Origin of the sequence: Rhizobium sp. CBN3 (assembly GCF_030518245.1) — a bacterium.
Lineage (GTDB): Bacteria > Pseudomonadota > Alphaproteobacteria > Rhizobiales > Rhizobiaceae > Rhizobium > Rhizobium aethiopicum_A.
This window is the reverse complement of sequence record NZ_JAULSE010000007.1, coordinates 1-54964: the sequence shown is the minus strand read 5'-3', so window position 1 is coordinate 54964 and position 54964 is coordinate 1. Positions and strand designations below refer to the sequence as shown.

Below are 54964 nucleotides of genomic sequence, written 5' to 3'. Positions count from 1 at the left end.
AGATCAGCGAGAGGACGCCGTAGAGGGCCAGATTTTCGATGGCAGTAACCCAGCGGGGTGCCGCCCAGAGACGGTGATACTGGTCGAAGCCGACGAAGCTCAACCGCGGGAGGAGCTTGGAATTGGTGAAGGAATAAAAGACCGTCCAGAACGTGCCGCCGACAAAGATCACCAGCGCTGTCAGGATCATCGGGATGGACGCAATCTTGGCATTCAGATTGCGCAGTAGCTTGATTGGCCGGCCTGCTTGCGCTTGACCCGTCATGAACACTTCTCCTCAAATCGCAGCTGCGGCCGGTGACGGCCGTCTCTCACCCATGCCCGCACGGTCCGCCGGAAGGGCCGGCAAGATCGTCGAAACTTGCGGGAGGATCCGGCTCCGGGGGAGCCGGATCGCAAGGGCAGCGAACCTGCCGATCAGTCAGCCGAAGCGATGATGGCGGCGAAACGTTTCTGAGCGTCTTCCGGCGTCATCGACGGGTTGGCGAAGAATTCGGAGAAGAGATCTTCCTTCTGCTTCTGACTGTCGGCCGAAAGCAGCTGGTCGGTGCCTTCGATCACATTGCCCTTGGCCAGGATGTCGAGACCCTTCTTCATGCAGTCGTTTGCCGCGGCGAGATCGACGTCGCCGCGAACCGGCAGCGAGCCCTTCTTCAGATTGAAGGCAACCTGGGTCTTGGGATCGAGCAGGGTTTTGGCGAGCACGGCCTGCGCCTTGGACTTTTCCTCATCCTTCAGCAGCGGGAAGTAGAAGGCGTCGCCGCCGGTCGAGATGATCTCGTTGACACCAAGGCCCGGGAGGCAGGTATAGTCGGAGCCGGCCTTCTGACCGGCGAGTGCGAATTCGCCCTGCGCCCAGTCACCCATGATCTGGCCACCGGCCTTGCCTGTTATGACGAGGTTGGTCGCCTGGTTCCAATCCTGGACGTTGCTGCCCTTGGACATGCGGCGGGCATCGTCGGCAGCCTTGAAGACCTTGGCGATCTCAGGTCCGGCGGCAACCTCTGCATCCTTGTCCTTGAACACCTTGTTGAAGACGTCCTTGCCGGCGACCGCGACCATCAGCACGTCGAAGGCGCCTGTCGCCTGCCATGGCTGACCGCCGACAGCAAGCGGAATGATACCGGCCTTTTCGAGAGCCGGAGCGGCAGCGACGAATTCGTCCCAGTTCTTCGGAACTTCGATGCCGGCCTTCTTGAAGGCCGCGTTCGAAAGCCACAGCCACTGCCAGGAGTGGATGTTCACCGGAGCGCAGTAGATCTTGCCGTCGATCGTGCAGGAATCGAGCAGGCTCGACGGACGAATAATGTCCTTCCAGTGCTCCGCGGTCGCGACATCGGTCAGGTCGCGCATCAGGCCGGCCTGAACCAGTTCCTCGGCCTGGCGGCCATGGTTGAACTGGGTGGCGCCCATCGGGTCGCCCCCGGTGATGCGGCTGATCATGATCGGGCGAGCAGTACCGCCGGAACCGGCGATAGCACCGTCGACCCAGTGGTTGCCGGTGGCGTCAAATGCCTTTGCCAGCTCGGCGACAGCAGCGGACTCGCCGCCGGACGTCCACCAATGGGTGACTTCGAGATCGGTGGCGCTGGCGCTGATCGGAAGCGCGGCGGAAGCGGCAAGCATGGCCGCCATCATACGAATTTTCATGAGTTCTCCTCCCTCACTGAAACGTTACCGGAAAAACTTAGATCAATCGATTTCTCCACGCAACTGCCCGCCCGCAAATTTTTCTTTAAAGATCCGGATTGCCACTTCTGACTGTTTCGAAAGGAGGCGCTACACCCGCTGAATCGGCAGCCAGCCAGACTTTTCCGCACATGCCGCTCCCGATTATTGTCCTGAAATTTAATGATAATTTTCAAACTACAGTTTCGAGCGCCGCACTACCTTTTTCGCAGCTGCAGAAAAATCCTGTAGCAATCACCGATTCAACTTATGCGAATGATGCTGCGACGCACACAAGAAAAACCACTCGACATTTCTACTGTATCGTTACAGATTGAATTCCTCAGGGAGGCGCGATTTTTGGCAGGCGACGGGCTTACGGCGTCTGAAAAAGCCTCTATAAGCGAGACCAATTCGCGTGAGGCAGGCCTACAGGGATGGAAAACAAGGGAAATTTCGGACAGGCTGCATCGACGGCGGTGACGCGCGAGCGCCCGACATTGAAGACGATCGCCTTCATGACCGGCCTCGGGGTGACCACAGTATCGCGCGCCTTGAAAGATGCACCCGATATCGGGGCTGAGACCAAGGAGCGGGTGCGCATGGTCGCCCGTCAGCTCGGCTACCAACCGAACCGGGCGGGGGTGCGCCTGCGCACCGGCAAGACCAACGTCATCGCCCTCGTCCTCAGCATCGACGAGGAGATCATGGGCTTCTCGAGCCAGATGGTCTTCGGCATATCGGAAGTGCTGTCCGGCACCCCCTATCATATTGTCGTGACCCCGCATTCCCACAGCAAGGACCCAATGCTGCCGGTGCGCTATATTCTTGAAACCGGCTCGGCCGACGGCGTCATCATCTCGCGCATCGAACCGGACGACCCGCGCGTGCGGCTCTTGTCCGAGCGCGGCATGCCCTTTGCCACGCACGGACGCACCGATGCAGGCCTCATCCACCCCTTCCACGATTTCGACAACGAGGCCTTCGCCCATCAGGCGGTGGAACGCCTCGTCAAACGGGGCCGGCGGCGCATCGCCTTGCTGCAGCCGCCGAGCAAGCTCACCTATTACGCCCATATCCGCATCGGCTTCCAGACCGGCCTACACGATTACGGTGCCGAAGAAGTGCCGCTGCGCGTCAACACCGACGCGCCGCTCGCCGATATCCGTGACGCCATCGAAGTGATGATGCGCTCGGGCAACGCGCCTGACGGCATCGTCTGCTCGGCCGGCAGCGCTGCGATCGCCGTCAATGCCGGCATCGAGGCCGCCGGCAAGGCCCTCGGCCGCGATCTCGACATGGTCTCCAAGCAGTCGGTGCCGATCCTCAACTGGATCCGCCCCGAAATCATCACCGCCCAGGAAGACGTGCGCCAGGCCGGCCGCGAAATGGCCAAGGCCGTCATCGCTCGCATCGACGGCGTCGAACCCGAACTGCTCCAGAGCATCAGCCAGCCGATGTGGCCGGAGGCTGACAGATAGGGTGGTGGCGCAAGTGAGCGAATAAGGAGCCGCAGCGTGACCGGCGGCTGCGGCGTATCTTACCCTGCCGTCAGCCGGTAAAAGCCGCCGGTGGCTGCTTTCGGCCCATTGCGTCAGAATTAAACTGCGGATTAGCTGAGATGGGTGAAGAGAAGACTAGCAGCTTTTGACGATCAAGACTGCCAATGGCAGACACTGGATGGAATGTGCCCTCTGTCCTAAAAACTGCAATCAACCGCCATCGCGACTTCCGATGTAACCGCCCCATTTGTCAAATGCGTGGTAAGTTGGTTCCTCGGCTTTTGCTTGGCGAAAATACCTACAGCTAATCACGTACTCAGAATAATCCTCTGTCCAGGATTCACACCGGATCACTCGGCCCTCGGTGCTTTTATAGCCTTTATACTTCTGATTTAGGAATCCTTCGAAATACGGAATGCTCGGTTTGAAGCTGATGCCTAGAACTATCCACACCAACGTCCAAATTGCGAAAACGCCACCAATGGCGTATCCGACAAATGACAGTCCTCGAAATAAGGTTCTCAACGCTAGACCCCGAGACCAGTTGGCGATGGCCAACTCGTAGCACGCCTGACGGCAGCGTTGCAGGTTTGTATTCACGCTCAAACTTCCGGAATGAGGTCAAGAGCTGACTTTCGTGTATACTTAGAAAGATGACCGCTTCTGGTGCGTTGGCGACCACCGGCTTCCGCCGACGGTCGCCTAGTTCAGAGCTCGATCTGCTCCGCGATCCGTAGTCGTCATCGATCTCGATCCCGAGATACTGGACGGTGCTCTCTAGTCTGGTGTGGCCAAGTAGGATTTGGACCGCGCGGAGGTTTCCCGTCTTCTTGTAGATCAAGGCGGCGTTCGTTCGGCGCATCGAATGAGTTCCATAGGCGCTCGTTTCGAGTCCAATGCTCCGGACTGAACGATGCTCGCATACTGCAATCAGCCCTCGGCACGCTCCTCGCCAGTTGCTCCAGCACTGCCGCAATCTTTGGGTTGCGCCCCTCGCCGCGCCGCGTGATCGCGTGGATGCCGCGATAGGCAGGTGGGGCAAGCGGTTTGACGATCAGCCTGCCGCGGAAATCGCGAAGCGCCAGGCCGGGCATCCCCGAAATCGCGCAGCCGGCTTCGACAAGCGCGAAAATCACCTCGAAACTATCGCTGAAACCATTGATGACGGGTTCGAAACCGGTATCGCGGCAGGCTTGGCGGATCGCCTTGCAATAGGCGCTGGAGGCGACGTCGGAGCGTCCAGCGTTCATCCCGTAGCTGAGTAAGTTCGATGGCCGGCTCGTTTTTCAGCCTGTGACCGACGGGCAGCAGCACGAAGAGCTGGTCCCGGCACAGGAACAGCCTGTCGACCGCGTCGCTAAGCGCATGCGGATCGAGGGATATATCGTCGGCAACGACGATATCGGCCTGCCAGACCCTGAGTTCCGCCAGCCCTTCTGACGGCCCCATCGTCGTCATGATGATATCGAGTTGGGGATGATCGATCGCCAGCTGCCGCAGGGCGGTGGGAATGAAGGACTATGCGGACGAAGGCTGGGCGGCGATCCGCAGGTCGCCCGCGACGGTATTCTTCAGCGCGGCAATATTGGTTCTGGCTTCCTCGACGATGGCGAAGAGGCGGTAGGCATGTTCGACCAGTAGCCGGCCGGCACCCGTCAGCGCCACCCCTCGCCCGCGCCGCTCGACCAGCGCAATCCCCGTCTCGTCCTCAGCTGAGCGACCTGCTGGGAAACCGCCGAGGACGAATGCCGAGCGCATCGGCAACGGCAGCCATCGTCTCCCTGCGCGAGAGCTCGCGCAGCGTGCGCAATCGGAAGAAATCCAAATCCGGCTCCTCGGCAATCATCCATAATTTCTAACTTATCTCCTTATTTTAATTAAGTGGACCTGAATGAAAACCGCCCTACCGTTGGATTCGCTCGGTGGCGCAATGGCTCGAAAAAAGCCTTGATTGCCAGCCATCCCGCAGATGAGCCACGGGGAAATCGACAGAATGCATGAAAGCAGCGTGCCTTATTTCAGCCAATGGGAAACGCCCGGCATGACGCTGCCGGTGCTTGCCGAGGGATCGCAAGCGCTGCTCAGCGATCCGCTCTGGCGCCATTCGGGAGCCGCGACCATCGAAGAATATGCGCGCTGGGCGATGAATGTCTGCGGCATGGCCTGCCTGAAGATGATCCTAGCCGCGCGCGGCGAGATCCATCCTACTCTCGAGCTTGCCCGCGCCTGCACGGTTTACGGCGGCTATGTCGTCAACGAGATCGACGCTTCGATCAAGGGGCTAATCTACGCTCCCTTCGTCCGCTTCGTGAGCGAACGTTTCGGGCTCGGCGCCGAGACGATGACCAACGTCGAGACGTCAGCCATATCAGAACTTCTGTCGAAACGCCGGTTCTTCATCGCCTCGGTGCATTCGGGCATCCGCTGGCCGGAGCACGAGCCGCCGGCAAAGGGCGGGCATCTCGTGTTGGTGACGGCGGCCTCGCAGGAGACGATCCGCTTCCACAATCCGTCCGGCCATGACGCGGCAAGCCAGGCCGATGTCACGCTACCGCTTGCCGTCTTCGATCGTTTTTTTGCCAATCGCGGTATATCGGTCGAGGCCTGATCTTTCCGACATCCCATCGCTTCGGAGGCTTTCATGACCCCTTCCCCCAACAGGCTGCGCATTGCCGTGCTCTTCGGCGGCCGTTCGGCCGAGCACGAAGTTTCCATCCTCTCGGCGACCAACGTGATGGCTGCCCTGGAGCCCGACAAATACGATGCCCTTCCCGTCTTCGTCACCCGCGAGGGACAATGGCTGCTGAGCAGCTTCGAGGACGGCCGGCTGGCGACACCTTCGTCAGGCACGGAAATCTGCCTCGTGCCGGGCGGCCGCGGGCGCATGCTGGCGATGTCAGCCCATGGCGCGCCGCATGAATTGCCAAGGATCGACATCCTGTTTCCCGTGCTGCACGGCCCGTATGGTGAGGACGGATCGGTGCAGGGCGCAGCTGAAGTGGCGCGCGTGCCGCTCGCCGGCTGCGGCATCCTCGGCTCAGCCGCCGCGCTGGACAAGGATATCGCCAAGCGTCTGCTGCGGGCGTCGGGCCTGCCGGTGGCGCGCGCCGTGACGATCCACGAGGGCGCCGCCCCTTCACTCTCCGCGCTCGAAGCCGAACTCGGCCTGCCGCTCTTCATCAAGCCGGCACGACAGGGATCGTCGGTCGGCGTCGCCAAGGTCCATGCCAGCCAGGAATTCGCCGCAGCGCTCGAGCAGGCCTTCCGCCATGACAGGATCCTGCTTGCCGAGGAATTCGTCGCCGGCCGCGAGATCGAATTCAGCGTGCTGGAGGATACCGACGGCAATCTCTTCGTCTCCCGGCCCGGCGAAATCGTGCCGGCGGAAAGTCACGGCTTCTACAATTACAACGCTAAATATGTCGATGAGAACGGGGCCGCCTTGAAGGTGCCGGCCGACCTGCCGGCGGAGGTCGAGGCCGCCATGCGCGACATGGCCGCAAGGGCTTTCCGGGCCGTTGGCTGCGACGGCATGGCGCGCGTCGATTTTTTCCTGACATCGGACATGCGCTTCGTCATCAACGAGCTCAACACCATTCCCGGCTTCACCGATATCAGCATGTATTCCAAGGCAATGGCGGCAAGCGGCGTCAGCTATGCCGAAGTCATCGACCGGCTGGTGGACCACGGAATGGCGCGCGCCCGCAGGGCAGGCTAGTTCATGAACAGGTCGGTTCTGATTTCCGGATGTTCCGGCGGCGGAAAATCGACGCTGCTTGCTGAGCTTGGCCGTCGCGGTCACAGGATCGTCGAAGAGCCTGGCCGGCGGATCGTCAAGCAGGAGCTCGAGAGTGGTGGAACCGCCCTGCCCTGGATCGACGCGATTGCCTTTGCCCGTCGCGCGATCGAGATGGCGATGGCCGACTACACGGCGGCGCGCGAATGGAAGGGCTGGACGTTTTTCGACCGCGGGCTGATCGATGCCGCCTCGGCGCTGCAGCACATGACCGGTGAACCGGTCCTGGAACGAATGAGCGCCGCCCATCGATATAACGGAAGCGTTTTTCTGACGCCGCCATGGCCCAAGATTTACACGACCGACCCCGAGCGCCGCCATGGCTTCGAAGAGGCCGTCGCAGAATATGACCGGCTCGCCGCGACCTATCCGACACTCGGTTACGACGTCGTCATACTGCCAAAAATCGGGGTTGCCGAACGGGCCGATTTCATCCTCGACCGCCTTGGGGCGAATTAGTCGCCTTAACGCCGACGAAAGACGCACCACTGGAACGACTGCCGCCCCCCGGCAGGCGTCCTATGCTCCTCACGCCACTCGCTTTCCAGGGCGAATGCGGAGGAGAATTCCGACGCGAGCGCCGCCGCATCGTAACGCTGAACCGCCAGACCGCTGCACCGCTCCGGCCCGTCAGGTGCGAAGGTGGCGATGATCAGGACGCTGCCCGGCGCCGTGCCGGTTTCCAGGGCGCGGCGATAGGCGATCCGCTGCTCCGGCTCGGTGAGGAAATGAAAGACGGCGCGGTCGTGCCATATGTCGTAGCACCGCCCTGGTCGCCATTCAGTGACATCGGCCACGAGCCAGGCGACCCGGGCGGCGTCACCATGCAGCCGTGCCTTGGCGACATCCAACGCCGGCGCAGCGATATCGAGAACGGTGAGGTCGGACCAGCCGCGCTCGAGGAGACGGTCGACAAGGCTCGACGCGCCGCCGCCGACATCGATCAGCGCTGCCGTAACCGGCAGATGCAGCCCGTCAAGAGCCCTGAGCGAAGGCGCGGGCGTCGGCTGGTACCAGCTGACGCTGTCAGCCGCTTTCGTGCGGTACACCTCGTCCCAATGTTCCTGTTTTGCGGCCGTCATCCGCTATTCCCATTTCTTGCAGCGTCCGATCCTGACCTATCAAGATGTAAGGATTGAGACATGCCTCGATCGCTTATGTCCCGGTCGTAGGAAGCTAGGTGACGAATAGACGAGATCGGCAGGATCAGCTCTAGGCGCTTCCGGATCAAGACGCGCCCCCAGCCGTTCGGCAACGGCAACGGATGCAGAATTGCCAGGCGCGATATAACTGACGAGCGACGACAGCTTGAGCGTCTTGAAGGCCCAGCCCGCAGCGCCGAGGCCGCCTCGGTCGCATAGCCGCGGCCCTCGAACCCGTCATAAACGAACCAGCCCAACTCCTTTTCCGGAAAGAGCGGCCCATGGTTGATCCCCACCTGGCCGACACATTCGCCGGTTTCGTCGAAATCGATCATCAGAGCTCCGTGCCCGAAAAGCTGCCAGAGAGCGACGTCGTGGCAGAACATCCCCCATGCTGCGCGCAGATCAAAGGGGCCGCCCATCCCCGCGGACCGTGGCGAGGCCATTATCCGGGCATAGGCATCGAAATCGTCGATGTCAGGCATACGAAGCTTCAGACGCTCGGTTCGGATGGTGATAGCGTCCGCCTCTGACATGTCTCGCCCTTCCGCTAGTTTTCGAACGCCGGAGCGAACCGAAGCACCCCGCTCGGCGCCGGCTCGCGAAAAACAATCCGCTGCACGAGCCGCGTATCGAGATCATGATATGTCAATTGGCCGTCGCTGCTGAAGCCCGCACCGCTGTAGACGTCGGGATTGCCGACCAGCGTGCACCCGCTCGCGCCCATCTCCTTCAGCAATTCGAGCCCTTTTGCCATAAGCGCCCTCCCGATACCCTGCCGCTGTCTCTCCGGTGTGACCGATATCGGCCCCAGCCCGAACCAGCCGTCATGTACTCCGTTGACCGTCACCGGCGAGAACGCGACATGCCCCAGGATCTCGCCATCCTCCTCGGCAATCAGCGATATCGCCAGATCGCCGCTCAAGCGAAGCCTGCGGATGATCTCCGCTTCCGTACCCTCGCTATAGGGCATCGGCGCAAAGGCAATCGAGGTCAAATTCTGAATAGCTTCGATATCTGCCGGCGTCTCGTATCGGATGAGCATTCCTTTAGTTCTCCGGAACGGTCTTCCGCAAATGCTATGAAGGGAAAGTCGGAAATCAACAAGCCAGTTTGCTCAGGCAGAAACAACACAGGTGTCGGGCTAGGCAGCGATCTCACAAAAAAGCCCGGCTCAACGGCCGGGCTTCCTCGATGTCTTCTCCGCAAACCTCAGAAGGTCGCCGCACCGCTGCCCCAGGGGCCGTGATGGAAATCCTTGCCATCGAGGCGGTCGAAGCCGTGAGCGCCGAAGAAGTCGCGCTGGGCCTGGATGAGGTTGGCCGTTCCCCTGCCTTGGCGGTAGGCGTCGAAATAGGTGAGCGCCGAGGTCAGCGCCGGCACCGGCAGGCCGGCGGCGAGAGCGGCGGTCACGACGCGGCGAAGTGCCGGGATCGATTCCTTGACCATGGACGAGAAGGCCGGCGTGACGATGAGGTTCGCCGCATCGGGCGCATCGGTGAAAGCCTTGGTGATCTCGTCGAGAAACTGCGAGCGGATGATGCAGCCGGCGCGCCAGATCTTCGCGATAACAGGCATCGGCAGCGACCAGTTGAACTCCTTGGAAGCTTCCGCCATCACGGCGAATCCCTGCGCATAGGCGCCGATCTTGGCGGCAAACAGCGCCAGTTCCAGATCCTTGTTGAGCTCGGGGCCGTAGGCGATCGGAAAAGAGACGGCCTGCGTGCCGAAGATCTTTTCGGCGGCTTCGCGCTGCGACTTCATCGAGGAGAGGCTGCGGGCGGCGACCGCGGCTTCGATCGCCGTTGCCGGAATGCCCATGTTCTGCGCCTCGATCGCCGACCACTTGCCGGTGCCCTTCTGGCCTGCCTTGTCGAGAATCATGTCGACCATCGGCCCGCCGGAAACCGGATCGGTCGCCGCAAGCACCTTTTCGGAGATCTCGATCAGGTAGGAGTTCAGCCGACCCTTGTTCCATTCGCCGAAGATGCCGGAGATTTCGGAGGCGCTCTTGCCGAGACCGTCGCGCAGGATGCCGTAGATTTCGCCGATCATCTGCATGTCGGCATATTCGATGCCGTTATGGATAGTCTTGACGAAATGGCCGGCGCCGTCATTGCCGAGCCAGGCGACGCAGGGCTCGTCATTGTAGCGGGCGGCAATCGAGGTCAGCACCTTCTCGACGCGCTTCCAGGATTCCTCGGTGCCGCCGACCATGATCGACGGTCCGTGGCGCGCACCCTCTTCGCCGCCGGAAACACCCATGCCGATGAAGGTCAGCTCCGTATCCTTGAGGCGGTCGAAGCGGGCGACGGTGTCGCGGAAATTGGCGTTGCCGGCATCGATCATGATGTCGCCCTTGGCAAGATGCGGGCGCAGCGCTTCCATCTGCTGGTCGACGGCGTCACCGGCCTTGATCATGATGATGATCGGACGCGGCGGCCGGATCGCATCGACGAACTCTTCGATGGTCTTGCAAGGAATGATCTGCTTCTTCAGATCGCCGGCGCTTTCATAGAATTCATCGGTTTTCTCAGGCGTGCGGTTGAAGACCGCGATTTTATTGCCTTTCTCCGCGATGTTGAGCGCCAGGTTGGAGCCCATGACCGCAAGGCCGATCAGTCCGATTTCTGCCTTTTCCACGACAAACCTCCGATGTGTCATTTGGACCGGTGTTGTGGCACTGTCTCGATCAAACGGCAAGTCTCGCGAGGGTCTAATCGGTTCGCAAAAGCCAATGAAATGCAGCTTTGATCGTCTGACTTGTCCGACAACCTCTCATCTGCAGGCCGATCCGGAAGCCGCGAATTTTTACGATCGCCCGTACCGCCCTATCTCATGTTATCATGCGGACCTCGGGAGATGTCGTTTGGTTTCGAAAAGACGAAAAGACATGGCGCTGCTTGCGGCCCGCGCCGGCCGCTACCGCGAATATGCGCCGCCGCCCGCCTTGTGGCGCCATTTCAGCCGCCTCTGGTCGCATACGCTGAACGACGGACCGGCGGGGACGGTGGCGATCGTGCCGGATGGTTATTGTGATCTCCTCTGGATCGACGGACGGCTTGAAGTCGCCGGCCCCGACCGGATCGCGGCCTTCCCCGTTATAAGGCCAGGCGCGACCGTCATTGGCGCGCGCTTTGCGCCGGGCGCCGCAGCATCCTGGCTGAAGACGCCGCTCTCGGCGCTGGTCGGCCTCTCGGTGCCGCTTGCCGACATCGGGCGGACGGACACGAGCGAATTCGAGGCGCGGCTGCGGGATTGCCCGGAACCCGCCGCCGTGATGCTGTTCGGCCGTCTGCTTGAAGAGGCCGCGCGCAACGAGGAGGAGCCTGCCCGCGACGCCGCCATGATCTTCGCCGCCGCCGACAGCGGCCGCCCAACCTCCGGCCTGTCCGGCAAGCTCGGCATGAGCGAAAGGCAGCTGCGCCGCCGCTGCCACCATCATTTCGGCTATGGCGCAAAGACTCTGGAACGCATCCGCCGGTTCCAGCGTTTCCTCGACCTCTGCCGCAGGGCGGACACGATGCCGCTCGCCCGGATCGCGCTCGAAGCAGGCTTTGCCGACCAGGCCCACATGACACGCGAGGTCGCAGAACTCTCGACGCTCACCCCTGCGATCATCCTCGACCAACTCGGCATGCGGGAAGGATCCAGCTGACCGTTTTGTTCAAGACACCGCCGGTCGGCCTTATTATGTCAGGGAACCAAAATACAAGGACCTGCACCATGGCGACAATGCCTGCAAAAATCATCCACCGGTCGATCGAGCGCGACTGGCGGGATGTCTACGACTTCGCCGGCAAGCCGGAGAACATGCCGCTCTGGGCCTCCGGCCTTGCCACCGGCTTCGAACCCGACGGCGCCGACTGGATCGCCCACGGTCCCCTCGGCACCATCAAGGTGAGCTTCGTTCCCGCCAATGAATTCGGCGTGATCGACCATACGGTGACGATCGAATCCGGGCTCCGGGTCTATAATGCCCTGCGCATCGTCCCGAATGGCGATGGCTGCGAGGTCATGTTCACGCTGCTGCGCCTGCCCGGCATGACAGATGCGCAGTTTGCCGCCGATGCCGCGCATATCGAGAAGGATCTCGTCATGCTGAAAGCCCTGATGGAGAGATAGATGGCTGAAAACTCCGAACACAACGACCGCCGCATCGACTATGTCGAATTCAACGTATCCGACATCGCCGCCGCCAAAGCCTTTTACGGTTCCGCCTTCGGCTGGCGCTTCACCGATTACGGCCCGAACTACTGCGAATTTGACGATGGCCGGCTGAAAGGCGGCTTCACCGATTTCGGCCCCGTCCGTCCGGGCGGCCCGCTCGTCGTCGTCTACGCCAGGGATCTGGAAGAAGTGCTGACTTCGGTCGAAAGGGCCGGCGGCACGATCTGCCGGCCGATCACCGATTTTCCCGGCGGCCGCCGCTTCCATTTCCTTGACCGCGACGGTTACGAACTCGCCGTCTGGGCGACGGCATAAGTTAGAGCAATTCCAGCAAAAGTGTGCAGCGGTTTTCTCAGGCAAAGCGCGAAGCGCTTTTGCCGGGAATTGCATGAAAACAAAGAGATAGAACAATTCCGTGATTCGAGGAAAAACGGAATTGCTCTAGACTACCGATCCATCACGATCAGAGCGCCGATCACAATGCCGCCCGCATCACGCAGCGGCGACATGCGACAGCGCACCTGCCGGGATGCGCCGCCGGTCCGGCGCTCATAAGTGTAGTCGACCTCCGCGCCGGCAAAACAGACGTCCAGCTTATGCTTGGCGCATTCGGCGAAGCGCTCCTTGCCGATGAATTCGGAAAGGTGACGCCCAATCAGTTCCATCGGCTTGCTGTCGAGATGGGCGCTGTTGGCGGCGTTGGAATAGAGGTAGCGGTAGTCCCTGGTCAGCACCGCGACACGGTCCGGCAGGCTTTCGAGGATCGCCGCGTTGAGGAATTGGCCGTTGTCGGTGTCGGGCACATAGGCTGCCGGCGGCTCGATGCGCACATCCTGCGGCGAAGGCGCCCGCCAGTCTGGCGCATGCGTGCCGAAATAGCAGTCGAGCAGATAAGAAAGCACCGCCGCATGTTCTCTGACGCTGGCGCTGTCGTCCGCGTCCCGAGCGACAAGATGGCTGACGAACTGCACCTGCATATAGACTTCGAGCAGATTGGCCGCTCGGCAGGCCAGGATAGCCTCGACCAGCGGCTCGACATGACGGTCGAGCAACATGACGCGCTGATCGTCGCCTTGGCGTATGGCCTCCTCTATTTGCGCGCAGCGCAAGGAAAAGGCTCGAAAAAGCTCCAGCAAGACGCCTCCCACTCCCATTGTCCCAAGTGGCGTGTCCAAATTGTGTGGCAGCACTTTCCCAAATGCGCCCTAAGGGGATATTATTCGCGCCTTGGTGGTGACGGCTAACATGAAGTTTACTCGGTTTCAATCCGAGAGCACCTGCCGCTTTTCACCGCTGATAAATCAGGGTTTGATTTTCAAGGCGCGAGCGTCTTCTTGATTTGCCAGCGGTCGTGATACCAGAGCCATTGTTCCGGATATTCCCGCACCCAACCTTCCACCTTGTCGTTGAGTAGCTGGGCGGCCGCCGGCAGGTCGAGATTGCCTTTGGCGTCGCGCGGCATCTCCAGCCGCGGCTCGATTTCGAGCCGGTAGCGATTCCCTGGCAGGCGGATGCAGCGCGCCGGATAGACCTCGCAATCGAACTGGCGCACCAGCTTCGGCAGCAGCGGATTGGTCTTCACCTCTCGCCCGAAGAAGGTGCCTTTCAGCCCCTTGCCGAATTTCTGGTCGACGAGCACGCCCACCCCCTGGCCCGCCTCCAACTGGCGTGCGAGCGCGAAGGAGGAGCCGGCGTGCGAGGGCACCAGCTTGCCCATGCGCGCGCTGCGGAAGTCGAACACCTTCTTGGCGACATAGGGATTGTTCGGCGGCCGGAAAAGCACGGTGACTGTGAGCCCGAAGGCCGCGCCCGCCACCGGCAGCAGCTCGAAATTGGCGGTATGGCCGGTAAAGACGATGAAGGGGCGCGGCTTGTCGCGCAGGTCGAGGAAGATGGGGATGCCCGACACCTCCACCCTGCCCGGCTCCGGCCGTTCGGGGTCGTAGTCGAACAATTCGTCGAGGAAGACGTATTCGGCTGCGAGCCGACCCATATTTCCCCAGCTGGCGAGCGCGATCTCTTCGATCTCGGCCTCGCCCTTCTCAGGGAAAGCGTTGCGCAGATTGACGAGCATCAGCTTATGGCGGCGCGTCCGCCGGCCGAGCCGACGCATCACCGTGTCGGCGAAGCGAATCGCGCCATCGGCCGGAAACAGCTTCAGCACGTTCAGGAAGCCGAACATCGCCTGCGCCACCAGCCATTGCTGGAAATTTCTGAGCGCCAGAACGACCCGGGTAATGAACAGCTTCACGTGAGGTCAGTCCATCTTCAGAATGATCTTGCCGAAGATCTGGCGGCTTTCCATCCGCTCCAGCGCCCGGTCGATATCGTCGAAGCCGACTTCCGTGTCGATGACGGGATGGACGAGCCCACGGCCCATCTTCTGCATCGCATCAGCCATATTCACCATGCGGCAGCCGAACGAGCCGAAGAGCTTCAGCTGCTGCTGGAACAGCATCATCAGGTTCATCTCTGTGGAAACGCCCGAGGTCGAGCCGCAGGTGACGAGACGCCCGCCACGCTTCATGCAGAGCATCGAGCCCGCCCAGGTGTCCTTGCCGACATGTTCGAAGACGACGTCGACGCCCTTCTTCTTGGTGAGCTTGCGCACCACGCCCTCGAAGCGGTCGGTGCGGTAGTTGATGACGTGATCGGCGCCGAGCGCCTTGGCCTTCTCGATCTTGTCGTCGGAACCGACCGTGGTGATGACGGTGCAGCCGATTTTCTTGGCAAGCTGGATCGCCGCCGTGCCGATGCCGGAGCCGCCGGCATGAACGAGGATCGTTTCGCCGGGCTCGAGCTTGGCATTGTCGAACAGCATATGCTCGACCGTGCCGAAGGTGACGGGTGCCAATGCCGCGCCGATCGCATCGACACCGGGAGGTGCGGGAACGAGCAGACGCGCCGGCAGGTTCACCTTCTCCTGCGCGAAACCATCGAGATGGAAACCATGCACGCCGGAGACGTGTTCGCAGAGATTGTCTCGGCCTTCGCGGCAGGGTCGGCAGAGGCCGCAGGTACGCGCGCCATAGATCGAAACCAGTTGCCCCGGTAGAACATTGGCGACACCCGGCCCGATCGCTTCCACGACCCCGGAGGCTTCCGCGCCGATGACGAGCGGCATCTTGCGCTTGGCAAAAGCCATGCCGCGCCAGCCCCAGACGTCGATATGGTTGAGCGCCACCGCCTTGACGCGCAGCGTCACCTCGCCGGCGGCAGGTGCCTCCGGTTCCGGCAGGTCGGTGATCTCAAGCTTGCGGTCGTCGATCAGTTGCAAAGCGCGCATGGCAAAATCCCTCGCCTCGGAGGCGTTCGTCTCGTCTTGAAATTGTCGGGAACCGCTTAAGCCGGTTCGAGCGCCATGACAAGGCTGGCATTCTGCCCGCCGAATCCGAAGGAGTTGGAAAGCACGGCCGAAACCTGGGCCTCCCGCTTCTTGTTCGGCACGACATCGAGCACGATCGACGGATCGGGATTGGTGTAGTTGATCGTCGGCGGCAGCGTGCCGGTCAGCATCGTCTGCAGCGAGAACACCGCCTCGACGGCACCCGCCGCCGTCAGCGTATGGCCGATCATCGACTTGTTCGACGACACCGGAATGCTGACGAGCCGCTCGCCGAAGACGGCCGACATGGCGCCATATTCCATCTTGTCGTTCTCGGGCGTCGAGGTGCCGTGCGCGTTGATGTAGCCGATGCCGCTCTCGTCGATGCCTGCGTCGGCAAGGGCCGCGCGGATCGTCGCGATCGCTGGACCGCCGTCGGGCGAGGACCGGGTGCGGTGGAAGCTGTCGGCCTTGTCGCCGGCGCCCTTCATGATGCCGAGCACCTTGGCGCCGCGGGCGACGGCCGCTTCCAGCGATTCCAGCACCAGCGTCGCCGCACCCTCCGCGATGACGAAGCCGTCGCGATCCTTGCTGAACGGCTTGGAGGCCTTGGTCGGCGGATCGTTCTGCGTCGAAAGAGCCGAAAGCAGCGAGAAGCGGATCAGCGCCTCGGCGCTGAGCGACCCGTCGGTGGCAACCGTCAACGCGCGGTCGGTGCGGCCCTGGCGGATCGCCTCGATGCCGAGCTGGATCGCGGTGACGCCCGATGCGCAGGCGGTCGACAGTGTCACGGGAAGGCCGCGCGTGCCGAACCGGTCGGCAAGGCGTTCGGAAATCGCACCGAACAGCGCCGCCTCGTGGAAGGCCGGGTCGGGCCGCTGGCGCAGCGCCGTCAGGAAGCGTTCATAGGCGTCGCCCGGATGGTCGGCAGCTGGCGAGCGGTCGGCAAGCTCGAAACGGGCGCTCCATTCGGGTTCGATCGGTGGCGCGGCAAGGAACAGCGGACCATTGAAATCGCCCGACAGACCGGCATCGGCGAGTGCCTCGATGGTCGTTTCGCGCGCGAAGGCATAGGAGCGCTCGACGGCGTTCGGCACCGGAATGTCGATAAAATCGACAGTGCCGGCGATCCGTGTGGATAGGCCTTCTGTGGGAAAGCGGTTGATTACGTGGATGCCCGAGGTGCCGGAGGAAAGGGCTGCCCAATTGTCCTTCAGGCCCTGGCCGAGCGAGGTGATGATGCCCATGCCGGTCACTGCGACGATCGGCCGGCCGAGGTGATCCCTGTAAGCGGAAGCTGTCATATCTCTCTCCTCACGCCTCTGCGGAAAGAACGGCGACGCCCTCGCCGCGTTGGTGTCCGACCGTCGTTACGACGGCTGTCTTCGTGCCCGCCTTCATCGGCGCTTCATGGGCGGCGTCGAAGGGCGGAACCTTGGCTTTGGCGTCGATCGCAAGGGCTGCGAGCGCCAGCCCCAGCGGGAATTGCGCCTCGAGCGTGTGACCGGAAACGCCGCCGAAGCCGCGGATCGCCGCACCCGCAAGCTGATGTTCCAGCACCGCCTTTTCGCGGGCGGCGATCTCGTGCATGCCGGTCGAACCGGAGAAGATCGTCATGCTCTCTGGCGGCAGGTCGGCGGCAGGCTTCAGCAGCCGTTCCATTCGCACTTCGAAGTTGCCGGCAGCGCGATTGCCGCGATCGCCTTCGACGGCGCTGATCGTCGCATAGATATGCGCGCCGCGCTCTTGCGCATGCTTGCGCGATTCCAGCACCAGGAAGGCGCCGGCGGAACCGGTGATCATGCCGCCGCCATCGAGGCCGGAGCGCGACCAGAGCGGCGCCCATTCGCCGCGCGTGTGTGCGCCGATCGCTTCGGTAAGCAGGATCATATCGGGGCGCTCGGCAGCAAAGGCGCCGCCAACCAGCGCATGGGTGGATTCGCCGGAGCGAATGCGCCAGAAGGCCGTCTCGACGGCGGAAACGCCCGATGCTTCTTCGCCCATGAAGGTCCGCGAGGAGCCGGTGACCTTGTGAACGATGGAGATATTGCCGGCAAGCAGATTGGAAAGCTGCGCCAGGAACAGCGTCGGCCTCAGTTCCGTCGTCAGCTTCTCGTTGAGCAGCAGCTCGCGGTCGTTGCGCTTCAGGCCCTCGTCGACGATCAGCGTGTCGACGTTGATGTCGCGCTCGCCGCCGCCGGCCGCCACGATCATGTCCATTGTGCCGCAGGCTTCCAGATTGTCCTTGAAGCCGGCATCGTCGAGCGCAAGACCCGCGGCGAAGACGCCGATGCGCTGCCAGTTCTCCATCTGGCGCTGGTCGCCCCGCTTGGCGATCTGCTGCGACCAATCGATCTCAGGCAGCGGATGCACCGGATAGGGTTTGAATTTCTCTGTCTCGACGATCGCTTTCGGCGTGCTCTCGGCCGAAAGCAGCGCGACATGCGCCTCCTTGCCGACGCCCTGACAGGTAACGATACCGACGCCTGAAATGACGACGTCGTTTGCAGCCTTGCTCATCCAACCACTCCCTGCGCTGCGATCGCTTCGAGAAGCCCGACCTCGCCGGCGCGTTTTTTGACGATATCGCCGAGCGGAACTTCGCTGAAGGGCATGGTGCGCAGTTTCAGCTGCGCATCGCAGACCTTCTTGCCGCCGCTGGTGATCTTGGCCTTGGTGACCGCAAAACCCGACCCGTCATGCTCCAGCACCGCCTCGATATCGAGCACGGCTTCCGGCTCGACGAAGGTGCGCATCTTGGCGCCGTCGACCGACATCAGGAAAGGCATGGCGGCAAAGTCGGTCACGGCAAGCACCAGCATGCCGGAGGCCTGCGCCATGGTTTCGATCAGGAGCACGCCGGGAACGAGCGGCATGCCGGGAAAATGGCCCTCGAAGACAGGGCTCTTGGCCGGCACGACGGAACGCGCGACAAGCGTCCCCTTCTTCAGGTCCACCGCTTCGACGCGGTCAATCATCTGGAAATATTCCAGCAGCATTCGGATCCTCCGGCCCGGCTGGCCAAATCCACCGCCAGTGACGCCTAATTAGGAACGAAACCGCCCGGCCGCCATAGTCAGGGCGGCAGGGCGTTCAAAAAAGACTGGTGTGTCGCTCAGGCCTTGGCGGCTTTGAGTTCGTCGATCTTGGCGCAGAGGTTCTTCAGCACAAAATATTCTTCAGTGGAAACCTTGCCTTCGTTGACTTCCTGCGTCCACTTTTCGAGCGGAATCTTGATGCCGAATTCCTTGTCGATCGCAAAGACGATATCGAGGAAATCAAGGCTGTCGATACCGAGGTCGTCGATCGTATGGCTCTCCGGCGTGATCGTGGCGCGATCGATCTCGCTGGTTTCTGCAATAATGTCGGCAACTTTATCGAATGTAGCGGTCACGCGCTGTACCTCATGAAATGACGATTTAACCCCCCTCATAGGCAAATCCTTTTCAAAAGCCAATGCTTTCGTCCGGGCGTTACGGCAAATTGACAATAAGGTGTTGCCTAAACAGCAATGGAACGCCGGCGAGTGCAGGCGCCGAAAACAGGATGCGGCTGTCCACTATCACGCGCAGATCCGGGATCAGCGCGTGATGACGACGCGCGTGTTGGCAAGACCTGCCTGCCGCGCCAGTGAAAAGAACTCGGCCGCATTGTCGGGATGCAAGCGAACACAACCATGTGAGGCCGGTGTGCCGAGACGCTTCAGATCGAAAGTGGCGTGAACGGCGTAACCGCCGTTGAAAAATACAGCATACGGCATCGGCGCATTGTCGTATTTGCGCGAACGGTGATCGCGCGACAGCCATTTGGCGCTCCACGAGCCGGTCGGCGTGACATAACCATTGCGCGCGGTCGAAACCTTCCAGCGATATTTGACGAAGCCGTCCTCGGTGACGGTCATCGTCTGTTTGCCGATGCTGATATTGGCAACCAGCGTTGCTGCTTCAGCCGCAACCGGAGAAAACTGGAGCAATAAGCTTGCCGCCGCGGCGGCAAAAATCGTCTTCATGATAACCCCTCTTCGCACCCGCGCATTTGATTGCGCCCTCACGACAGAGAGACTACGACGATACTTGATTATATAGCTTTAACCCGAATGGTAATCACAATTCTAACAGGGCAATGACGGGTTTAAGCGCCGCAGGACGGCCGCTCCGCCTCACTGAAGCTTGCGCGCCGCCGGCCTTTGCTTGAGCTGCTGATAGGCCTTGTTCATCCTTTCGCGGATGGAGGCCATGGTGCCGAGATTATGGCCGCAGGCCGCGCAGCTTATGATGTCCGTCTCCCGGATCTCGGGACGCTCGAATTTCATCTTGGTGCTTTTGCACTTCGGGCACGGTAGTTCAACCTGAACTGTCATCGCTCTGCTTCCGGTCTGATGGATATGAGGCGTTTCGCATAAACGTTTGGGACGGGACTGTCCACTGGGGCCGTGCGCTCTGCCGCAAGCCCCTCACAGGAAGCACAAAAACAATCCGAACGTCACGCCGGCAAGCACCATGCAGCTCGCCTGATACACAGAGACTCCGTCTTCGATGTCGCCGGAGGTCGCGACATCGCGTCCGGAATTGTTGATCATCGGTTCGGTGACGAGCACGCCGCCATAGATGCGCGGCCCAGCAAGCTGGACATTCAGCGCACCCGCCATTGCCGCTTCCGGACGGCCGGAATTCGGCGAACGGTGCAAGCCGCCGTCGCGCATCGCCACCCGAATCGCCTCGCGGCAGGCGCTGGTGCCGCGCCGGATCCAGGCGCCGGCAGCAATCAGCAGGATGGAAAGGCGCGCAGCCAGCCAGTTGGCGACATCGTCGAGCCGGGCGGCGGCCCAGCCGAAATCGATGTATTTTTCCGATCTATGGCCGATCATCGAATCCGCCGTGTTCAGCATCTTGTAGGCGAAAAGCCCTGGCAGACCGAAGATAGCATACCAAATTGCCGGCGCGACGACGCCATCGGAGAAGTTCTCGGCAAGACTTTCGATCGCCGCGCGGCAGACGGCCGGCTCATCCAGCGTCTCGGGATCGCGCCCGACAATGCGGGCGACGGCGGCCCGCCCACCGGCAAGCCCCTCCTCACGCAGGGCGACGGCAACGGCGGCGACGTGGTCGGCAAGGCTCTTCTGCGCCAGAAAGATCGCCACCAGTCCGGTCTCCAGCAGGATACCGCCGAGGCCGAACAGCGCGAAAAACCGGTTGAACACGAAGCCTGCCGCCACAGCCAGCAACAGCAGCGCCAGGATGGCGGCAACGCCGTTCATCCGCCGTTGATGCCCCGTGAGGCTTGAAGGATTGAGCTGCTGGTCGGCATAGGAGATCACCGCTCCGAAAATCGCGACGGGATGCGGCACGCGCGACCAGAGCCATTGCGGATCGCCGACTATCCGGTCGAGCAGCAGCGCCAGAAGCAGCACGAGAAGGTTTAGATCGATCGTCATCGCTCAAATCTCTGAAGGACTTCGCCAAGCCGCCGGTCCGCCGCCGGATCGGGCGTCAGCCCGAAACGCAGCCAAGTGGGCGCATAGTCGAATTTGCGGACGAGAATATGATGCCGGCAGAGATGCGTGTAAATGTCGCTCGCCCTGGCATCGTCGACAAGAGTGAACAACGCCGTTCCCCCTGTGATCTGCAGCCCGAGCCCGGTCAGCACCGCATGAAGCCCGGCGCGGCGTTCATCGATGAGCCGGCGGATGGGGGAAACGTCCGAACGCAGCAGCGAGCCTGCTATCGAAAGGGCCGGTCCGGAAACCGCCCAGGGTCCGAGCCACTCCTCGAAACGCTGGAGAATATCGTCACGCGCAATCGCAAAGCCGAGCCGAAGGCCGGCGAGCCCGAAAAACTTACCGAAGGAGCGGAAGATCACCAGGTTGGAAAGCCTCTGCGCGTGGCCCGCGAGACTGAGCGCCGGATCGACATCGCCGAAGGCTTCGTCGACAACGAGCAGTCCATTGACCGCCTTCATCATGTCATGCAGGCCAATCAGCGTTTCCACAGGGCATGTCAGCCCATCGGGATTGTTCGGATTGACGACGACGGTAAGCCGATGCTCGGTTCCGATCGCCGCGACGTGATCGACGGTATCGACGGCAAAACCGGCCGAAATAAAAGCGCGCGCATACTCGCCATAGGTCGGCGCCACAATGGCGACCCTGGCACCCTCACCCTTTGTCAGCAATCGCGGCAGAAGCTGGATCACCGATTGCGTGCCGGGCACCGGCAGCGGCAGGATCTCGCCGCTCCCGTAGTAATCGCGCGCCGCCCGCCTTGCCTCTTCGACCAGATGGCTGTCCGGCAGCCGGTGCCAAGCCCTTGTCGGGATCTCCGGCAGAGCAGCCGGGCACGGATTGATCCCCGTGGAAAGGTCGAGCCAGTCTTCCGGCCTGCCGCCAAAGGCGGCAGCAGCGCCAGTAACTCCGCCACCATGGATGATCGGCGCGCTCACGCGGCAATCCCGGCGAGATCGATCAGATGCATGTAGGAACCCGCCACCTGCCCGCGCCGGAGCCCCGCCGGGCCGAGATCGGTTCCGAGCGCATCCCGCACATGAAACAGCCGCTCGCCCTCGCCTTCCGAAATGAGGGTGGAATAGTGGAACTCATGCGCCGTCATTGCCCGCTGAAAGATCGCATGATCGAGCGGCATGACGTGGCGATAACCGAGATGGCGTTTGCGCGCGGCATAGCTGGTGACGACGGGCAGCAGGCCGAGCATCTCGTGACGCTTGCCCTCTGCGTCGATCAGCCCTTCGCCGAGCACCATGTAGCCGCCGCACTCGCCATAGATCCGGATGCCGCGCGCCGCCGCATCGAGGAGGGCGGCGCGGAAATTCGGCGCCTGGGAGAGCTTTCCGGCATGCAGCTCGGGATAACCCCCGGGCAGATAGATCGCATCGGCATCGGCAGCGGGCGCCTCGTCGGCGAGCGGCGAGAAGAAGGAAATAGCAGCCCCCCGCCGCCGCCAGCCAAGCAGCATGTGCTCATAGGAAAAGGCAAAGGCGATATCGCGGGCCACCGCAATGCGACTGCCGAGCGGCGGCAGACGATCGATATTGGCGGCCGACGGCCGGTTCAGGCCCTGCCTGGCGATGCGCAGCAAAAACTCGAAATTGCATTCCTCGGAGACGGCATCCGCCGCATGCTCGATGAAACCTTCAAGGCTCGCATGCTCACCGGCCTGGACAAGGCCGAGATGGCGATCCGGCAGAGCAAGCGCCTTGTCGCTGCCGATTACGGCAATGACAGGCATGCGGATCGCCTCAAGCGCCTGACGCAGCATCGCCTCGTGCCGTTCGCTGCCGACCTTGTTGAGGATGACGCCGGCAACGCGGACATCGGCGCGGAAACCGGCAAAGCCCGCCACCAGCGGCGCGACCGATTGCGACATGCGTGAGGCGTCGACGACCAGCACCACGGAAAGGCCGAGCTGGGCGGCCAGATCCGCTGCCGTTCCTTTGCCGTCGGCCGCCCCGTCGAACAGTCCCATCATCGCCTCGACGACGAGAATACGGTCGCCGGAGCGATGCAGCGTCGCATTGGCCGAGATCAGCTCCGGCCGCATCGCCCAGGGGTCGAAATTCAGGCAAAGCGTGCCGCTCGCGGCAGCATGGAAGGCGGGATCGATATAATCGGGGCCGGCCTTGCCGGGCGCGATCGCAATGCCGCGCCGACGCAAGGCTCTGAGCAGCCCGAGCGTCACCGTCGTCTTGCCGGCACCGGAAGAAGGAGCTGCGATTAGGAGGCCGCTCATGCCAGCACCTGGCCGGACTGGCGGAACGGATCGGGCTGCAGGCGTCGTCCGGCGAGAGCGCCGACCCAGTCGAGCGAGGCCCGCAGCCGCACCACCTCCCCGACGACGACCACCGCCGGCGGTTCGAGCCCGGAGGCGGTAACAGCCTCGGTCGCCTGCCCGAGCGTCGTCTCCAGCACCTGCTGCGCGCCGGTCGCTGCATTGCAGACGAAAGCCACGGGCTCGGATGGCGAGCGGCCAGCCGCAATGAGGTTGGCGCTGATCTGGGCGATGTGCTTCATCGCCATATACATCACGATCACGGGCGAACCCTTACCGATCGCTTCCCAGTCGATTCTGTCGGGCACGATGCCGGAGGAATCATGGCCGGTGAGAAACGTCACCGCATGATTGATCTCGCGATGCGTCACCGGAATGCCGGCATAGGCAAGCCCGCCGATACCGGCGGTGATCCCCGGCACGATGCGGAAAGGGATATTGTGCTCGACCAGCGTCAGCGCCTCCTCCCCGCCGCGCCCGAAGACGAAGGGATCGCCCCCCTTCAGCCGCAGCACCCGCTTACCGGCGCGCGCCAACTCCACCAGCCTGAGCGAAATATCCCGCTGCTTGGCCGAAGGCTTGCCGCCGCGTTTTCCCGCATATTCGAATTCGGCGCCGGGGTGCGCAAGCCTCAGACAGTCCTCATTCACCAGCGCGTCATGGACGATCACATCGGCCTCGGCGAGCCCCTTGGCGGCCAAGAGCGTCAGCAGGCCCGGATCACCCGGACCGGCCCCGACGAGCCAGACGCTGCCCGGCTCCAACGCCGGCAAATGGGAGAATGCGCTATTCGACATTTTGTTGATCTAGGCCCAGCGAGGGCCAAGGTCAACGCTGCCTGCGCCACCTCACTTGAAGTTGCTGAGATGACAATGACTCACTTTGCAAACAAGCGGATTCGATATCTCGGGAAAGCTGCGTAACAACATGAATATATTATAGTATTATCTAAATAAGGCCGCCCGCGGCGGGGACTACTGATAACGTCGTCCAACTCCTTTTCGTCATGCTCGGGCTTGCCCCGAGCCGGCATCCGCGGCAGCCCCCGGCACAAGGCCGAGGGGTGACGCCGAGAAAAAGGCACGTCGGAAGTTGACGCCTGCTGCAATCGGCCTTCAAGGCACTCAGCCGCGAAGCAGCGTATCGCGGATCAGCTTCAGGACCTTTTCCGAGTCGATCCCTGTGGTGACGATCTGGCTCGGCCGATCATCCCAATCGCCGGGCGGGAAGCGGCGGCCATCCGGCTTGACGATCGTCTGGCCGTCGGCAATGCCGCCGCAGACGACGCGCACCGCGCCCGATATCGACGAGAACAGTTCCGGCGCCACGACGTAGACTGCGGCGCAGCTGTCATGCACCATCATGCCGTCTTCAACCGCATGCTTGTAGAAATCGATGTAGGACTGCGAGAGTGCGTCGAGCAGCTTCACCGCCCCGTCGCCCTCGGCCGCCATCTGCCCGAGATAACTGCGGCTCATCGTTGTGATCGAAGTAACGTCGAGACCGATGACGGCCACCTTCCAGGGCGCGGTCATGACGATGTCGGCGGCCTCGGGATCGCCGTGAATATTGGCCTCGGCGACCGGCGAGACATTGCCGGGCACATAGAAATTGCCGCCCATGATGACGACGTCCTTGACCAGAGTCGCGATCTCCGGGTCTTCCTTCAACGCCCGCGCCAGATTGGTCATTCGCCCGACCGCGACCAGGCGCACCTCGCCGGGATTGGCACGCACGGTGTCGATGATGAAGCGGTGCGCCGGGCGCGGATCGAGCGGCAGGTCGATCGCTGCGGGCACCTCGATATCGCCGAGACCGTTGTCGCCATGCACCATGGAAGGCCATTCCCGCTCCGCGCGTGAGGCATCGATGGTGACGCTGGCGCCCTTGGCGACGGGTGCAGGAATATTCCACTCGCGCTTGAGGAAGAGCGCATTGCGGGTCGTCGTCTCGACCGAAGCGTTGCCAAAGACCGTCGTAATGCCGATCAGATCGATTTCAGGATGGCGATGCAGGAAGAGAAGCGCCATGGCGTCGTCAACGCCCGGGTCAGTGTCGTAAATGACCTTGTGCATGATATGTCCTCTAGATGTGAATCGCGAGGCTGCCGGTTGGCGCCGCGAATTGCCGCCACCATAGCGACCATCAGGCTTTCTGCAACCCGCCGCGGGCGACCGCCGCCGTCGCTTGCGCCGATTTGATTTTGCCAAGTACCAGTTCGGCATCGTCGCCGATCGCCGCAAGCGCTGCCGATTCCGCAACGCCATGGCAGCCGACGCGAGCAAAGACGACGGCCGAGGGATTTTTAAGCCGCGGCGTTTCCCGCTCCAGCCGCGGAGCGTCGAAGAATAGGGCCGGCACAGCAAGATGCCTGGCAACCGCGAGGATTGCCGCCTCCTGCCGGCGGCTGTCGATGGAAGCAATGGCAGCGAGCTCATTGGCGCCGATACCGGCGGACTTGAGCGCCTCAACTGCGAGAGCCAACACCTCCGCAGGCTGCGTCCCGCGCTCGCAGCCAAGACCGAGCACATGGCGCCGTGCCGGAGTGAAAGACATGTCGCTCATGGAAGCAGCCGAATGTGCTGTTGCTGTGTCCCTGCAGCCATTGCAGCTTGGAGAGGGAAATGCAACAAGGCCGGCTAAAAGCCCTCTGGAATAGCATCTTGCCTGACATTGCCCTCCATCTGCTTCTGCTGCTCTGCGCGGCTGCCTTCTTTGCCGGTTTCGTCGATGCCATTGCCGGCGGCGGCGGTCTCATCACCGTTCCCGCCATGTTGATCGCCGGCATCCCGCCACTGCAGACGCTCGGAACCAACAAGGTGCAATCGATCTTCGGCGCCGCTTCCGCGACGCTCGCCTATGCCCGCAAGGGCCATGTGGAGCTTTCCGAACAGCTGCCGATGGCGCTGATGGCGCTCATGGGCGGGGCACTCGGCGCCGCTCTTGCGACGATCGTACCAGGACAGGTGCTTCAAGCGATCATGCCTGTGCTGCTCTTGGCAATCGCGATCTTCTTCGCCGTCAAACCGAATCTCAACGACCTCGACAAACACCGTCTCATCACGCCCTTCGCCTTCGGCTTGACGCTTGTGCCGGCCATCGGCTTCTACGACGGCGTCTTCGGCCCCGGCACCGGCTCTTTCTTCATGCTCGCCTTCGTCACCCTCGCCGGCTTCGGCGTGCTGAAGGCGACGGCCCACACCAAACTTTTGAATTTCGGCTCGAATTTCGGTGCGCTGATCGTCTTCGCAAGCTTCGGCGCGATCCTCTGGAAAATCGGCCTGCTGATGGGCGTCTGCCAATTCCTCGGCGCACAAGTGGGCTCCCGGCTTGCCATGCGCATCGGCGCAAAGCTGATCAAGCCGCTACTCGTGATCGTCTGCGTCGCTTTGGCGGTTAAGCTGCTCGCCGATCCGGCAAATCCGCTGCGGGTCTGGCTCGGCCTCTAAAGCCGCTCTCAGAACTCCACGCCAGCCTGGCCTTTGATGCCGGAGCGGAAGGGGTGTTTGACGAGTTCCATCTCCGTCACCAGATCGGCGATCTCGATGAGCTCTTCCTTGGCGTTGCGCCCTGTCAGCACGACATGCGTCATGGCGGGTTTCTCATTCTTCAGGAAGGCGACGACGTCGTTGATGTCGAGATAATCGTAGCGCAGCGCGATGTTGATCTCGTCGAGCAGCACCATGGAATTGCGTTCGTCGCGGATCAGCTCCTTGGCCTTTTCCCAGGCGGCCGAGGCGGCGGCGATGTCGCGGGCCCGGTCCTGCGTCTCCCAGGTGAAGCCCTCGCCCATCGTATGGAACTGGCAGAGATCGGAAAAATGCTTCTCGATCAGGTCGCGCTCGCCGGTCCACATCGCGCCCTTGATGAACTGCACGACGGCCGACGGCTTGCCGTGGGCGATGTGCCGGAAGATCATGCCGAATGCGGCTGACGACTTGCCTTTGCCCTTGCCGGTATGGACAATGATCAGGCCCTTTCCGTCCGTCTTGGTCGCCATGATCTTGTCGCGCGCAGCCTTCTTCTTCGCCATCTTCTCGGCGTGGCGCGCATCATCCTTGGCCGATTCGTTTTCTGGGATCTCGTCGCTCATCAGTGCACCTCATTCAGTTTCGTAGCAGCCAGGTCGAACCGTGCCGAATTGCTGCGCGGCGTCCAGAGCCCGCGATCGATCGCCTCGCGCAGTCGCTCTCTCATCTCGTCGAATGCCGCCGGGTTCTTCTCGATCATGAAGCCACGCACGCCCGGATCAGCGACGAAGGCTCGATAGACCGCCTCGAAATGATGCGCGCCGACCGCGCCCGTCGTCGCCGCGAAGGCAAAGAGATAATCGACGGTGGCGGCGATCTCGGCCGCCCCCTTGTAGCCATGGCGCATGACGCCCGATATCCATTTCGGATTGACCGCGCGCCCGCGCACGACGCGGCCGATTTCCTCCTCGAGCGAGCGGATCAAAGGTCGTTCGGGCATGGAATGATCGTTATGATAGATCGCGGGGCGTGTACCGGCGAGTTGCTCGGCCGCCGCCGCCATGCCGCCCTCGAACTGGTAATAGTCATCACTGTCGAGCAGGTCATGCTCGCGATTGTCCTGGTTCTGAATGACGGCCTGCACCGAGCGCAGCCGCTCCTCGAACAGGCCGCGTTCGGCCCTGCCTTCCTCGCCGGCGCCATAGGCATAACTTCCCCAGACGACATAGGCCTCGGCAAGATCGGCACGCCGCTCCCAGCCCTTTTCATCGATCAGTGCCTGCAGGCCCGCGCCGTAGGCGCCGGGTTTCGAGCCGAAGATGCGGTAGCCCGCCCGCTTCGCCGCCGTCTTCTCATCGAGCCCAGCTGCAGCGAGCCGCGTCGTCTCGCCGCGCATACGCCCGGCAATCGGATTGTCAGCCGCATCCTCTTCCAGCGCGCCGACTGCCCGGATCGCCTTGTCGAACAGGGCGATCTGCTCCGGAAAGGCATCGCGGAAAAAGCCGGAAATCCGCAGCGTCACATCGACGCGCGGCCGCCCGAGCACTGCTTGCGATATGATCTCATAGCCGGTGACGCGGCGCGAACTCATGTCCCAGAGGGGCTTGACGCCGATCAGCGCTAGCGCCTGAGCGATATCATCACCACCAGTGCGCATATTCGACGTGCCCCAGGCCGTCAGCCCGAAGGAGACCGGCCACTCACCGTAATCCTGAACATAGCGACGCACCAGCAGTTCGGCCGATTTTTTGCCAAGTTCGTAGGCGGCCGGCGTCGGCACGGCGCGACTGTCGACCGAATAGAAATTACGGCCTGTCGGCAGAACATCCGGCCGGCCGCGGGTCGGCGCGCCTGAGGGGCCGGGGGCGACGAAGCGACCGTCGAGGCCGCGGAGCAGCCCATCGATCTCGGCGCGGCCGCAGGCGAGGATGGAGGGTTTGAGCCGGGTCTCGATCTCCGAAAGTACAGCCCGCGTTGCCGTCCAGTCTGCAGGGCATTCCATTTCGCCGGCAACGAGCTTGGCAGCGAGCAGCTCGATTCGCTCGACCGCGTCGCCGTTGGTGCGCCAGGGAGCCTTGGTGATATCGGCGAGGATTGCCGGGCGTGGCCCGACCCAAAGGGCAGCCATGTCGCAGTCGAGTGGGTCGAAGACAGACCCCTCCCCAACCCCTCCCCACAGGTGGGAGGGGCTTGCTGGACGCACCGCCTCCACATCATCTTTGAGCGCAGAGATTGCCGCGGGCGCAGCGGTAAGTCCCTCCCCCTTGTGGGGAGGGGTTGGGGAGGGGTTTCTCACAGCATCCCCAGCAATCGCCCGCTGCAAACTCGCATCGCCACCCTCTCCCAGCCCGCGCGGTACCCGCGCCAGCGCCACGGTCAAATCCGTCAGCAGCCGCCCCTTCGGCGATACGCCGAACACATGCAGCCCATCACGGATCTGCATCTCCTTCAGATCGCAGAGATAGGCGTCGAGCTTCTTCAGCGCCTCACCTTCGCTCTCGCCTTTCGCAATCCCCGCATCCCGATCCAGTCCGATATCGGTGACGAGATCGAGGATCTGGCGGCTTAGCAGCCGGATACGGCGAGGGTCGCCGCCGGCGGCCTGGTAATATTCGTCGACCAGCGCTTCCAGATCCTTGAGCGGACCGTAACTCTCGGCCCGCGTCAAAGGCGGCGTCAGGTGATCGATGATAACAGCCGCACTTCGACGCTTGGCCTGCGTGCCCTCGCCCGGATCATTGACGATGAAGGGATAAAGATGCGGCACCGGCCCGAGGATCGCTTCCGGATAACACGTCTCCGACAGCGCCAGCGCCTTGCCCGGCAGCCATTCGAGATTGCCATGCTTGCCCATATGAATGACGGCGTCAGCGCCAAATTCGTGCCGCAGGAAAGCATAGAAGGCGATATAGCCATGCGGCGGCACGAGATCCGGCGAATGATAACTCTCCTTCGGATCGATATTGTAGCCGCGTGCCGGCTGAATGCCCACCAGGACGCCGCCGAAGCGGGCGAAAGGCAGGGCGAAGACGTCGTCGCGAAAATAGGGGTCGTTCTCTGGCTCGCCCCAGCGGTCCGTCACTTCATCCTGAATCTTTTTGGGAAGAGATCCCAGGAAGTTTTTGTAGCGACTGAGCGAAAGAGCCTCGCGGATGACCCGGCCGTCATGCCCGGAATTGGTCGGCCCCTCCATCAGATGGCGGATCAGCGCGTTGCCATCGGCCGGAATATCGGCGACCGAATAACCCGCACCCGCCATCGCCCGAAGCACCTCGATGCTGCCGGCTGGCGTGTCGAGTCCGACGCCGTTGCCGAGCCGGCCGTCGCGGTTCGGATAATTCGCCATGACGAGGGCGATGCGCCTCCTATTGGCGGGCCTCCCGCGCAGCCGCGCCCAACTGGCGGCGAGCTCCGCCGTGTAGCGCACCCGGCCGGCATCGGGCACGCTGGCGACGATGTTCGCCTCGACAGCCGCGTCGTAACGCGCCGCCGTCTTGAAGGACACCGCCCGCGCCAATACGCGCCCGTCGACTTCAGGCAACGCCACATTCATGCCGAGGTCGCGCGCCGACAGACCTTGAGACGAAGCTTCCCAGGCCTCCTTCGACGAAGCCGACAGGATTGCCTGCAGCACGACTGCGCCATCCGCCTCCAGCACCGTCGGTTGCCGGTCCGCGCCCGGTGCGGAGACCGCAAAGCCCGTTGTGTTGATGACGACATCCGGTTTCAACGCCGAAAACACGCTCTCGAGAATCCCTGTCGAAATGGGATCCTTTAGGCTGTAGGCAAAGACCGGCAGCGGCCGCAGGCCAAGTGCGGCCAGGGCCTCGACCAGCGCTTCGACCGGCCCGGTCTCGCCGCTCTGGACGAGGGCACGGTAGAAGCTGATGGCGACGATGGGGGACGTGGGTTCGAATTCCACCTCTTCTGTCGAGCTTGGTGCCCCACGCTTGACGGACGACGTTGGCGCGACATGCGAACCGACGACCCGCCGCCACTCCTCGACCCCGATCGCCCCTCGCCCCGGCCACCAGATCCGCGCCTTCATCAAAGGCACGGCCGGCGCCGGTTTTTCCGCCCCCGCCAGCATCGCCGACGCATAGGCAAGAAAGTTCCGCGCGTTCGCGTCGCCGCCCTCGATCAGGTAGCCCCAGAGCGCGTTGAGATCCTCGACGTCAATATTGGAGAAAGGAACCAGCCCGGCATCCGGCTTGGCATCGCCAGGCAATACCGCAATCAATGCGCCGTTGCGTGCGGCAACGGCGTGCAGCGCCTCCAGCGCATAATGGAAATAGCTGGCGCCGCCGAGCGCACGCACGACGATCAGCTTGGCATGCCTGGCCGTTCGCTCGACATAGGTATCGACCGACATCGGATGCTTGAGGCTCATCAGATTCGCGAGCCTCAGCGAATGCGGCATCCCCTCGCACCCGCGATAGGCGGTAGCGATCGCCGCAAGCTCGGTGTCGGCGGCCGAAAGGAACAGGATATCGCCCGGCGACTGGCCGAGGTCTATCGCCTCCTCGCCGTCGCTGATCGTTCCCTGCTGGGCCAGAAGCAGATGCATCGATTATCCCTGAACGAGCGCTTCGATCGCCTTGCGCACCGCGTCCTGGTTCATTTCGTGCAAGCCGATGACGACGAGGCGCGTGCGGCGCGCCTCACCCGCTGCCCAGGCGCGGTCGAAATACTGGTCGATGCGGCTGCCGACGGCCTGCAGCTGCAGGCGCATGGGCTTGCCCGAAACGTCGATGAAGCCCTTGAGGCGCAGCACGTCGTGCTCGGCGATGATGCCCTTCAGCTTTTCGATAAAGCCTGTCGGATCGGAAACAGCGCCGAGTTCGACAACGAAGCTGTCGAATTCGTCGTGATCGTGCGGCGCCCCCTCCTCGTGCTCCAGCTCGTGATGGGACTTGCGATTGGCGATATCGTCTTCTGTGCCAATGCCGAGGCCGAGCAACACACCGGCCGGCACCTCGCCATTCCTGGCCTCGATCATGACCGGCTTGCGGGCGATGCGGGAGGCGACTTCGTTCTTCACACGGCCCAGGCCATCCCCATCGATCAGATCGGTCTTGTTGAGGACTATGAGATCGGCGCATGTGAGCTGGTCTTCGAACAGCTCCTCGATCGGGCTCTCATGATCGAGCGAGTCGTCCTCGACGCGCGCCGCCTCGACCGCATCATGGTCGTCGGCGAAACGGCCGGCGGCAACGGCCGCACTGTCGACAACCGTAATGACGCCGTCGACGGTCACCTGGGTGCGGATATCAGGCCAGTTGAAGGCGGCGACCAGCGGCTGTGGCAGGGCGAGGCCGGAGGTTTCGATGACGATATGGTCAGGCCGCTGTTCGCGCTCCAGGAGCTTCGTCATCGTTGGAATGAAATCGTCGGCGACGGTGCAGCAGATACAGCCATTGGTGAGCTCGATAATGTCGTCCTCGCTGCAATTCTCCGCGCCGCAGCCCTTCAGCACTTCGCCGTCGACGCCGAGATCGCCGAACTCGTTGATGATGAGCGCAATCTTTTTGCCGGCGGCATTGGTGAGCAGGCTGCGGATCATCGTCGTCTTGCCGGCGCCGAGGAAGCCGGTGATGACGGTTGCGGGGATTTTCTGCTGGTTCATGGAACTTCAACCCTTCATTTTCAGCGGCAGACCGGCCGCGATGAAATAGACTTCGTCGGCCTTCGCCGCGATTATTTGGTGCAGCCGTCCGGCATGATCGCGAAAATCGCGCGCCATGCGATTGTCAGGCACAATGCCGAGGCCAACCTCGTTGGAAACGAAGACCAGCCGCGCCTTGGCGCCAGGCAGGAAATCGGCGAGCGCGGCAAATTCCACCGCCATGTCGCGCTCCTCCATCAACAGGTTGGTCACCCAGAGCGTCAGGCAATCGACAAGCACAATGCGCCCCTCGCCGTCGATCGCGGCAAGCACGCCGAGAAGATCGAGCGGCTCCTCATGCGTCGTCCAGGAAGGGCCGCGATCGGCCTTGTGCTGGGCAATACGCGTCTGCATCTCCTCGTCCCAGGCACGGCCGGTGGCGAGGTAGTGGCGCTCGAGGCCGCTTGCCATAACGAGATTTTCGGCAAAACGGGATTTGCCGGAGCGGGCGCCGCCGAGGATGAGGGTGGTGGTCATGCCGAAGCGACCCTCCGAGAGAGGGCAAGGCGGCGCCAAATCTCTCTTCTCCCCAGCGGGGAGAAGCTGCCGGCAGGCGGTTGAGGGGGTGAGCGGCGAAGCCGCGAATGGACCGAGCGCAAGCGAAGGGCAAAAGGACGGAGGTGCCGCGCGGCCCCCTCATCCGACCCTTCGGGCCACCTTCTCCCCGCTGGGGAAAAGGGGGACCCCCATCGCACCACCAGAGGCAGCGCCGAAATCAATCGTTCAGCCAAAACAACCTCCGTGCTGGCAGCGGGTCTCTTGCCCAGGGTTGGGCTTTTCGCCCGGCACGGAAGGCAGGTCTCCTGGCTCGCGTTATCGGCGACGATCGGGGCGAACCGGAAGCCCGGTCGCCCCTGATCGTGCCAGCGGATCTGCCTCACCTTCCCGGCTGCCTCGGTGAAAAGGTGGACGATTCGTAGAGATAGAGGCGTCCGACCCCGGTTGATCACCATGCATTTCCAGTGGCTTTTCCGGCATGTCGCCATTCCGTCCGCCCGCACGATTGCGGCTAGGCCGGAAGAGGTTCGATGCCGGATGGAAGACCCTGACCGCTCTACAGTCGCGGGGTCGGCTGTGATGAAGGCGCCCGATGTGGGTCCGCCCCGTCACATTCCCTTTTCATCCGGAAGGCGAAAGGCCGATCCGGAACCATCCGTTATTCCTGGGATGGTTAGGCAAGCCGTGGGGTGAAGTCAACCGACCTTTGCAACCACCCCAACTCCAGACTGCGCGAAAGACCGGCCAACACCACTGACCCTACCGGAAATATCGTCTTTTATCAGCGACTTACGTCATGAATATTTGATGTGGTCGTCGGCTTTTCGCCGCAATTGCGTTGCAAGGCGACTGCACCTCCGCCCTTGACCCGGCCTCTCCTCGCCTAGTTGTCTAGCCATGCTTATGAAATTGGATCGCCGCCGCCTGCGCACGCTGCGTGTTTTCTTCGATCCGGGGCGGCTGCGCGCCCTGACACGCCGCAGCGAAGTCGGCCTGTCGCTGGCAGGCGCCATCGTCGGCATCGCCTCGGGTCTTGCCGTGACCGGCATGAGCTATGTCTCCAACCAGCTGCACCAGCTTGTTTTCGGCATCGCCGACAGCGAAAGGCTGAGCGCGTCGGCAATCCAGGACAAGATGCTGCTGCTCAGCGCTCCCGTCATCGGCGGTGCCCTGCTCGGCCTGCTGCTCCTGGTGCTCGCCAAACGGCGCAAGAAACCAATGGTCGACCCGATCGAGGCAAATGCGCTGCATGGCGGCCGCCTCTCCCTGACCGACAGCATCATCGTTGCCGTACAGAATCTGATCTCCAACGGCTTCGGCGCCTCCGTCGGCCTGGAAGCCGGCTATACCCAGCTCGCTGCCGGCATCGCTTCCAAATTCGGCCTGAAGCTGCAGCTGCGCCGCTCGGACTTGCGTATCCTCGTCGGTTGCGGCGCGGCCGGCGCCATCGCCGCCGCCTTCAACGCGCCGCTGACCGGCGCCTTCTACGCCTTCGAGCTGATCATCGGCACCTACACCATCGTGTCGTTGACCCCGGTCGTCGTCTCAGCCCTCGTTTCGACCCTCATCGCGAGATTGCTTGCCGAGGGCGATTTCACCATCGATATCGGCAGCTTCGGCACGGTCGTGCCTGCCGATTATGTGCCGGCGCTGCTGCTCGGCGTCTTCTGCGCCGGCGTTGGCATTCTCCTCATGCAGGGCGTGGCCTTCATCGAGGAGCTGGCGCGCAAAAGCTCGATCGCCACGCCCTTTCGCCCGGCGCTCGGCGGCATCATCGTCGGGCTTCTCGCGATGATCTCGCCGCAGGTCCTTTCGGCGGGGCACGGCGCGCTGCATCTGAACCTCTCCCGCGACGTGGCGATCCCGGCGCTGATCGGTCTCTTCCTCCTGAAATCCCTTGCCTCGGCGATCTCCATCGGCTCCGGCTTCAGGGGCGGGCTGTTCTTCGCCTCACTGTTCATGGGCGCCCTGCTCGGCAAGCTCTTTGCTTATTGCGGCCCCTATTTCGCCAATGCGACATTGACGCCGGTCATTTATGCCGTGGTCGGGATGAGTTCCCTGTCGGTCGCCGTCATTGGCGGGCCGCTGACGATGACCTTCCTGGCGCTCGAAATCACCGGCGATTTCCCGATCACGGCACTGGTTCTTGCCGCCGTCATCACCTCCTCGCTCGTCGTGCGCTCGACCTTCGGCTACTCCTTCGCCACCTGGCGCTTCCATCTGCGTGGGGAAAGCATCCGCAGTGCCCACGATGTTGGCTGGATCCGCAATCTGACTGTGAACAAGCTGATGCGCGCCGACGTGAAGACGGCAAAGGCCGATATCTCGCTGGAAGACTTCAAGAAGGCCTTCCCGATCGGCTCAACCCAACGCGTCATTCTCGTCGAGGAGAACGACAAATATGCCGGTCTCGTGCTGGTGCCTGAGATCTATGCCAACCCGACCGACGTCCAGGACGAGAGCCAGACGCTTGCCGATTTCGTCCGCTACCGCAATGATTTCCTGCAGCCGCAGATGAATGCCAAGCAGGCGGCGGCGATCTTCGACAAGAGCGAAAGCGAAGCGCTCGCCGTCGTCAACAATCTGATCGAGCGCAAGGTGGTGGGACAGCTCAGCGAAAGCCACACGCTGCGCCGCTACAGCGAAGAACTCGACCGGCGCCGCCGCGAGGTGTCGGGCGAGATTTGAGCGAGCCTAAGAAGCGGCGCCGGCAAGCCTGTAAACGTCGGCTCTCTTCGAAACGCCGCGCAGCTCGAAAGCGCCGAGATAGTCGCAGGGCACGGCGCAGGTCGCTGCGAAGCTTTCCGACAGCAGCAGGGGCTGCTCAAGCGTTCCGCACAGCTTTTCAAGCCGCGAAGCCTCGTTGACGGCCCTGCCGATCACCGTGAAGTCCAGCCGGCCTTGGGCGCCGACATTTCCGTAAAAAACCTCGCCGAGATGCAAGACGACATCAATCCCGATATCGGGGCCACCATTCAGCGTCCGTTCGCGATTGAGCTCCTCGTTTGCCCTCAGCAGGTTCTGCGCCGAAGCCAATGCGGCCTTGCAAGCCCTTTGCGGATCCTCGGCGTCCGTCGGAAAGATTGCCAGCACGCTATCGCCCATGAACTTGAGGATCTCGCCGGAATTTTCCTCGACGTGCCGGTCGATCAGTTCGAAGTGCTCGTTGAGAAAGCCGACGATCTCCCCCGGCTGATAGACCTCGGTCAGCGCCGTGAAGTTGCGGAGGTCGGCAAGTAGGATGGCGGCATCGATGGAGCCGCCCATTCCCCTGCGGGTTTCACCGGCAAGGATGCGCGCGCTCGTCCTGGCGCCGGTATAGACGGCGAGGATATCGGTCGCGGTCTTGGAAGCCGCCACACGGTAAACGGCAAGCCCCAGCGCCGGGAACAGTCCGTCGATGATCGCCAGTTGATCATCTGAAAATCCGCCCGGAGAATCGCTCGTCAGAGAGAAACCGAGCCCGCGCAGCGCGACTTCCTTCGGGAACTCGAAAAGATTGACCACATGGTCCGTGCCACCGGCAAGAGCAAATTCGTAGAGCTCGCCATAATGGAGACCCTCGCCTTTAGCCAGGTTCCACCGCCCCGTCTTCTCACCGCGGTTCAGAAGATAGAATATCGGCGTCTTCTCGAAGTTGCGCTCGGTCTCGCTGCCGTGCTCCGCATTCTCGAGAACAGTCTCACCGCCCCGCATGAAATTGGCCGCGATGCCGCGATACATCGGATGCAGGGACGGCATGCGGATGCTTGCCCGCCAGATCGGAAACCCGTCCGCGATCAGCCGTTCACATAGGCCGGCGACGAGATCGCCGATATGCTCGCTGGTGATTCCCTGCTCTATAAGCCACTGGATATGATCTTTAATTTTGGAAACCTCCGCATGAGGATGGGGAACTTGGAATGGGCGTCACCATCGAGGCCGGTGCCTGGAACAACAGGACAGGTGCCGAAAGGGCCTAGCCGCACATACTACTTATTAGCCTGCTTCGCATTGCGATACTACTCCCGCGCGAATTATGTGATAGAGAATTGGATACACAATATAGGTATGTGCCGTGTGGCCCCCTCATCTGCTTGCCGGCATCTTCTCCCCGCCGGGGAGAAGGGAATCGCGGCTATGTCCTGCCCTCTTGAAGCGTTTGCGATAGAAACTAAGGACGGCAACTTGCTCCCCCTCTTCTCCCCATCGGGGTCCGAAGGACGGGTCGAGACCAGTGGCTCGACCCCGGTCGGTGGCCCGCAGGGTCGGATGAGGGGGCTGCACGGCACGCCCTTCATTGCCCTTACACTCAGCAAATTCTTTCCACCCTGCTGCACCTAACTCAGCAACTCACCCAACCACTGCGCATCCAGGCAGCGCTCCAGTTCCCCGGCAACCTCGTCAAGCGCCCGCTCCACGCTCTCACGGTAGTTTTCCTGTCCGCCGGAAAGCCCGAAGCTTTCCAGCAGCCGGGCGCGATAGGCATCGCTCCCGAAGAGCCCGTGCAGATAGGTGCCCATGATCCGCCCATCCGCCGAAACCGCTCCGTCGGGCGCACCGTCGACGATCGCTGAAGGCCTGACACAATCCGGGCCGCGGGTGATGCCGAGATGGATCTGGTAGCCGGAAAGCACCGCGTCATATTCGGTCGAGCGGGCATGGCTGTTGCGAACGGTCTTCTCAGGCGCCATCTCGGTTTCGACGTCGAGAAGCCCGAGCCCCGGCGTCTCGCTCGTGCCGCCCTCGATACCGCGCGGGTCATGCACCATGCGGCCGAGCATCTGATAGCCGCCGCAGATGCCGATCACCCGCCCGCCGCGCCGGACATGCGCCGCAAGATCGCGGTCCCAGCCTTGAACTCTGAAATCGGCGAGGTCCGCTATCGTCGATTTCGACCCTGGAAGAATGACGAGGCTCGCATCGGCAGGCAACCGTTCGCCCCCTCGGACGAAGACCAGCTCGACATCCGCCTCCGCCCTCAGCGGATCGAGATCGTCGAAATTGGCGATGCGCGGCAGCACCGGCACGGCGATCTTCAGCGCCCCGGCACCGCCTCTCGCCAGCCGCTCGAGCACGACCGAGTCTTCGGCCGGCAGACGCCCGGCAGCCTGCAGCCACGGCACTACGCCGAAGCAGGGCCAGCCGGTGAAGCCTTCGATGGCGCGGATGCCGTCGTCGAACAGCGAGATGTCGCCGCGAAATTTGTTGATGAGATAGCCCGCGATCATCGCTCGATCGCCCTCGTCGAGGATGACCTTGGTGCCGACCAGCGAGGCGATGACGCCGCCCCGGTCGATATCGCCGACAAGCACGACGGGCACACCCGCTCTCGTCGCGAAGCCCATATTGGCGATGTCGCCGGCCCTGAGATTGATCTCTGCCGGCGAGCCGGCACCCTCGACGACGATGAGATCGGCGCCGGCAGACACCTTTTCGAAGCTTTCGACCACGGCGCCGAGCAATTGCGGCTTCAGCCGCTGATAATCCCGCCCCTTCGCCTGTCCGAACACCCTGCCCTGCACGATGATCTGGCTACCGCTTTCCGATTGCGGCTTGAGCAGCACCGGGTTCATATGCACCGAGGACGGCGTGCGGGCGGCGAGCGACTGCAGCCATTGCGCCCGGCCAATCTCGCCGCCGTCATCGGCAACCGCCGCGTTGTTCGACATGTTCTGAGGCTTGAACGGCCGCACGGCGAGCCCGGCATTGGCCGCCAGCCGGCAGAGACCCGCCACCAACACCGTCTTGCCGACATCCGAGCCGGTTCCCTGCAGCATGATCGCTCTTGCCATGGCGGCCGCCTTTCCCTAGAGCATCGCGCTTCCGAAAATCGGCTCAGATTTTCGGGCCGATGCACTAGCCGGAGGCCTACAATGGCCGCCGATCCCGGGTCAAGGCTTCGGACATCCTCGCGAACGCGCGAAAACCGCGCATGGCCTTGGCTCTGCGCGGTTTGCCGAAAACTCAGGCGTCTTCGCCCCTACACGGCGAAGCTCGCTTTCTCCGGTACGCACTACCTGAACCGGAGAAGCAGCGGTCGTTGCCGCCACGCCCCAACTGATAACGGCACATTCTTACCGGAGAGTTATTGAAGGCTTACGCAAATGTTAATTTTGACTTTTTTTGATCTGCTCGGCGAAATTTCCATCACCACTGCGCCGGCGTTCGCAGACAGCGTCCATTTTCGATCCGGGGAAATTTCAGCCGTGAACTATATTCTTCGAATTCAATAATTTAGTACCGCAATCACGAGCAGAAGACGGTTGATTTCTGCGAGCGAACGCGTAGGCTTCGACAAAATATGCCATTGAAATATGGTCTGCGACGCGTTGCCGGAGCCGGTCGGACGGCGTCCGTGAACGGGAAACGCCTGTTGCGGCATCGCCGCCAGGTGAATCTCGGCAGCGCGTTGCCTAAGAACAATTCGGGGAAGACGATGAAGACGCTTTTGATTTCGGCCGTCTTTGCCGCGGCTCTTTTTAGCGCGACCGCGCCGGCCGAAGCCGCCGAGTGCGGCAAAGTTTCGATCGCCGAGATGAAATGGGCCTCGGCCGGCATTGCCGCAAACTTCGACAAGATCATCCTGGAAAAGGGCTACGGCTGCTCCGTCACCATCGTCGACGGCGACACCCTTCCGACCTTCGCCTCGATGAACGAGAAAGGCACCCCCGATATCGCTTCGGAATACTGGATCAATTCCGTCAGGGCCCTGCTCGATCAGGCCGTCAACACCGGGCGGCTGGTGCAGGGCGCCGAGATACTCGCCGATGGCGCGGTCGAGGGTTGGTTTATCCCGAAATTCATTGCCGACGCCAATCCCGATATTCGCTCGGTCGAGGACGCGCTGAAGCATCCCGAGCTTTTCCCTGCCGAGGATGATCCGTCGAAAGGCGCAGTTTACAACTGTCCCGCCGACTGGAGCTGCCAGATATCGACCACCAACCTCTTCAAGGCCCTCGCCGCCGACAAAAAAGGCTTCGAACTTGTCGAGACCGGCAGTCCCCAGCGGCTCGACGCCTCGATCGCCCGAGCTTTCGATAAGAAGATCGGCTGGCTCGGTTATTACTGGGCGCCGACCGCCATCCTCGGCAAATACGACATGACGCGGCTGAGCTTCGGCGTCAGTCACAACAAGGCCGAATGGGACCGCTGCACTGCGGTTGCCGGCTGTATCAGGCCTGAGCTCAATTCCTATCCGGTCTCGCGCGCCTTCACGCTGATGACCAGGTCTTTCGCCAGCCGCGCCGGACCTGTCACGACCTATCTCAAGACCCGCAAATGGGACAATGAGACGATCAACCAGGTGCTCGCCTGGCAGGATGAAAATCGCGAAAGCAACGAGGATGCCGCGATCTATTTCCTGCGCAATTACGAGAAGCTTTGGATGAAATGGGTGCCGGTCGATGTAGCCGAAAAAGTCAAAGCGAGCTTATAACGGCAGATGGCGCCAAGGACCGGACGATTCGAATGACAGGCAACGTTCCCTTTCCCGACCGCGATACCGTTGCGGAAAAGCTCGCCGCGCTGTCGGAAGCCGATAAATCATATCTGGCCCTGCTCATGGAAAATGCCGCTCAGGACGACAACCTGCTCGACGGCCTGCGGCGCCATCTCGACCTTGCCGCGAAGTCGCATTTCCTGAACTCGCTGAAGCTTGAAAATCTTGGATTGTGGCTTGGGGCCGAGGCGCCGGATCGCCTGCAGATACGGCTGATGGAAACCGCTCGTTCAAGCCAGCATCCCGCCTACCAAGCCTTCCGGACCGGTCTTAGCCGATCCGGCGGCCTCGAAAAGGCATATCCTCCGGTGCCTTGATCCGGCCTCGGATGGCCTTTCAGTCCGGCAAAGCTGCCGGCCGATTACTTCCTCGCAGCGCGGTCGACAGAGCGGCCGGCATCCTGAGTGGCGTTGACGGCGTTCGCCGTATCTTTTCCCATGCCGCGGATCGTGTTGCCGCAGGAGGAAAGAGCAAGAAGAACCATGAAGGCTGCGGCAATTTTGGCCGTTGTCGTCATTTCGAATATCCTTGTTTGAAATCAACCCCGAACGGCACTCATGCCATCCGCGCCGATAACGCACAAGGGAACAAAAGGTTCAGCGACCGAGAGAGGTCCTCAGGCGGCGACGGCCTTCGCTCTTTCGGCAAAAGCACTGCGGATGCTGTCGGCCACCGTCTCGATCGGTCCCGACATCTGCGAGGCGGTCAGCAGGCGGATGTCGAAGGAACCGAGCTCCGGCAGCCCTTCCTGCAGGCCGAGAATCGACATGTCCTCGCTGACATAGGAGAGCGGCAGCGGCGCGATGGCGAGATCGGAGAGCACGGCGGCGCGTTGCGCCATCGTATGGCCGCTGAGATAGGCGACGCGATAAGGCCGTTTGTTGCGTTCGAGCTGGGCAAGTGCCTCCTGCCGCCAGATGCAGCCATCTTCCCAGATCGAAATCGGCAGGGGATCGCGCCGATGCGCCGAACCGCACCTTGCGCCGGCCCAGACCAGCCGCTCGCGGAACACCACTTCGCCACCGGTCGGAAACGGCCGAGTCGCGCAGTTGATCAGCGCCAGGTCGAGCCTCTGCTCCTCCATGCGCTTCTTCAGCCCGACACTCATGTCGATCGTCACGTCCACCATGATGCCGGGATAACTTTCGGCAAAACTCTTGAGGATTCTCGGCAGCAGCCGCTCGCCGATATCTTCCGGCGCGCCGAGCCTGACGACACCGGTGAGCTCCGGCATGATGAAACGCGACACCGCCTCGTTCGACAGCGCCAGGATGTTGCGGGCATAGGAGAGCAGCATTTCGCCATGGCGCGTCAGCGTCACCGAACGGGCATCGCGCAAAAAAAGCGTCGCCCCGAGCTGCTCCTCGAGCTTCTTGATCTGCATGGAAACCGCCGAAGGCGTGCGGAACACCGCTTCGGCGGCGGTGGAAAAATTGCCCGTCTCGGCAATGGCGACGAAGGTGCGCAGCACATCGTTGTCAAGCAAAGGAATGGGACGGCGAAAGGGAAGGCTCATCGTCACATCTTTCAATTTTTCTGATCTTTAACCGCATATCATTTTGTTTGATTGAATGTCAATCGCTCCCCATAGTCTGCGTATCGGAACTGATGCAGCAAAGGAGACTGGACATGGCGCAATCAAGCAGCTGGAATATCCTACAGGCCGTTTCCGCATTCAAGTCACGACGGCGCAGGGATGCGAACCACGAACATGCGCTCCGGGAATTGAAGCGATTTCCGTCGCATCTGCTGGCTGACTGCCAGCGTGAAATGGAGTTGCCGCTCCTTAACGTCACCGCCCGACCAAAGCGGGGTCTGAGACTCGTGGAAACGCGCGCATAATGCGGATCTTTGGCTCGGATCTGACATGCGCCGGGCCGATGGCCTCACACGGCGATCGGCTCACATCCCGCCTATCAGCTTGAAGGCGACAATCCACATCGTCGCAGCGACGAGCGTCTCGAGCATCCGCCAGGAGGCCGGCCTGGAAAAGATCGGCCGCAGCCGCTTCGCGCCATATCCGAGCGCAAAGAAAAAGAGGAAGGAGCCGGTCACGGCGCCTGCGGCAAAGGAAGCCTGCTGCCCCGGATAGCGCGTCGATATCGTGCCGAGCAGCACAACCGTGTCGAGATAGACATGCGGATTAAGCCAGGTCAGCGCGAGGCAGGTCGCAAGCGTCCGGGAAAAGCTTATCGTTTCAGCTTCCGTAGCTGTGAGCACAGCGGACGACCGTAAGGCGGAATAAAGGCTCTTGGCTCCGTACCAAGCCAGAAACGCGGCTCCCCCGTAGCGCATGACCGGATCGAGCCAGGGCAGCAATCCGGCAATCTGCCGGAGGCTGGTCACGCCGAGCAAAATCAGTACGGCGTCGGACAGCGCGCAGGTGAGGCAGACGGCGAGGACATGTTCATTGCGCAGGCCCTGGCGAAGGATGAAGGCATCCTGCGCGCCGATCGCGACGATCAGGCTGAGGCCCATCATCAGGCCCGTGACATAAATCGAAAAATTCATCGTTTCGGCAACCGCTCTCAGCTTCGATGCAGTTGCGGTATCGCCTGAAGTTGGATTAGTCTAATTAATCTGTCTTATCCTGATTAAGCGAAACTAATCCATGCTCGATTATCCCGCTCTTCGCGCCGTTGCAACCGTCGTCCAGACCGGCAGCTTCGAAAGGGCGGCGACCGTGTTGAACGTGACACCGTCGGCTGTCTCGCAGCGGGTGAAGCAGCTCGAAGAACGCCTCGGCGTCATCCTGATCGCCAGGGGCACCCCTTGTACGGCGACCGAAAAGGGAGAATGGCTCTGTCGTCACATCGAGAATGTCGGCATGCTGGAGGCCGAGCTTTTCGGGCAGCTGCCGGCTCTCGTCGATTCCGACGAGCCACGCCAAAGGGTCACGCTACAGATCGCAACCAACGCCGACAGCCTCGGCACATGGTTCGTGGAGGCGATGTCGAATTTTTCCAAAACCTCGTCCTATCTGTTGAATGTCGCCGTCGACGACCAGGATCACACCGCCGAATGGCTGCAGCGCGGACGGGTGATCGCAGCCGTCACCAGTCTGGAGAGGCCGATCCGGGGATGCCGGCGTTTCGCGCTTGGCACTCTTCGTTACAATGCCACCGCAACACCCGATTTTGTCGCCCGTCACTTCCCGGACGGCGTGACATCGGAGGCGATCCGCAACGCTCCGGCCCTGACCTTCAATCAAAAGGACAGGCTTCAGAGCAGTTGGGTAAGGCAAACCTTCGGCCAAGATCTGGACTACCCCACACATTGGCTGCCCTCGCCGCAAAGCTTTGTCGAAGCCACCCTTTCCGGCATGGGATGGGGAATGAACCCGACCCAGCTCACCCGCGATCATCTCGCATCGGGGCGGCTCGTCGAACTTGTTGCCGACACGCCGCTGGACGTCCCACTCTACTGGCAGATAAACCGCCTCGCCGCCGACCGCCTGGCGGAGTTGACGCGCGAAGTCGTCGCCGTGGCGAAGCGCCGTCTCTAATTGCCGTCAGGCATGCCTCGCCTCCAGGCTTCGCCCCGGCAGAGGGATTTAGTCGGTTGGAGCGATCACACATAGGCCGTGCGGCTGCCGAACTCGCTGGTTTCGTCGAAATTCTTGGTGCCGATCCGCTGGCTTTCGCCCGAAAGTTCTTTCGGAGCTTCGCCGACGGGCTTCGATGCGGCAGACGACTGAGTTTCGCTGCTCTCGCTGGATTCGAGCTTGGCAATCTTGGCTTCCAGCGTCTCGATCGATTTTTCGATCGTCGCCTTTTCCTGCTCGTCTTGCGTCTGCGACAGGGCTGCCTGCTGTTCGGCAAGTTGCGCCTCAAGAGAGGCAAGTTGTTCAGATGAACCGGAAGACGAGGTCGAAGCGGCTGAACTCAGGATGGTGGATGCAGAACTGGAAATTGGACTGACCATGAACATGACCTTCGATGACGGAACGTCACCTTCTAGTCCACGGCGAGTAAACGTCCGATAAATAAAGTACCAGGCGGTACCGTTTTTTGTGAAAATAGTCTTAGCGTTCCGAACTCGGCAAATTTTGACGATCTTCTCTAGGAAATGGCGATAACCTCCAGCTCCTGGCCGCCTGTCTCCACCACATCGCCGACAGCCTTGCCCATCAGCAGCCGCGCCACCGGAGAGACGTAGGAAATCGATCCCGCCTTGGGATCTGCTTCGTCTTCTCCGACGAGCCGATAAGTCTGCACGCGCCCGTCGTCGCGGCTGAAAGTGACCGTATTACCAAAGGCAACCACGTCGGCTGACGGTGGGTCAGGCATGAGCTGGGCCGTGCGAAGTCTGGCCGATAAGTATCGGAGATCACGTAAAGGATTGGCACCCTGGCGCCGCCGTTCGTTTATGTCTTCGATGGTGCTCGTCGCATCATAGGCCGCGCGCGCCTGCTGAAACTGCAGTTCGAGAGCCCTCAATCCCGCTTCCGTGACGAGGTTGGGATGCGGCGAAATTGGCCGGTCCGGCAACAGGGTTTCCGAAGCGGTTTCGAAACTCTCTTCCTTGGTGAAGGCGACGGCCAATCAATGACTCCGTTTTAGACGCTACGCGCTCTTATGGTTAGTGGGGATTGTCCCATCCGGAACCATACACCGAAGGCTGACAAACTGCCAATCTTGCCCTGTTGCAAACGCCAACGGCCCTGGCGTTCCGGGAACGTCCGGGCCGACATTGCGTTTATCTCATCCGGATGCACTGTAGCGCAGGAGGAACGAATGCCCGGCCGGCAGCGAAAGAGCGGCAACACAGTCAGGATCAGACCATGCCTTCATTCCTGACGGATGCGATGCCGCTGACGCCAAGCTGGTGGGAGATCGCCTTACGGATCATACTGACGGTGGTCGCGGGCGGCCTCATCGGCCTCGATCGCGAGCGCGGTGGTCACCCGGCGGGCTTCAGGACCACGATCCTGGTGGCTCTTGCCGCCTGCCTGGCGATGATCCAGGCAAACCTCCTTCTATCGACCTACGGAAAAACTTTTAGTTATTTCACGCAGATGGACGTGCTGCGCTTTCCCCTGGGCGTACTGACGGGCGTCGGCTTTATCGGCGGCGGCGCGATCCTGAGGCGTGGAGACACGATGACCGGCGTCACCACGGCCGCGACCATGTGGTTCATGACCGTCGTCGGTCTCTGCTTCGGCGGCGGCCAGGTCCTGACCGGGACGGTGGCGACCGCCGTCGCCTTCATCGTCTTGTCGCCGATGAAGCAGCTGGATATGTGGCTGCGTTGCGAACAGAAGGCAACACTCGTCATTCACAGTTCCGAAGCCGAGCTGCCGGAATTGTCGGAGGTGCTTGGGCCGCTGGGTTGCACTGCCCAGTTCGTTTCTTTCGGGCAGACCAGCGAGGGCCGCCCTGGTGTCACGTTCGAACTGCGCTGGATGGCCAAAGACCGTGACGGCTCCGCCCGCGCGATTTTCGATGCCCTTTCAGAGGCCTATCACGTCGCAGGATTTTCCATGCTTTCGACCTAGACGTAGGTCTCGCGGGCTCTGACATAGGTCTCGCGGGCTCTTGCCCGATCATTTGGAGACATGCTCGGGTTTGCGCTTGGTCTTGGTCGACGCGAATTCCTCCAGCTGTTTTTCACTCATGGATTCTTCCATCTGCTTCGAAGCGCCCCTGAGTTCCTTCTTGGGCGTCTCTCCGCGTTTGGCTGAAAGTGCGGCACCTGCCGCCTTCTGCTGGGCCTTGGATTTGGCTGGCATTTCGATCTCCTCTCGTCCGGACGAGGAATGGGGCTCCTTGCGGGACGGGGCTGCGGCCTGAGCCGCAGCCCCTCACTCCTCAATTGATTGTGGCCCACTGGCTGCGGACATCCCGGGCATTCTTCGACAGGTGAACATGGGCGTCGACGTGATCGACCCAATCGAGCGGAATCAGATGATGTTTGCCGTCCTCCGAGTCGGTTTTCGTCAGCTTGATGCGGGTCGGACCGTCAAGCTGATCCACCGTTCCAACGTGAGCGCCGTCGGCAGCCCGCACTTCCATATGTTCACGGATCTGATCTGCGGAAATCATCGTTTCCTCCTTTGCATCATTGGCAGTTACCAAGCGCCAACGATGGGGAGCGGAGTTGGTTCCAAGCCATCTTGCCGTGAACCGTATTGTGACTGTCGGCACAAGATCCGAGGCAACGAAATTGGCACGGCTATGCGATTGAAGATTCACTTTTCAGCTGACCTTACCTCAGGAACGACGGTGTCATCGAGGGTACCCTCGAATGGGGAGAACCCCTCCCGCGGCATGCAACTCCTCGACGGTATCGACGTCGATGAGAGCCGCCTCGCCGATTTCCACCTCGACGCGGGGTACGTCATGACCGTCAATCAAGCGGCGCGCGCCGACATCACCTTCGAGACCCTGAATGGCATCCAGCAAAAGACGGGGAAGGATCACCGGGTTGCCCGGCGATCCATTCGCAACGGCGCGCACCACATGAGCGCCGCCGTTCCTGCGAAAAGCATCGATGAGCATGTCGAGATGCCGATCGGTTATCGCAGGCATGTCGGCAAGCGTTATCACGATGCCGTCGGGCCTATCCTTTTGCGCACGCGCCGCTCCGAGCCGCAAGGATGCCGCCATGCCCGATGCATAGTCCTCGTTGCGCACCACCTCGACCGGCAGATCACCGATCGCCTCAAGCACGTCGTCGTGCCTGTAGCCGGTGACGACGTAAACGCGGGAACACTGGCAGGCCAACGCGTTGAGGACGGACTTTCGAACCAGAGGGACGCCGTCGAAAGTCGCAAGCAGTTTGTGATCCTCTCCTTTGCCCATTCGACTTGATCTCCCTGCCGCCAGGATAACGACGGCAACCTGGAGAGCTGGAATGATCCCGGCAGCCATCAGCCGTATGCCGACAAGCGGCTGGCAGCGACATCGGCAAGCACCGACAAGGCAAGCGAACTTGCATCCCTCGTCGGCCCGAAAAAGCCGATGGGCGCTTTTATCCGGTCGATCTCGGACGGTGACCAGCCGAGGTCGCGAAGCCGATCTTGCCGCCGTTTGTGCGTGCGAGTGCTGCCGAGTGCGCCGATATAGAATGCGGCCGAACGCATGGCGGTGCCGAGGATCTGCTCCTCGGCATCAAGGTCATGATGCAGCATGACCACTGCCGTAAATTCATCGATCGCGTCAGCGAGGTCACGCCCGGATCCGTTTCGCATAACGACGTCGTATCCGGACGCTCTCGCCACAGCGGCTACCGCCTCCGCCTCGATGGTTTCTCCGGAAACCACGATCCGCGTCCGAGGACGATAAACGGTAACGAAGTCCTCGCCGTACCAGCCCGAGCGGGCTGGAGGTTCCGCTCCCTCGACGCGCTGGCGGCTTGGTGAATATCGGAGTGCGGCCGCCCCACGCGATTCGAGAGTATCAAGCACACTGTGGATTTGCCCGAGCCCGCGCATGACATGGATGACGATCGTGACGCCTCCGCCGCAGGGCAGGACAATGTCAAAGTATGGCGAACCGTCGCCATACTTGATCACGCGGTCGCGCCCCTCGGCAATCGCCTTGATTGCCTCGGATGCGACTGCTGCCTCGACGCATCCGCCGGAGACGTATCCGCAATACCTCCCGTCCGAGGATACTGCGACCTGTGATCCGAGCGCCCGCGCCGCCCCTCCCCGGATTTCGACGAGCGTCGCGAGGGCAACCTCGCCGCCGTCGTTTGCGACAGCGGCGAGGAAGGACAAAATCTCCCCAGGATCGTCGGTCGAGGCTGCCCGGACCGGTGTAGGGAGAAAAAGCGCGGTCTGTATCATGCGATCGCCCTAGGCAACGTCGGGCAGTCCGCCGATCAGCTTGTCAAGCGTGATCGGGTAGTGCCGAACCCTGATGCCCGTGGCATTGTGGATCGCGTTGGCGACCGCAGCGGACACGCCGCAGAGACCGAGTTCGCCGACGCCCTTGGCCTTCATCGGCGACGACATCGGATCCGCCTCGTCCATGAAGATCACCTCCTGGTGCGGGATATCCGCATGGACCGGAACTTCGTATCCTGCAAGGTCATGATTGACGAAGAACCCATGGCGAGTATCGACGGCAAGCTCTTCCGAGAGTGCCCCACCGGCTCCCATCGTCATCGCACCGATGACCTGGCTGCGGGCAGTAATCGGATTGAGGATTCGGCCGGCGGCACAGACAGCGAGCATTCGGCGGATCCTTGTCTCACCTGTCGCAACGTCAACGCCGACTTCGACGAAGTGTGCGCCGAAGGTCGACTGCTGATGCGTCTTCGTCAGATCGCCCCAGTTCATCGTATCTTCGCCGACAAGTCCTTCATCGCCGGCCGCCTCGGCCAGAGGCACGGTGCGGCTGCCGGAGCGGACCTGGCCGTTCTCGAACACGACGTCGTCGGAGTTGAAACCGAGCTTGCCGGCGACTGCCTCGCGAAGCTTGACGCACGCGGCGTAGACACCCGACGTCGATGAGTTTGCGCCGAACTGCCCGCCGGAGCCCGCCGACACAGGGAAGCGGGAGTCACCAAGCTGCACGGCGACCTTGTCCACGCCGACCCCCATCATCTCCGCAGCGGTCTGCGCGATGATCGTATAGCTGCCGGTCCCGATGTCGGTCATGTCGGTCTCGACGGTGACGACGCCCTCGCGGTCGAGCTTCACGCGTGCGCCGGACGGCAATACGAGGTTGTTGCGGAAGGCGGCGGCGACACCCATGCCGACCAGCCAGTTTCCTTCCCTGCGCGACCCGATCTTTGGTCGTTGGCTCCACCCGAATCGTTCTGCTCCGAGTGTCAGGCAGCCGTTCAGATTGCGCTGCGAGAACGGACGCTCCGGCTTCTCCGGATCGACCTGGGTGTCGTTGATAATCCGGAACTGGATCGGATCCATGCCGAGCTTCTCGGCCATCTCGTCGATCGCTATCTCAAGCGCCATAAGCCCGGGCGCTTCGCCGGGCGCACGCATCGCATTGCCTTCAGGAAGATCCAGCGTCGCAAGCCGCATCGCGGTCATCCGGTTGGCTCCTGCATAAAGCAGCCGCGTCTGGTTCACCGCCGTTTCCGGCCCGCCGCCCGGAAGATCTCCCGACCAGCTTTCATGCGCGATCGCCGTGATCTTCCCATCGCGGTCAGCGCCGATGCGGATTCGCTGTCTCGTCGCAGGTCTGTGAGTTGTGTTGTTCGCCATGAACGGCCGCGGCAGGGCCACCTTGACCGGACGTCCGACGGCCTTGGCGCCGAAGGCGGCGAGAACAGCGTCGGCCCGCAGGAAAAGCTTGCCGCCAAATCCGCCGCCGACAAACGGCGACATCAGGTGGATCTTCTGCTTGTCGATGCCGAGCGTCGTTGCGAGGTCGCTACGCCACCAGTCGATCATCTGGCTCGACGTCCACACGGTGAGCTCGTCTCCTTCCCAGAGCGCGATCGAGGCGTGCGGCTCCATCATCGAATGGGACTGGTCCGGCGTCGTGTAGGTCTCATCGAGAGTGACGGGCGCGGATTTGAATGCGCCGTCGAAGTCGCCGACAGCAGTATCGGGCTCCTGCGACTCGTGAGGCTTGACCGCCGAACCCATGGCGGCGGCGAGGTCGAAGGCGCCAGGCTGCTTTTCGTAATCGACCTTGACGAGGGCCGCGGCAGCACGCGCCTCTTCGAAAGAATGGGCCACCACCACGGCGATCGCCTGATGATAGTGCAGGATCTCGTCGCCGCCGAACAGCTTCGCGGTATTGAACCTTCCCTTGCCGAGGTCGCCTACGTCAAGCGTCGTCACAACCGAGAGTACGCCGGGCGCCCTTTTGGCGGCAGTGACTTCAATGGATTTGATCTTTCCCTTAGCGATCGATGCGCCGACCGGATATCCGTAGACATAGGGAACATTGGCGTCGTGCCACTCGTAGGCATATATCGCCCTTCCCGTCGTCTTGAGCTGACCGTCGATTCGGTGGATCGGCTGTCCGACCACCTTGAGTTGGTCGATCGGATTTGTGGTCGCTGGCGTGTTGAACTCCATGGCTCACCCCCTTGCTTCTGCGATGACCGCGCCGAGAGTGCGCTCGACAAGTTCGACCTTGAAACGGTTCTGCTCGGTGGGCCGAGACCCTGCCATCAGTCCGCTCGCGACAACCTTCGCTCCATTCGGAAGATCGGCCTCCGCGTCCTCCACCCGCCACGGCTCGTGGGCGACGCCTCCCAGGGCGACCCTTCCCTTCCCGTCTGGCTGAATGATCGCCCCGACGGAGACAAGCGCGAAGGCGTAGGAAGCCCGGTCGCGGACCTTTCGGTAGATGTGCTTTCCGCCGAGCGGCGGTGGAAGCACGACACTCGTGATGATTTCGCCTCTCTCGAGGACATTCTCGATATGCGGCGTGTCTCCGGGCAGGCGATAGAATTCGGCGATCGGAATCGACCGTGCCTCGCCGCCGGCCTTGACCGTTTCGACCACGGCGTTGAGAACACGCATCGCGATCGCCATGTCGCTCGGATGGGTGGCGATGCAGGATTCGCTCGCCCCAACCACGGCATGCTGTCGGCTGAACCCGCCGATGGCGGAGCAGCCGCTGCCCGGCTGCCGTTTGTTGCAGGGCTGATTGGTGTCGTAAAAATACGGACAGCGCGTGCGTTGCAGAAGGTTCCCGGCAGTTGTCGCCTTGTTGCGGAGCTGCCCCGAGGCACCTGCGACAAGTGCACGAGAAAGCAGACCGTAGTCCCGCCGGATGGTTTCGTTGGCGGCAAGGTCGGTATTGCGCACGAGCGCTCCGATACGAACGCCGCCTTCCGTCGTCGGCTCGATCTTGTCCATGCCGAGGCCGTTGACATCGATCAGATGGGTCGGCGTTTCGATCTCGAGCTTCATCAGGTCGAGAAGGTTCGTCCCGCCCGCGATGAACTTCGCTTCCGGATTGGCGGCAGCCGCTTTGGCCGCCGCTTTGATTGTAGAGGGTCGCTCGAAGGTGAAGGCTCTCATGCTTTGATCCCCGCGACTTCAGAGATGGCGTCCAGGATGTTCGAGTAAGCGCCGCAGCGACAGATGTTGCCGCTCATGCGCTCGCGGATCTCGGCGGCGGTCAGCTGTGCCTGCGCAGTCAGATCCCCGGTGACATGGCTTGGAATGTTGGCCTTGATCTCCTCGAGGACGGCGACCGACGAACAGATTTGGCCGGGCGTACAATAGCCGCACTGAAATCCGTCATGCTTCACGAAGGCGGCCTGCATGGGATGAAGATCGCCTGGCTTCCCCAGTCCCTCGATGGTGGTGATCTCGTCTCCATCGTGCATGACTGCAAGCGTCAGACAGGAGTTGATACGGCGACCTTCGACCATGACCGTGCATGCACCGCACTGGCCGTGGTCGCACCCCTTCTTGGTTCCTGTCAGGTGCAGATGCTCGCGGAGGGCGTCGAGCAAGGTGGTGCGGTTGTCGACTTCGATTTCGTGCCGCTCGCCATTGACCGCAAGCGAGACCGACGTTGAATGCTTCATCGTGTCTCCGGACGGTTGGGCAGCCGCGCTACCTCTCGCAGTCCCCGTGACGACGACCGTGGCGGCCGACGAGATAAGCAAATCTCGGCGGGAAAGTTCCAGTTGACTGTGGTTCGGCATGTCCGCTCCGTTGGGATTTATCGGGAGTGAGGGGCAAGGCCCGAAAGCTCAGCGCCGCGCTAGGACGTAGTGCATCTGCTCAAGAAGATTAGGTGCCGTTCGTCGCTAAGACCTATCTGTCAGGTTCATAAATCCGTGAAGTCGGCCTCGCCGCCGACGCGCAGCGAGACGTTCGATTTATGAACCTGGAGTGTAAGCGCACGTCGTTTCGCAAGGTCGCCAGCTGTCCTCATTCCCGACAGGTGGGAGCCGTGAGGCCATTATCGGAAGGCGCCGAGATCATTCAATATCGTTGATGCTATCCATAAGCTCTATTCGTTTGAATGATAGGTCGACGAAGCCCATATTAACAGCGTGGACATGGACGAGCCTCCCATCGACGACCATGCCCCTGACCCAGGAAAGGAACTGGATAATGACCACGCTCACCTATCGGGGTGGTGGCAAGACCCTCACCTCCGGCGAAGGCCGCTTTGATCTGGGCCATTACGCCCACAAGCTCGTGCTTGCCTGGACACGCTGGCGGACCGCCCGTGAAATCGAAGCCATGCCGTTTGACGTCCGCAAGGATATCGGCTGGCCGAGCACCGACGACAGCAAACACCGGACCATGTAATGAATGCGACATTCCTCCTGAGATGAGGGCGGCGTCTGCCTCGCGCAACGCCGCCTTTTTCCTGCCCGCCGTGCCGTTCCCAGCCGTCTTCAGCCCTGAATTTCAGTCGCCTATAAGCCTGTTTTCTGCTCCGACCGGCGATATGACCGGTCAAATTCCGGTCAATGTCGCATATTTGCTCTTCCCGGCCGCATTTTTCCATGCCACTGTCGCTTTTAGGACATCGGCGCGACGCATTCCGCGCAACGAATATGTCATCGCCCCTCGAGCATGGATTTCGCTATGAACAGGATGCAGATCAAGAAGCGCTCACTGGTCTTCTTTATGGTACCGCAATTCACCATGCTGCCCTTTTCGGCAGCGGTGGACACCTTGCGCATCGCCAACCGCATGCTCGGCTATCAGGCCTATACCTGGCGGCTCGCGTCGGTCGACGGAGAGAAGGTCTATTCCTCCTGCGGCATCGGCATCGAGGCAAATTCCTCGCTTGCCGAGGAACGCCGGCATCTGGGCGGCGAAAACCGTCCCGGCATGGTGCTCGTCTGTTCCGGCATCGATATCGAGGAATTCAACAACAAATCCGTTAATGCCTGGCTGCGTGAATGCTACAATCGCGGCGTCGCTGTCGGGAGCCTCTGTACGGGCGCGCATGTGCTTGCGCAGGCCGGTCTTCTGAACGGCAAGCGCTGCGCCATCCACTGGGAGAACCTGCCCGGCTTTTCCGAAGCCTTTCCGCAGGCGGAGGTCTATGCCGACCTCTACGAGGTCGACGGCAATCTCTATACCTGCGCCGGCGGCACCGCCTCGCTCGACATGATGCTGAACCTGATCGGCGAGGATTTCGGCGAAAGCCTCGTCAACCGCATCTGCGAACAGCACCTGACCGACCGCGTGCGCAACCCGCACGACCGCCAGCGCCTGCCGCTGCGCGCCCGTCTCGGCGTGCAGAACGCCAAGGTCCTGTCGATTATCGAGCTGATGGAAGGCAATCTCGCCGAGCCGCTGTCGCTGATCGAGATCGCCGATGGCGCCGGCCTCTCCCGCCGCCAGATCGAGCGGCTGTTCCGCCAGGAGATGGGCCGTTCGCCGGCCCGCTACTATCTGGAAATTCGCCTTGACCGTGCGCGACACCTGCTGGTGCAGTCCTCGATGCCCGTCGTCGAGGTCGCCGTCGCCTGCGGCTTCGTCTCGGCCTCGCATTTCTCCAAGTGTTATCGCGAACTCTACCACCGCTCGCCACAGCAGGAACGCGCCGAGCGCAAGATGACCATGGCGACGGCAAGACAGGCTGTTGCGGCTTGAGCTTCGACTACTCGTTCGTGGTGCTCAGCTTGCGCCGAGCATCTGCCTCCGCGCGAGAGGACGTGTTATTCGAGAGCGGTCGAAGGTCGGAGACGGCGCGGCATATCCTCTTCTCTCCAGCGGGGAGAAGGTGGCGGCAGCCGGATGAGGGGGCCACACGGACCAGCCTTTCCATCGTAACCTATCCCGGCACGCGGGCGGAAATCCCTGGCCGTTGTGCCATAGGCATTGTTGAAGACCGGCGCCGCGGCGCCCTCATCCGCCCTACGGGCACCTTCTTGGATGAGAAAAATATAGGATATTGATGCTTGCCGGGCGGGTGGCCGCCCGCCCGGCAGCTGGTTGTCGGATCGTCACCTTCTTAGCCGTTTTGGGGCTGTGGGGAGCAGGATCGCAACCGGCTCTTCATCTGGCCCGTGTGGTTGCAGGAACCTTGGGGTTCGTATCCAAGACAGGGACGACGAAGGTGACCGATAATAGCATGATCTGTGCCGGAATCGATGTCGGCAAAAGCCATCTCGACATTGCCCTCCATCCCAGCAAGGGAAGGCTGAGGGTCACTTATGACCCCGACGGCTTGAAGGTGCTTGATGCCTTTCTTCAAGAGCATGACGTCAGCCGCATCGGCTTCGAAGCCTCTGGCGGCTACGAATGGCGGCTGCTGGCGCATCTGCGGGCCGGCAAGCGGCCAGCGGCGCGTCTACAGCCGGCGCAACTGCGATTCTTCGCCAAGAGCCGGCTCAAGCGGGCCAAGAACGATCGGCTCGATGCCGCACTGATTGCGCTCTTCACGGCAAGTCTGGAGCAGTTGCCGGCGCTGCCGGATGCACGCTTCGACAAGTTGGCCGTCGAACTGACCTATCTGGAACAGATCGAGCAGCAGATCGCGCTGGTCAAGACCTTTGCCGAGACCGCATTGTCGGAGGCGATCAAACGCCGTCACCTGCGCGAGGTCGCCCG

At 62.0% G+C, this 54964-nt stretch carries 55 protein-coding genes, 3 pseudogenes and 1 riboswitch (1 of these 59 cut by a window edge); of the genes and pseudogenes, 17 read left to right on the top strand and 41 right to left on the bottom strand.

Features of this window, described 5'->3' with window-relative positions; genetic code table 11:
* Nucleotides 1–265, bottom strand: the 5' portion of a protein-coding gene (locus QWJ46_RS12830; protein WP_011425716.1) for a carbohydrate ABC transporter permease. Its footprint begins 641 nt before the window's first position; only the first 265 of its 906 coding nucleotides appear in the window; its start codon is at nucleotides 263–265; the stop codon falls past the left edge of the window.
* A 152-nt stretch (nucleotides 266–417) separates the two neighbouring features.
* The gene (locus tag QWJ46_RS12825) at nucleotides 418–1650 is read right to left on the bottom strand and encodes an ABC transporter substrate-binding protein (RefSeq protein WP_302751464.1); all 1233 of its coding nucleotides are present in this window, start codon (nucleotides 1648–1650) and stop codon (nucleotides 418–420) included.
* A 455-nt stretch (nucleotides 1651–2105) separates the two neighbouring features.
* Between QWJ46_RS12825 and QWJ46_RS12820 the strand changes: the two genes are divergently transcribed.
* Nucleotides 2106–3149, top strand: a complete 1044-nt coding sequence (locus QWJ46_RS12820; protein WP_302751463.1) for a LacI family transcriptional regulator — start codon at nucleotides 2106–2108, stop codon at nucleotides 3147–3149.
* Between the two features lie 728 nt (nucleotides 3150–3877).
* On the opposite strand, the pseudogene QWJ46_RS12815 reads toward QWJ46_RS12820, so the two are convergent.
* Nucleotides 3878–4077: pseudogene (locus tag QWJ46_RS12815) on the bottom strand (tyrosine-type recombinase/integrase); the annotation flags it as partial.
* 28 nt (nucleotides 4078–4105) lie between these two features.
* Nucleotides 4106–4995 (bottom strand): annotated as a pseudogene (locus QWJ46_RS31265) (LysR substrate-binding domain-containing protein); the annotation flags it as partial.
* A 168-nt stretch (nucleotides 4996–5163) separates the two neighbouring features.
* Here QWJ46_RS31265 and QWJ46_RS12795 point away from each other — a divergent pair.
* The 3 genes from QWJ46_RS12795 to QWJ46_RS12785 are packed head-to-tail and all read left to right on the top strand — an operon-like array spanning nucleotide 5164 to nucleotide 7425.
* Nucleotides 5164–5778, top strand: a complete 615-nt coding sequence (locus QWJ46_RS12795) for a C39 family peptidase (RefSeq protein ID WP_184457893.1) — start codon at nucleotides 5164–5166, stop codon at nucleotides 5776–5778.
* 33 nt (nucleotides 5779–5811) lie between these two features.
* Complete coding sequence (locus QWJ46_RS12790; protein WP_302751461.1) at nucleotides 5812–6888, top strand: D-alanine--D-alanine ligase family protein; 1077 nt, start codon at nucleotides 5812–5814, stop codon at nucleotides 6886–6888.
* Nucleotides 6889–6891: 3 nt separating this feature from the next.
* The gene (locus tag QWJ46_RS12785; protein WP_302751460.1) at nucleotides 6892–7425 is read left to right on the top strand and encodes an AAA family ATPase; all 534 of its coding nucleotides are present in this window, start codon (nucleotides 6892–6894) and stop codon (nucleotides 7423–7425) included.
* Between the two features lie 5 nt (nucleotides 7426–7430).
* Here QWJ46_RS12785 and QWJ46_RS12780 read toward each other — a convergent pair whose 3' ends face one another.
* The 4 genes and pseudogenes from QWJ46_RS12780 to gndA form a co-directional block, all read right to left on the bottom strand.
* A complete protein-coding gene (locus QWJ46_RS12780) occupies nucleotides 7431–8048 on the bottom strand; it encodes a trans-aconitate 2-methyltransferase (RefSeq protein WP_302751459.1) in 618 nt (205 codons plus the stop codon).
* Nucleotides 8049–8137: 89 nt separating this feature from the next.
* Nucleotides 8138–8644: pseudogene (locus QWJ46_RS12775) on the bottom strand (GNAT family N-acetyltransferase); the annotation flags it as partial.
* Nucleotides 8645–8658: 14 nt separating this feature from the next.
* The gene (locus tag QWJ46_RS12770) at nucleotides 8659–9153 is read right to left on the bottom strand and encodes a GNAT family N-acetyltransferase (RefSeq protein ID WP_184457884.1); all 495 of its coding nucleotides are present in this window, start codon (nucleotides 9151–9153) and stop codon (nucleotides 8659–8661) included.
* A 167-nt stretch (nucleotides 9154–9320) separates the two neighbouring features.
* The gene (gene gndA, locus QWJ46_RS12765; RefSeq protein WP_302751458.1) at nucleotides 9321–10772 is read right to left on the bottom strand and encodes an NADP-dependent phosphogluconate dehydrogenase; all 1452 of its coding nucleotides are present in this window, start codon (nucleotides 10770–10772) and stop codon (nucleotides 9321–9323) included.
* 205 nt (nucleotides 10773–10977) lie between these two features.
* Between gndA and QWJ46_RS12760 the strand changes: the two genes are divergently transcribed.
* From QWJ46_RS12760 to QWJ46_RS12750, 3 genes are all read left to right on the top strand, one after another.
* Nucleotides 10978–11766 carry a helix-turn-helix domain-containing protein gene (locus tag QWJ46_RS12760; RefSeq protein ID WP_302751457.1) on the top strand — a complete coding sequence of 263 codons (789 nt, stop codon included), beginning with the start codon at nucleotides 10978–10980 and terminating at the stop codon, nucleotides 11764–11766.
* Between the two features lie 68 nt (nucleotides 11767–11834).
* On the top strand, nucleotides 11835–12233 hold the full coding sequence (locus tag QWJ46_RS12755; protein WP_302751455.1) for an SRPBCC family protein: 399 nt from the start codon (nucleotides 11835–11837) through the stop codon (nucleotides 12231–12233).
* Complete coding sequence (locus QWJ46_RS12750; protein ID WP_011425727.1) at nucleotides 12234–12593, top strand: VOC family protein; 360 nt, start codon at nucleotides 12234–12236, stop codon at nucleotides 12591–12593. It begins immediately after the preceding gene.
* Nucleotides 12594–12724: 131 nt separating this feature from the next.
* Here the strand turns inward: QWJ46_RS12750 and QWJ46_RS12745 are convergent, their stop codons facing one another.
* The 15 genes from QWJ46_RS12745 to QWJ46_RS12675 form a co-directional block, all read right to left on the bottom strand.
* Nucleotides 12725–13414, bottom strand: coding sequence for a PAS domain-containing protein (locus tag QWJ46_RS12745; RefSeq protein ID WP_302751451.1), 690 nt, complete (start codon nucleotides 13412–13414; stop codon nucleotides 12725–12727).
* Between the two features lie 179 nt (nucleotides 13415–13593).
* Nucleotides 13594–14529 (bottom strand): lipid A biosynthesis lauroyl acyltransferase, encoded by a 936-nt coding sequence (locus tag QWJ46_RS12740; protein WP_302751449.1) that lies wholly within the window; start codon nucleotides 14527–14529, stop codon nucleotides 13594–13596.
* A gap of 6 nt (nucleotides 14530–14535) precedes the next feature.
* Nucleotides 14536–15564, bottom strand: a complete 1029-nt coding sequence (locus tag QWJ46_RS12735; RefSeq protein WP_302751447.1) for a zinc-binding dehydrogenase — start codon at nucleotides 15562–15564, stop codon at nucleotides 14536–14538.
* Nucleotides 15565–15620: 56 nt separating this feature from the next.
* Complete coding sequence (locus QWJ46_RS12730; RefSeq protein ID WP_302751445.1) at nucleotides 15621–16907, bottom strand: beta-ketoacyl-ACP synthase; 1287 nt, start codon at nucleotides 16905–16907, stop codon at nucleotides 15621–15623.
* 10 nt (nucleotides 16908–16917) lie between these two features.
* Complete coding sequence (locus QWJ46_RS12725; RefSeq protein WP_302751444.1) at nucleotides 16918–18123, bottom strand: beta-ketoacyl-ACP synthase; 1206 nt, start codon at nucleotides 18121–18123, stop codon at nucleotides 16918–16920.
* The gene (locus QWJ46_RS12720; protein WP_302751443.1) at nucleotides 18120–18602 is read right to left on the bottom strand and encodes a 3-hydroxyacyl-ACP dehydratase FabZ family protein; all 483 of its coding nucleotides are present in this window, start codon (nucleotides 18600–18602) and stop codon (nucleotides 18120–18122) included. Before QWJ46_RS12720 ends, QWJ46_RS12725 begins: the two co-directional genes overlap by 4 nt.
* Nucleotides 18603–18718: 116 nt before the next feature.
* Nucleotides 18719–18997, bottom strand: a complete 279-nt coding sequence (locus QWJ46_RS12715) for an acyl carrier protein (protein ID WP_003540486.1) — start codon at nucleotides 18995–18997, stop codon at nucleotides 18719–18721.
* A 186-nt stretch (nucleotides 18998–19183) separates the two neighbouring features.
* Nucleotides 19184–19612 carry a L,D-transpeptidase gene (locus QWJ46_RS12710; protein WP_064803198.1) on the bottom strand — a complete coding sequence of 143 codons (429 nt, stop codon included), beginning with the start codon at nucleotides 19610–19612 and terminating at the stop codon, nucleotides 19184–19186.
* A 150-nt stretch (nucleotides 19613–19762) separates the two neighbouring features.
* The gene (locus QWJ46_RS12705) at nucleotides 19763–19963 is read right to left on the bottom strand and encodes a hypothetical protein (protein ID WP_064803200.1); all 201 of its coding nucleotides are present in this window, start codon (nucleotides 19961–19963) and stop codon (nucleotides 19763–19765) included.
* Nucleotides 19964–20056: 93 nt separating this feature from the next.
* A complete protein-coding gene (gene cbiB, locus QWJ46_RS12700; RefSeq protein ID WP_302751437.1) occupies nucleotides 20057–21037 on the bottom strand; it encodes an adenosylcobinamide-phosphate synthase CbiB in 981 nt (326 codons plus the stop codon).
* Nucleotides 21034–22041 carry a threonine-phosphate decarboxylase CobD gene (cobD, locus tag QWJ46_RS12695; RefSeq protein ID WP_302751436.1) on the bottom strand — a complete coding sequence of 336 codons (1008 nt, stop codon included), beginning with the start codon at nucleotides 22039–22041 and terminating at the stop codon, nucleotides 21034–21036. The genes cbiB and cobD overlap by 4 nt, the downstream gene beginning before the upstream one ends.
* Nucleotides 22038–23345, bottom strand: coding sequence for a cobyrinate a,c-diamide synthase (locus tag QWJ46_RS12690; RefSeq protein ID WP_302751435.1), 1308 nt, complete (start codon nucleotides 23343–23345; stop codon nucleotides 22038–22040). Before QWJ46_RS12690 ends, cobD begins: the two co-directional genes overlap by 4 nt.
* Nucleotides 23342–24181 (bottom strand): uroporphyrinogen-III C-methyltransferase, encoded by an 840-nt coding sequence (cobA, locus tag QWJ46_RS12685; RefSeq protein WP_184457857.1) that lies wholly within the window; start codon nucleotides 24179–24181, stop codon nucleotides 23342–23344. The genes QWJ46_RS12690 and cobA overlap by 4 nt, the downstream gene beginning before the upstream one ends.
* A gap of 327 nt (nucleotides 24182–24508) precedes the next feature.
* Nucleotides 24509–25459 (bottom strand): nucleoside hydrolase, encoded by a 951-nt coding sequence (locus QWJ46_RS12680; RefSeq protein WP_302751434.1) that lies wholly within the window; start codon nucleotides 25457–25459, stop codon nucleotides 24509–24511.
* A 70-nt stretch (nucleotides 25460–25529) separates the two neighbouring features.
* Nucleotides 25530–25949 (bottom strand): cobalamin biosynthesis protein, encoded by a 420-nt coding sequence (locus tag QWJ46_RS12675; protein ID WP_302751433.1) that lies wholly within the window; start codon nucleotides 25947–25949, stop codon nucleotides 25530–25532.
* Between the two features lie 98 nt (nucleotides 25950–26047).
* Between QWJ46_RS12675 and QWJ46_RS12670 the strand changes: the two genes are divergently transcribed.
* Complete coding sequence (locus QWJ46_RS12670) at nucleotides 26048–26833, top strand: TSUP family transporter (RefSeq protein WP_184457852.1); 786 nt, start codon at nucleotides 26048–26050, stop codon at nucleotides 26831–26833.
* An 8-nt stretch (nucleotides 26834–26841) separates the two neighbouring features.
* On the opposite strand, the gene cobO is transcribed toward QWJ46_RS12670, so the two are convergent.
* The 4 genes from cobO to cobU are packed head-to-tail and all read right to left on the bottom strand — an operon-like array spanning nucleotide 26842 to nucleotide 32996.
* Nucleotides 26842–27477, bottom strand: a complete 636-nt coding sequence (cobO, locus tag QWJ46_RS12665) for a cob(I)yrinic acid a,c-diamide adenosyltransferase (protein ID WP_302751432.1) — start codon at nucleotides 27475–27477, stop codon at nucleotides 26842–26844.
* Complete coding sequence (cobN, locus tag QWJ46_RS12660) at nucleotides 27477–31421, bottom strand: cobaltochelatase subunit CobN (RefSeq protein ID WP_302751431.1); 3945 nt, start codon at nucleotides 31419–31421, stop codon at nucleotides 27477–27479. Before cobN ends, cobO begins: the two co-directional genes overlap by 1 nt.
* A 3-nt stretch (nucleotides 31422–31424) precedes the next feature.
* Nucleotides 31425–32480: a cobalamin biosynthesis protein CobW gene (gene cobW / locus QWJ46_RS12655; RefSeq protein ID WP_302751430.1), complete on the bottom strand. Its 1056-nt coding sequence runs from the start codon at nucleotides 32478–32480 to the stop codon at nucleotides 31425–31427.
* Nucleotides 32481–32486: 6 nt separating this feature from the next.
* On the bottom strand, nucleotides 32487–32996 hold the full coding sequence (gene cobU / locus QWJ46_RS12650; RefSeq protein ID WP_302751429.1) for a bifunctional adenosylcobinamide kinase/adenosylcobinamide-phosphate guanylyltransferase: 510 nt from the start codon (nucleotides 32994–32996) through the stop codon (nucleotides 32487–32489).
* Nucleotides 32997–33294: 298 nt separating this feature from the next.
* A riboswitch (cobalamin riboswitch) is annotated at nucleotides 33295–33688 on the bottom strand.
* 226 nt (nucleotides 33689–33914) lie between these two features.
* Between cobU and QWJ46_RS12645 the strand changes: the two genes are divergently transcribed.
* Nucleotides 33915–35705: a chloride channel protein gene (locus QWJ46_RS12645; protein WP_302751428.1), complete on the top strand. Its 1791-nt coding sequence runs from the start codon at nucleotides 33915–33917 to the stop codon at nucleotides 35703–35705.
* A gap of 6 nt (nucleotides 35706–35711) precedes the next feature.
* Here the strand turns inward: QWJ46_RS12645 and QWJ46_RS12640 are convergent, their stop codons facing one another.
* Together QWJ46_RS12640 and QWJ46_RS12635 are read right to left on the bottom strand one after the other, a co-directional pair.
* The gene (locus tag QWJ46_RS12640) at nucleotides 35712–36884 is read right to left on the bottom strand and encodes an adenylate/guanylate cyclase domain-containing protein (protein ID WP_368046083.1); all 1173 of its coding nucleotides are present in this window, start codon (nucleotides 36882–36884) and stop codon (nucleotides 35712–35714) included.
* Nucleotides 36885–37336: 452 nt separating this feature from the next.
* Nucleotides 37337–38791 carry a cobyric acid synthase gene (locus tag QWJ46_RS12635; RefSeq protein ID WP_302751426.1) on the bottom strand — a complete coding sequence of 485 codons (1455 nt, stop codon included), beginning with the start codon at nucleotides 38789–38791 and terminating at the stop codon, nucleotides 37337–37339.
* A gap of 644 nt (nucleotides 38792–39435) precedes the next feature.
* Here QWJ46_RS12635 and QWJ46_RS12630 point away from each other — a divergent pair.
* Together QWJ46_RS12630 and QWJ46_RS12625 are read left to right on the top strand one after the other, a co-directional pair.
* Nucleotides 39436–40434 carry a glycine betaine ABC transporter substrate-binding protein gene (locus QWJ46_RS12630; RefSeq protein WP_302751424.1) on the top strand — a complete coding sequence of 333 codons (999 nt, stop codon included), beginning with the start codon at nucleotides 39436–39438 and terminating at the stop codon, nucleotides 40432–40434.
* Between the two features lie 32 nt (nucleotides 40435–40466).
* Nucleotides 40467–40814 carry a hypothetical protein gene (locus tag QWJ46_RS12625; RefSeq protein ID WP_184457836.1) on the top strand — a complete coding sequence of 116 codons (348 nt, stop codon included), beginning with the start codon at nucleotides 40467–40469 and terminating at the stop codon, nucleotides 40812–40814.
* A 44-nt stretch (nucleotides 40815–40858) separates the two neighbouring features.
* On the opposite strand, the gene QWJ46_RS12620 is transcribed toward QWJ46_RS12625, so the two are convergent.
* Together QWJ46_RS12620 and QWJ46_RS12615 are read right to left on the bottom strand one after the other, a co-directional pair.
* Nucleotides 40859–41014, bottom strand: coding sequence for an entericidin A/B family lipoprotein (locus tag QWJ46_RS12620; protein WP_011425752.1), 156 nt, complete (start codon nucleotides 41012–41014; stop codon nucleotides 40859–40861).
* Nucleotides 41015–41113: 99 nt separating this feature from the next.
* Complete coding sequence (locus tag QWJ46_RS12615; protein ID WP_184457834.1) at nucleotides 41114–42013, bottom strand: LysR family transcriptional regulator; 900 nt, start codon at nucleotides 42011–42013, stop codon at nucleotides 41114–41116.
* Between the two features lie 113 nt (nucleotides 42014–42126).
* On the opposite strand from QWJ46_RS12615, the gene QWJ46_RS12610 reads away from it, so the two are divergent.
* Nucleotides 42127–42339: a hypothetical protein gene (locus QWJ46_RS12610; RefSeq protein ID WP_302751419.1), complete on the top strand. Its 213-nt coding sequence runs from the start codon at nucleotides 42127–42129 to the stop codon at nucleotides 42337–42339.
* Nucleotides 42340–42399: 60 nt separating this feature from the next.
* Here the strand turns inward: QWJ46_RS12610 and QWJ46_RS12605 are convergent, their stop codons facing one another.
* Nucleotides 42400–43008, bottom strand: coding sequence for a LysE/ArgO family amino acid transporter (locus tag QWJ46_RS12605; RefSeq protein WP_302751418.1), 609 nt, complete (start codon nucleotides 43006–43008; stop codon nucleotides 42400–42402).
* A gap of 100 nt (nucleotides 43009–43108) precedes the next feature.
* Between QWJ46_RS12605 and QWJ46_RS12600 the strand changes: the two genes are divergently transcribed.
* A complete protein-coding gene (locus tag QWJ46_RS12600) occupies nucleotides 43109–44002 on the top strand; it encodes a LysR family transcriptional regulator ArgP (RefSeq protein WP_302751417.1) in 894 nt (297 codons plus the stop codon).
* Nucleotides 44003–44067: 65 nt separating this feature from the next.
* Here the strand turns inward: QWJ46_RS12600 and QWJ46_RS12595 are convergent, their stop codons facing one another.
* The gene (locus tag QWJ46_RS12595; protein WP_368046082.1) at nucleotides 44068–44427 is read right to left on the bottom strand and encodes a hypothetical protein; all 360 of its coding nucleotides are present in this window, start codon (nucleotides 44425–44427) and stop codon (nucleotides 44068–44070) included.
* A gap of 131 nt (nucleotides 44428–44558) precedes the next feature.
* Nucleotides 44559–45041 carry a transcription elongation factor GreA gene (greA, locus tag QWJ46_RS12590; RefSeq protein WP_184457826.1) on the bottom strand — a complete coding sequence of 161 codons (483 nt, stop codon included), beginning with the start codon at nucleotides 45039–45041 and terminating at the stop codon, nucleotides 44559–44561.
* Nucleotides 45042–45280: 239 nt separating this feature from the next.
* Between greA and QWJ46_RS12585 the strand changes: the two genes are divergently transcribed.
* Nucleotides 45281–45994: an MgtC/SapB family protein gene (locus QWJ46_RS12585; protein ID WP_302751415.1), complete on the top strand. Its 714-nt coding sequence runs from the start codon at nucleotides 45281–45283 to the stop codon at nucleotides 45992–45994.
* Nucleotides 45995–46042: 48 nt separating this feature from the next.
* Here the strand turns inward: QWJ46_RS12585 and QWJ46_RS12580 are convergent, their stop codons facing one another.
* From QWJ46_RS12580 to paoA, 7 genes are all read right to left on the bottom strand, one after another.
* Nucleotides 46043–46228, bottom strand: coding sequence for a DUF3008 family protein (locus QWJ46_RS12580; RefSeq protein ID WP_302751414.1), 186 nt, complete (start codon nucleotides 46226–46228; stop codon nucleotides 46043–46045).
* A gap of 79 nt (nucleotides 46229–46307) precedes the next feature.
* A complete protein-coding gene (locus tag QWJ46_RS12575) occupies nucleotides 46308–46541 on the bottom strand; it encodes a DUF2171 domain-containing protein (RefSeq protein WP_184457822.1) in 234 nt (77 codons plus the stop codon).
* A gap of 183 nt (nucleotides 46542–46724) precedes the next feature.
* Entirely contained in the window at nucleotides 46725–47369 is a 645-nt protein-coding gene (locus QWJ46_RS12570; protein WP_302751412.1) for a nucleotidyltransferase family protein, read from the bottom strand.
* Nucleotides 47369–48289 (bottom strand): XdhC family protein, encoded by a 921-nt coding sequence (locus QWJ46_RS12565; RefSeq protein WP_302751411.1) that lies wholly within the window; start codon nucleotides 48287–48289, stop codon nucleotides 47369–47371. The genes QWJ46_RS12570 and QWJ46_RS12565 overlap by 1 nt, the downstream gene beginning before the upstream one ends.
* Nucleotides 48290–48298: 9 nt before the next feature.
* Nucleotides 48299–50497, bottom strand: coding sequence for an aldehyde oxidoreductase molybdenum-binding subunit PaoC (gene paoC, locus QWJ46_RS12560; RefSeq protein WP_302751410.1), 2199 nt, complete (start codon nucleotides 50495–50497; stop codon nucleotides 48299–48301).
* Between the two features lie 3 nt (nucleotides 50498–50500).
* Complete coding sequence (locus QWJ46_RS12555; protein ID WP_302751409.1) at nucleotides 50501–51451, bottom strand: xanthine dehydrogenase family protein subunit M; 951 nt, start codon at nucleotides 51449–51451, stop codon at nucleotides 50501–50503.
* Entirely contained in the window at nucleotides 51448–52086 is a 639-nt protein-coding gene (paoA, locus tag QWJ46_RS12550) for an aldehyde dehydrogenase iron-sulfur subunit PaoA (RefSeq protein WP_302751408.1), read from the bottom strand. The genes QWJ46_RS12555 and paoA overlap by 4 nt, the downstream gene beginning before the upstream one ends.
* 415 nt (nucleotides 52087–52501) lie before the next feature.
* Between paoA and QWJ46_RS12545 the strand changes: the two genes are divergently transcribed.
* The 3 genes from QWJ46_RS12545 to QWJ46_RS12525 form a co-directional block, all read left to right on the top strand.
* Nucleotides 52502–52702: a hypothetical protein gene (locus tag QWJ46_RS12545; RefSeq protein WP_064803254.1), complete on the top strand. Its 201-nt coding sequence runs from the start codon at nucleotides 52502–52504 to the stop codon at nucleotides 52700–52702.
* A gap of 282 nt (nucleotides 52703–52984) precedes the next feature.
* On the top strand, nucleotides 52985–54004 hold the full coding sequence (locus QWJ46_RS31260; RefSeq protein ID WP_041678677.1) for a GlxA family transcriptional regulator: 1020 nt from the start codon (nucleotides 52985–52987) through the stop codon (nucleotides 54002–54004).
* A gap of 466 nt (nucleotides 54005–54470) precedes the next feature.
* On the top strand, nucleotides 54471–54964 hold a 494-nt coding region (locus QWJ46_RS12525), incomplete at its 3' end, for a transposase (RefSeq protein WP_302751407.1).

What these genes read in the sequence shown, in the direction of transcription:
- QWJ46_RS12825 (WP_302751464.1), bottom strand. Translation starts at nt 1,650, where the DNA reads ATGAAAATTCGTATGATGGCGGCCATGCTTGCCGCTTCCGCCGCGCTT.
- QWJ46_RS12820 (WP_302751463.1), top strand. Translation starts at nt 2,106, where the DNA reads ATGGAAAACAAGGGAAATTTCGGACAGGCTGCATCGACGGCGGTGACG.
- QWJ46_RS12795 (WP_184457893.1), top strand. Translation starts at nt 5,164, where the DNA reads ATGCATGAAAGCAGCGTGCCTTATTTCAGCCAATGGGAAACGCCCGGC.
- QWJ46_RS12790 (WP_302751461.1), top strand. Translation starts at nt 5,812, where the DNA reads ATGACCCCTTCCCCCAACAGGCTGCGCATTGCCGTGCTCTTCGGCGGC.
- QWJ46_RS12785 (WP_302751460.1), top strand. Translation starts at nt 6,892, where the DNA reads ATGAACAGGTCGGTTCTGATTTCCGGATGTTCCGGCGGCGGAAAATCG.
- QWJ46_RS12780 (WP_302751459.1), bottom strand. Translation starts at nt 8,048, where the DNA reads ATGACGGCCGCAAAACAGGAACATTGGGACGAGGTGTACCGCACGAAA.
- QWJ46_RS12770 (WP_184457884.1), bottom strand. Translation starts at nt 9,153, where the DNA reads ATGCTCATCCGATACGAGACGCCGGCAGATATCGAAGCTATTCAGAAT.
- gndA (WP_302751458.1), bottom strand. Translation starts at nt 10,772, where the DNA reads ATGACACATCGGAGGTTTGTCGTGGAAAAGGCAGAAATCGGACTGATC.
- QWJ46_RS12755 (WP_302751455.1), top strand. Translation starts at nt 11,835, where the DNA reads ATGGCGACAATGCCTGCAAAAATCATCCACCGGTCGATCGAGCGCGAC.
- QWJ46_RS12750 (WP_011425727.1), top strand. Translation starts at nt 12,234, where the DNA reads ATGGCTGAAAACTCCGAACACAACGACCGCCGCATCGACTATGTCGAA.
- QWJ46_RS12735 (WP_302751447.1), bottom strand. Translation starts at nt 15,564, where the DNA reads ATGCGCGCTTTGCAACTGATCGACGACCGCAAGCTTGAGATCACCGAC.
- QWJ46_RS12730 (WP_302751445.1), bottom strand. Translation starts at nt 16,907, where the DNA reads ATGACAGCTTCCGCTTACAGGGATCACCTCGGCCGGCCGATCGTCGCA.
- QWJ46_RS12725 (WP_302751444.1), bottom strand. Translation starts at nt 18,123, where the DNA reads ATGAGCAAGGCTGCAAACGACGTCGTCATTTCAGGCGTCGGTATCGTT.
- QWJ46_RS12720 (WP_302751443.1), bottom strand. Translation starts at nt 18,602, where the DNA reads ATGCTGCTGGAATATTTCCAGATGATTGACCGCGTCGAAGCGGTGGAC.
- QWJ46_RS12710 (WP_064803198.1), bottom strand. Translation starts at nt 19,612, where the DNA reads ATGAAGACGATTTTTGCCGCCGCGGCGGCAAGCTTATTGCTCCAGTTT.
- QWJ46_RS12705 (WP_064803200.1), bottom strand. Translation starts at nt 19,963, where the DNA reads ATGACAGTTCAGGTTGAACTACCGTGCCCGAAGTGCAAAAGCACCAAG.
- cbiB (WP_302751437.1), bottom strand. Translation starts at nt 21,037, where the DNA reads ATGACGATCGATCTAAACCTTCTCGTGCTGCTTCTGGCGCTGCTGCTC.
- QWJ46_RS12690 (WP_302751435.1), bottom strand. Translation starts at nt 23,345, where the DNA reads ATGAGCGGCCTCCTAATCGCAGCTCCTTCTTCCGGTGCCGGCAAGACG.
- cobA (WP_184457857.1), bottom strand. Translation starts at nt 24,181, where the DNA reads ATGTCGAATAGCGCATTCTCCCATTTGCCGGCGTTGGAGCCGGGCAGC.
- QWJ46_RS12680 (WP_302751434.1), bottom strand. Translation starts at nt 25,459, where the DNA reads ATGCACAAGGTCATTTACGACACTGACCCGGGCGTTGACGACGCCATG.
- QWJ46_RS12675 (WP_302751433.1), bottom strand. Translation starts at nt 25,949, where the DNA reads ATGAGCGACATGTCTTTCACTCCGGCACGGCGCCATGTGCTCGGTCTT.
- cobO (WP_302751432.1), bottom strand. Translation starts at nt 27,477, where the DNA reads ATGAGCGACGAGATCCCAGAAAACGAATCGGCCAAGGATGATGCGCGC.
- cobN (WP_302751431.1), bottom strand. Translation starts at nt 31,421, where the DNA reads ATGCATCTGCTTCTGGCCCAGCAGGGAACGATCAGCGACGGCGAGGAG.
- cobW (WP_302751430.1), bottom strand. Translation starts at nt 32,480, where the DNA reads ATGAACCAGCAGAAAATCCCCGCAACCGTCATCACCGGCTTCCTCGGC.
- cobU (WP_302751429.1), bottom strand. Translation starts at nt 32,996, where the DNA reads ATGACCACCACCCTCATCCTCGGCGGCGCCCGCTCCGGCAAATCCCGT.
- QWJ46_RS12645 (WP_302751428.1), top strand. Translation starts at nt 33,915, where the DNA reads ATGCTTATGAAATTGGATCGCCGCCGCCTGCGCACGCTGCGTGTTTTC.
- QWJ46_RS12635 (WP_302751426.1), bottom strand. Translation starts at nt 38,791, where the DNA reads ATGGCAAGAGCGATCATGCTGCAGGGAACCGGCTCGGATGTCGGCAAG.
- QWJ46_RS12630 (WP_302751424.1), top strand. Translation starts at nt 39,436, where the DNA reads ATGAAGACGCTTTTGATTTCGGCCGTCTTTGCCGCGGCTCTTTTTAGC.
- QWJ46_RS12625 (WP_184457836.1), top strand. Translation starts at nt 40,467, where the DNA reads ATGACAGGCAACGTTCCCTTTCCCGACCGCGATACCGTTGCGGAAAAG.
- QWJ46_RS12620 (WP_011425752.1), bottom strand. Translation starts at nt 41,014, where the DNA reads ATGACGACAACGGCCAAAATTGCCGCAGCCTTCATGGTTCTTCTTGCT.
- QWJ46_RS12615 (WP_184457834.1), bottom strand. Translation starts at nt 42,013, where the DNA reads ATGAGCCTTCCCTTTCGCCGTCCCATTCCTTTGCTTGACAACGATGTG.
- QWJ46_RS12610 (WP_302751419.1), top strand. Translation starts at nt 42,127, where the DNA reads ATGGCGCAATCAAGCAGCTGGAATATCCTACAGGCCGTTTCCGCATTC.
- QWJ46_RS12605 (WP_302751418.1), bottom strand. Translation starts at nt 43,008, where the DNA reads ATGAATTTTTCGATTTATGTCACGGGCCTGATGATGGGCCTCAGCCTG.
- QWJ46_RS12600 (WP_302751417.1), top strand. Translation starts at nt 43,109, where the DNA reads ATGCTCGATTATCCCGCTCTTCGCGCCGTTGCAACCGTCGTCCAGACC.
- QWJ46_RS12595 (WP_368046082.1), bottom strand. Translation starts at nt 44,427, where the DNA reads ATGTTCATGGTCAGTCCAATTTCCAGTTCTGCATCCACCATCCTGAGT.
- QWJ46_RS12585 (WP_302751415.1), top strand. Translation starts at nt 45,281, where the DNA reads ATGCCTTCATTCCTGACGGATGCGATGCCGCTGACGCCAAGCTGGTGG.
- QWJ46_RS12580 (WP_302751414.1), bottom strand. Translation starts at nt 46,228, where the DNA reads ATGCCAGCCAAATCCAAGGCCCAGCAGAAGGCGGCAGGTGCCGCACTT.
- QWJ46_RS12575 (WP_184457822.1), bottom strand. Translation starts at nt 46,541, where the DNA reads ATGATTTCCGCAGATCAGATCCGTGAACATATGGAAGTGCGGGCTGCC.
- QWJ46_RS12570 (WP_302751412.1), bottom strand. Translation starts at nt 47,369, where the DNA reads ATGGCTGCCGGGATCATTCCAGCTCTCCAGGTTGCCGTCGTTATCCTG.
- QWJ46_RS12565 (WP_302751411.1), bottom strand. Translation starts at nt 48,289, where the DNA reads ATGATACAGACCGCGCTTTTTCTCCCTACACCGGTCCGGGCAGCCTCG.
- paoC (WP_302751410.1), bottom strand. Translation starts at nt 50,497, where the DNA reads ATGGAGTTCAACACGCCAGCGACCACAAATCCGATCGACCAACTCAAG.
- QWJ46_RS12555 (WP_302751409.1), bottom strand. Translation starts at nt 51,451, where the DNA reads ATGAGAGCCTTCACCTTCGAGCGACCCTCTACAATCAAAGCGGCGGCC.
- paoA (WP_302751408.1), bottom strand. Translation starts at nt 52,086, where the DNA reads ATGCCGAACCACAGTCAACTGGAACTTTCCCGCCGAGATTTGCTTATC.
- QWJ46_RS12545 (WP_064803254.1), top strand. Translation starts at nt 52,502, where the DNA reads ATGACCACGCTCACCTATCGGGGTGGTGGCAAGACCCTCACCTCCGGC.
- QWJ46_RS31260 (WP_041678677.1), top strand. Translation starts at nt 52,985, where the DNA reads ATGAACAGGATGCAGATCAAGAAGCGCTCACTGGTCTTCTTTATGGTA.